Raw genomic sequence first — 47695 nt, 5'->3', positions numbered from 1 at the left:
CGTCTGTCTTTGGTTTTGGGGGGGTTGGTGTGGTTGACGGCCCCTGCGGGCGGGCCCCCCCCCCGGTTGGGGGGTCGGGGCCCAAGCCCTGTGCGCCGTGCGGTGTCAGGCGCCCGTACGGGCCGCTCGGCCGGGCACGTGCGCGGCGATGAGCTCCGCGACATAGGGCAGGTGGTCACCCAGGAAGAAGTGACCACCGGGCAGTACATGCCGCTCGAAGGACCCCTCGGTCTCCCGCTCCCACGCCTGTACGCGCTCGACGGAGACCCGGGGGTCACTGTCACCGGTCAGCGCGACGACCGGGCAGTGGAGCGGCGGCCCGGGAACGTGGATGCGGGCGGACAGCATGGCGTAGTCGGCGCGCAGCGGGGGCAGGGCGAGCCCGAGGATCTCGGGATGGGTCAGCAGCTCCTCGTCCGTGCCGGACAGCAGCCGCATCTCCCCGATCAGGTCGTCGTCGCTGGGCGGGTCGGGCAGCCGCGCGCTGCGCGGCAGCGACGGGCCCTCGCTGCCCGAGACGAACAGCGCCGCGGGCTCCCTGCCTTCGGCCGCGAGCCGCCGTGCCGTCTCGAACGCCAGGAGCGCGCCCATGCTGTGGCCGAACAGAATCAGCGGCCGGCCCCCGCTCGCGGGGAGCGAGGGCAGTACCGCGCGCACGACATCGCCGAGCCGTTCGGCGAACGGCTCGGCGATGCGGTCGTGCCGCCCCGGGTACTGCACGACCAGTGCTTCCGCCGCGCCCGCGACCGCGGTCGACAGCGGGAGGTAGCCACTGGCCGAACCACCTGCGTGCGGGAAGCACAGCAACTGCGCTCCGGCGTCGGGGGCCGGGCGGAAGCACCGTATCCAGTTGTCCACGACATCCCTTCTCTCGTGTTCTCGGTCCGGTCCGTGACCGACTCCGTGAACGTTATCCGCTCACTGTGCGGCGGCGATCCAGTTCTCCAGCTGTTCACGGGTGGTCGCCGGGTCCGCGACGAGAACGGCGAGTTCGTCGTCGCGGGGTTCCAGTGTCGTCAGGGCGGGGCAGCGGTGGCAGGCCTCGACACCGACCTGGTTCCACCACTTGCAGTGCGGGCGGAGGTGGCACCGTGGGACGGCGGCCGGGCCGGGCTCGGCCGGCACGGTCGTGATCCGTTCGATCAGTCCGCAGGCCTCGCCGACCCGGTTCGCGCAGTCCGACACGCAGTGCGAGGCGAACCGGAGCACCCGATTGGGGGCGATCCCCTCCGGGATGCTGCCGAGAACGTCGGCGGCGGGTACGGGCTCGGCCAGGTAGGCGACCTGATCACGCTCCCCGGACCGCACGCCGAGGACAACGGACTCCGGGCGGCTCGCATCACCGCTCGGACACCATCTGAGGGGGCTTTCCTGCCCGTCCCGGGCAGGGTCCGCAGTGCTGTCCACGGTGCTCACCTCCGATTCGTCAGCAGGAACGCGGGGTTGTCGAATTGAGCACCATGCCGCCGATGACTCCGTCGGTGACGGCACCCTGCTGCTGCTCGGCAGCGACCGCCTGCGCGATGCTCCTGACGAGCTGCTCCTGGGTGGTGATCCGCTGCGGACGCTCGGCGGCAGCGGCGTTGGTGGTACCGCCCACCGTGACGAGACCGGCAACGAGGGCTGCGGCAGCGGCCGCCGTACGCATGCTGTTGTTCATCCCTGTCCTCCATGACGTCGGTTACGGCTTGCAGAAATCGACGGTAGGGTCCGCGTCCCGCCGCGATCGGCAGTTACGGCGGCGGCTTCGGGGGCTTGTTCCGCCGGTCATGCCACCGGTTACTCATTGGTCGCACCGTCAATAGCATCGCCGGTATGTCGTCAAGCACTCAGCGGAAGCGGATCCGGAAGTCCCCGTCGGACCGACGTGCGGAAATCGTCGACGCGGCGGCGGCCATCGCCCTCACCGAAGGGCTGGAGTGCATCACCCTGCGCAGGATCGGCGAACAAAACCGCGGGCCGCCCCGAGGCTGTCACGCGTATGGCCGTCAGCACGGCCGAACGCGAACTCGGCCTGGAGAGCGGCACGCTCACCGGGCGCAGCGCCGCGCTCGACGTCAGCCGCACCGACGCACCCGCGGCATCCGGCACCCCCGCCGGTTCCGGGATCTGAGCGCCACGGCCCGGCCCCTCCCCCGCCGGCCGTCATCGCCGGTGCCCGCCATCGTCGCCCCGGCCGTGCCTGTCCGGGCTCGGGAATACGTCGTCGGTGTCAGAGGCGGCTCGGAGAGTCCTGCCATGAGCGACTTGGTCAACAGAGCACTCTTTGTAGCCGTCACCCCCATCCCCGACACCGATCCCGCGCGGCGGGGGCCGCCGCCCATCGACATGGCGGCCGCCCGCCGGGTCGCCGAGGCGATGCGCGTCACGCTGTCCGAAGCCTGCCGGGCCGCCGGGGTACCGGACGACAGCGGCTGGCTGACGGAGTTCACCCGGCCGGACTTCGACGGCTTCCAGGACTTCGTGACCGGACTGCGCGATGACGCCGATCCCGACCACGTGCCGCTGATACCGGAGTTGTGCGCGCGGCTGCTCGGCGACGACGCCCGTACGGACCGCGCGTTGCTGGGCGACCAGGAGATCCGCGAGCCGTTCTTCCACGCGGTGCACACCGACGGGGAGATGTCCGTCGGCGGTGACCTCGGGGCCGAGGCCGTCTACGGCTACTACAACGATCAGACACTCCAGGCGCGCACCATCCGCGCCCGTCCGGTCATCGAGGACGAGCACAGCACGATCGCCGGGGTGGAGGCGGACACCCACTTCGATCTGGACGACTTCCAGCAGGGATACGGCGAGGGCGTGCAGGAGCGACTGCGCGAAGTGCTGGTGGACGAGGTGTTCTCCAACGAGGAGGACGAGGAAGAGGAGGAGCAGCTGGACCGAACGCTCCTCTTCGCCCGCCTGCGCGAGGGGCAGCCGGTCTTCCGCACGGACGAGGGTGCGGCGGCGCACTGATCCCGTCCCGGCGCCCGTGGACCGCCACGGGCGCCGGACAGCCCAGGCGTTGGGTGCTACCGGCTCAGCTCCGCCAGCACTCTGCCGCGCAGCAGCTCGTACTCCTCGCGCAGCCGCACGATCTCCGCCGGCCGTGCGATCACATCGCCGCCGACGACGATCTCCTCCGGGCGGAACTGCTCGCGGGTGAGATCGACTTCGATGCCCATGCCCAGCCGGTTCCACCAGTGGTAGTCCACTCGCTCGCCGTCCACATGGACCTCGCCGCGGATCAGATCGCCGCCCAGGAGGTCGTGGAGCACGAGCGCCGTCACTCCGCACTGATCGCGCGCCGGATTGTCCGGGGTCCAGTCCGCCCGGTGTTCCGGCGTCGTGGTGTCCGCGCCCCAACTCCTGCGAACGGCCTGCTCAAGGTCGCTGAAACTGCTCAGTGTCATACCGCTCAGTGTGGCAGACGCCTCTGACAGTCCACGCGCCTCGCGTCTTTCGTCCGGCCCTGGCTCCGTCGCCGGGAAGGCCGCCTGTCATGGTGTCGCCATGACTCCGACCAGCGATGCCACGGCCGATGACACGACGGACGACACCAGCCGGTTTCCGCGACAGTTCGGGCGGACCCACCGGTTCTCGCTCGGGGTGCCCCGCGGCTTCACCGTCTCACCCGACGGCACACGGGTGCTCTTCGTACGGTCCACGTCCGGTACGGATCGGATCAGCCGGCTCTGGCTGTACGAGGAGGGGCAGGAGCGGCTGCTCGCCGATCCGCTCGGGTGCGGCCACGACGACGGGACGGGCGCCGCGGTGCCGCCGGAGGAGCTGGCCCGCCGCGAACGGGCGAGAGAGACGTCGTCGGGTCTGGTGTCCTACGCGACCGACGCACAAGTGCGGCTGGCCGCCTTCGCGCTCGACGGCGAACTCTGGGTGGTGCGGACGGACGGAAGCGCTCCGCGCCGGATCGGGACCGCCGGTCCGGTGGTCGATCCTCGGCCCTCGCCGGACGGCACGCTGATCGCGTACGTCTCCGGTGGTGCGCTGCGGATCGTCACGACGGAGGGGACGCACGACCGGGTGCTCGCCGCCCCGGACGGCGACCGGGTGACGTACGGGCTGTCCGACCACGTATCGGCCGAGTCGATCGGCCGCTCGCGCGGTCACTGGTGGTCGCCGCGGAGCGATGCGCTGCTGGTGGCGCGGGTGGACACCTCGATGGTGCGGCGCCGGTACATCAGCGATCCGGCCCATCCGGAGCGGCCCGCGCGCGAGATGGCGTACCCGGCGGCGGGCACGGCGAACGCGGACGTGTCGCTCCACCTCGTGCGGGTGTCCGGGGAGCGGCTCGCGGTCCGGTTGCCGCGCGTCGCGGACGCGGACCATCCCGAAGCGGTGTGGACGGACCGGTCGTTCGAGTACGTGGTGTCGGCGGCGTGGGACGGTCACGGGCCGCTGGTCTCCGTACAGACGCGTGACCAGCGTTCGGTGTACGTGCTCGCGGTGGATCCCGGCACGGGAGGGACCCGCGTCCTGAGCCGTGCCCAAGACCGCGCGTGGGTCGCGCTGCGGCCCGGGACACCGTTGCGGCTCCCCTCCGGTGCGCTCGTCGTGCCCGCGCGGCCGGGCGGCGACACCCAGGGGCTGGAGTTCGGCGGACTGACGACGCCCCCGGGGCTCCAGGTCCGCGAGGTGGTCGGAGCCGTCGGCGACCGGGTGTTCTTCACCGCGAGCGAGGAACCGACCGAGGTCCATGTCTGGTCGTACGGGGCGGCCCCCGGTGGCGGCCCGGTGCGCGTCAGTGAGGCACCCGGCGTGCACACGGCCGCGGTCGGCGGTCCCACCGTGGTGCTGGACAGCAGGACCCCGGACGGTCAGACGGTGACCGTGCTGCGCGACGGAACGCCGGTGGGGCGGATCGCGGTCCTCGCCGAGACTCCGCTGGTCGTCCCGCGGCCCGCGGAGCTGAGCCTCGGGAAGCGGGAGCTGCGCAGCCGGCTGTATCTGCCGTCGTGGCACCGGCCGGGCGACGGTCCGCTGCCCGTGCTGCTCAGCCCGTACGCGGGCCACGGCATGCAGGTCGTCCTCAAGGTCCGCGCCTGGTGGGTCGCGGTCGCCCAGTGGTTCGCCGAGCAGGGTTTCGCGGTGCTGGTCACGGACGGCCGGGGCACTCCGGGGCGCGGGGAGGCCTGGGAGAAATCGGTGCACGGAGACCGGCTGACGGCTGTCCTCGACGACCAGATCGACGCGCTGCACGCGGCCGTCGCGCGGTGTCCCGCGCTGGACCCGTCCCGGGTCGCCGTGCGCGGCTGGTCGTTCAGCGGGTATCTCGCCGCTGCCGCTGTGCTGCGGCACCCGGAGATCTTCCACGCAGCGGTCGCCGGTGCCGCAACTGCCGACCGGCGGCTCTACGACACCCATTGGGAGGAGCGGTTCCTGGGCCACCCGGACGTACTTCCGGAGAACTACGAGCGCAATTCACTGCTCCCGGAGGCAGCCGGGCTGACCCGCCCGCTCATGCTGGTGCACGGACTTGCCGATGACAATGTGTCCGTCGCCCACATGCTGCGGTTCTCCGCGGCGCTGCTGGCCGCGGGCCGGTCGCACACGGTGCTGCCGTTGTCCGGGGCCGGTCATCTGGTCACCCAGGAGGCGGCGGGCAATCTGTTGCTGCTGGAGCGGGACTTCCTCAGGAAGTCCCTGGGTGCTGAACACGGGGGTCCCGCCGCGCGTACCCCTGGTCGGACACCGAAGACCCGAACACCGCTGAAGGGAAAGCCGGTATGACCACATCGCAGAACCACGAGGGCCGTCCCGGGCGGCGGGCCGTCGTCGCCGCGGCCGGGGCCGCCTCGGTGGCTGTCGTACTCACCGCGTGCGGCAACAAGAAGGAATCGGGCGGTTCGGAGGTGGTCAAGCCGGCCGACGACGGAACCGGCGGCAGCGGCACCGCACTGACGAGGACGGCCGACATCCCCGAGGGCGGCGGAAAGGTCTTCGCCGACCGGGGCGTCGTGGTGACACAGCCGAAGGCCGGCGAGTTCAAGGCGTTCTCGTCGAAGTGCACCCATCAGGGATGCACGGTGTCGAAGGTCTCGGCCGGCACCATCGACTGCCCCTGCCACGGCAGCAGGTTCGACGCATCGACGGGCGCGGTGACGCACGGCCCCGCCACCCGGCCGCTGCCCGCTCGGAAGATCACGGTCTCGGGCGACTCGATCACGCTCACGCCCTGACCGCACGCCACCGGGCAGGGACGGACCGCCGCCTCCTGTGAAGCGGCCGTCGGGAGTGTTCCAGCCCCTGCCCCGGTGGTGTCAGGCTTCCACGGCCTTCAGAAGGGGGCTCTCTGCGTCAGGATCGGCCCCCGCGGGATGTCCGGCTCAGCCAGCAGCCCAGTACGTCGTCCGTGCTCGTGATGGTGGCGACGAGGGCGAGTGTGTTACGGATCATCGCGGGCGTGTAGTCGGCCGGCACCCCCGCGATGGCGTCGGCGGGCACCACGGCCGTGTAGCCGAGATTCACCGCGTCGAACACGGCGTTGGGGATGGCGACATTGGCCGAGACCCCGGTGACGACGAGTGTGCGGCAGCCGAGGTTGCGCAGCAGCGCGTCCACATCGGTACCGGCGATGGGCGACAGGCCGTGCAGCCGGCGTACGACGAGGTCCTCGTCGGCCACTTCGATCGGCGCGGCGATCCGTACCGCCGTGGTGCCGCAGTGCTGTTGCACGGGGAGCCGGCCGGCGGCCCGGAAGAGCCGGGCGTTGCTGTTGGCGCCCCGACCGTCCGGGCGGCGTTCGGCCACCGCGTGCACCACCTGGACCCCGGCCTCGTGCGCGGCCGCGACCAGCCGGGCGACCCGGTGCAGGGCTCCGGAGGACCGGGCCTCGTCGGCCAGTTCGGGCAGTGCGCTGCCGGGGCCCACGACCCCCTGCTGGCATTCGACCGTCATGAGCGCGGTGATGGCCGGATCGAGCTGCGCGGCGAGTTGTTCCGTCGACGGCACGGCTGCCCCTTTCGGCGGCGGATCGGGCGCGCGAGGCTATCCGCCATTGCGTCACGGGGGAAGAGGCCCCATGATTTCTGACACTCAGTCAGCAATGAGAGGGGCACCCATGGTTGCCGGTCAACGACGCGGTCGTCGGATCATGATGACGGACGCCGAACGCGACGCCTATCTCGCCGAACAGCGCACCTGCCGGGTCGCCACCGTGTCCGCGGACGGCCGCCCGCACGTCGGTGCTCTCTGGTTCACCTGGGACGGAACCTCCCTCTGGCTGTACTCGATCACCCGGAGCCTGCGCTGGTCCCAGCTGCGCGAGGACCCGAGGGTCGCGGTGGTCGTGGACGACGGGGTGGAGTACGCGGAGCTGCGCGGCGTCGAACTCCGCGGCGAGGCCGTCGCCGTGGGCGAGACCCCCCGCACCGGCGAACCGTGCCCCGAACTCGCCGTACCGGAAAGGCTGTTCGCCGCGAAGTACTTCGCGATGGACACCATGCCGCACGACGGCCGCCATGCCTGGCTGCGGCTGACGCCGCAGACCGTCACCTCCTGGGACTTCCGGAAGCTCGCCGTCCCGCCCGCGGCCTGAGGGCCGCTTTCCCGCACCCGTCCCGGCGGTCCGCCGGGGCCGCAACAGGCGCAACAGATTCAGGGGCGTCTCAGCAGCCCTCGCTCCATGGCCACCACCACCGCCCGCGTGCGGTCGCTCACGTCGAGCTTGGCGAACAGGCGCAGGAGGTGGGTCTTGACCGTGGCCTCCGCGATGACGAGGCGTTTACCGATGTCGGCGTTGGTCAGGCCGTCGGCCACCGCGTTGAGCACATCGGTCTCGCGGGCGGTGAGCGGCTCCTGGGCCGGGCGTCGCATCCGCGCGATCAGCTTCTCGGCCACCCGGGGCGCGAGGACGGTCTCACCGCGCGCCGCCGAGCGGATGGCGTCGGCGAGTTGTTCGCGGGTGGTGTCCTTCAGGAGGTAGCCGATGGCGCCCGCCTCCACCCCGCGCTCGATGTCCTGATCGGTGTCGTACGTCGTCAGGATCAGGACCCGGGTGCGCGGGTACCGGGCGACGATCTCGGTCGTAGCCCCCACCCCGTCCAGCACCGGCATCCGCAGGTCGACCAGGGCGACGTCGGGGTCGTACCGTTCGACCAGGTCCAGGGCCGCCCTGCCGTCCCCCGCCTCCCCGACGATCTCGATCCCGTCCTCTCCGGCGAGCAGGGCCACGACGCCCGCCCGCATGACGGTGTGGTCGTCCACCACGACCACCCTGATTCGTCCGCCGGTCATCGCGTTGCCTCGCTTCCCGCGCCGCTCTCCACGTCACCGTCCCCGGGCGCCGGCTCCAGCGGGATCATCCCCAGGACCCTCGTGCCGTCGCCCACCGAGCTGGTGACCGTGAGCCGGCCGCCCAGTTCCGCCAGGCGTTTGCGCATCCCGTCGAGCCCGAAGCCCTTCGACTCCTCCGGGACGAATCCGGTGCCGTCGTCGGTGACCTCCAGCTCCACCCCGTGGGGCCCACGGGTGAGCAGCACGCCGACCGTGGAGGCACGCGCGTGTTTGCGGACGTTGGCCAGGGACTCCTGCGTACAGCGCAGCAGCGCGATCCGGGTCTGCTGGTCGCACTCGACGTCCGCCAGCTCGCCGGCCACCATGAGCCCCGTGTCCTCCGCGAAGCGGTCCAGGATGCGGCGCAGCGTATGCGCCACCGAACCGGCCGCCGACCCGCCCCGCTGCTGGGCCGAGCCCACCAGCTCCCGGGCCTCGGCGAGGTTCTCCCGGGCCGTCGACTCGATCGAGCGCAACTGCTGGGCGCTGCGCGCCGGCTCCGAGGCGAGTCCCGCCCGGGCCGCCTCCGCCAGCACCACGATCGACGCGAGACCCTGCGCGAGGGTGTCGTGGATGTCCCGTGCCATCCGCTCCCGCTCGTCCGCCGCCCCCTGGCGCTGGTGCGCCTCGGACAGCTCCGCCTGGGTCCGTTCCAACTCGACGATCAGCCGGGCGCGTTCGGTGCTCTGCGCGACCACCGAGTGCGCCCACAGGCCGATCAGGACCCCCACGGCGACGACGATCAGGGTGGACACCATGGTCTCGCCGACGAACTGCAGCGACCAGCCCTGCCGCGACCAGCTCCCCACCAGCGTCGCCACCGTGGCCAGCCCCAGGAACCCCATCGAAGCCCTGGGGGTCCGCCCGAACATCCAGTAGTGCGGCAGCGTCACCATGAACAGCGCCGCGTAGCTGCCGCGCAGATATGCGAGCCCGCCGAGCGCGAGCACCAGCACGGAGAGGTAGACGTGCGGCCGTACGACGGGGTTGTCGGGGAAGCGGTCGAGGAGCGCGTAGCAGAGCACCACGCAGCCGAGCAGCGCGAGCGCCGCGTACCGGCTCCCGACGGACCCGTCCATCGTGGCCAGCCCGATGGCCATCGCGGCGAACAGCACCCAGCACACGGCGTTCCAGCGGCGCAGCGATGTGGTCCAGAGGGCGTCGGCGGAGGGTCCGGCGAGAACGGTCATGCCGATCAACGTACGTCGGCCACGAGTTCGGCACGGACCGTCCGGTCCGATTCGGCCGGAGCGGGACGCGACGGCCACCAGGTCGCCTCGCCCAGCAGGAGCAGCGCCGCCGGCAGGATCATGATGCGGACGACGAAGGCGTCGAGCAGCACGGCCGCCGCGAGCACGAAGCCGATCTGCTTCATCTCGATGATGTGCAGGAGGACGAAGCTCACGAAGACGGTCGTCATCACGACCGCGGCACTGGTGACCACGCTCGCCGACGTACGGATCCCGTCGAGGACCGCCTGCCGCGTGGGGACACCGGCGAGCACGGCCTCCCTGATCCGGCTGACCACGAACACCTGGTAGTCCATGGAGAGTCCGAAGAGGATCACGAAGAGGAAGAGCGGGACGCGCGACCCGATCGAGCCCGTGGAGTCGAAGCCCAGCAGTCCCTCGGCCCAGGTGCCCTGGAAGACGAGGACGAGCAGCCCGAGCGCGGCCGCGGCGGAGAGCAGGTTGAGTACGACCCCGATCAGGCCGAGCACCACGGAACGGAAGGCGTACACGGTCATCGCGAAGGTCACCAGCAGCAGCGCCCCGAGGACGAGCGGGATCCTGCTGTTCTGATGGGCCGGGTAGTCGGCGTACCGGGCGACGTCCCCGCTGACGCCGTACTCCGCGCCCTGGACCCGTCCGACGGTGGCGGGCAGGTACTCGCCGCGCAGGTGGTCGAGGGAGTCGTGGGCCCGGGAGGAGTTGCCGAGGTGCGGCACCTTGAGCCGCAGCACGCTGATCCGGTGGTCGGCCGAGGTGTCGATGCGCGGGCCGTCGGCGAACAGCGGGTCCGCGTCGGTGAGCCGGGCGAGTTCGCGCAGCGCGCGGGTGACTTCCGGGCTGCGCGAGGCGTCGGCGCGCACGACGACGTCGTGCGTGACCCGTTGCTCGGGGAACGCCTCGTTGAGGCGGTCGTACACGCGCATCGCGGGAATCTCGCGGGAGTGCGTGTCGCGGCTCATCTCCGTGATGTTCAGTCCGGCCAGTGGCAGGGCGAGCGCGAGCAGGGCGAGGACCGGGACGCAGAGCGTGGCAAGAGGGTGCCGGGCGGCGGGCCGCAGCAGTGCCGTCCAGATCCGGCCCGCGCCCTCGCGGCGGGGGCGCGGGGCGGGCTTCCCGCGCTCCGCCCGGCGCCGGACCCGTCGTTCCGCCCGCTTCCCGAGCACGGTCAGCAGCGCGGGCAGCACCGTCAGGGAACTGGCCACGGCGACCAGCGTGACCACGATGGTGCCGGTGGCGAGCGAGGAGAAGATCACGTCGGAGGCCAGGTACAGGGTCGCGGTGGAGATGACGACCGCCAGCCCGGACACCACGACCGCCCGGCCCGAGGTGGCCGCGGCCAGCTCCACCAGCGCCTCGGTGCTCAGCCGGCCATCGCTGCGGGCCCGTTTCTCGCGCTCCCGTTTGAGGTAGAAGAGTGTGTAGTCGACACCGACGGCGAGACCGATCATCAGGATGACGTTCGTGCCGACCCCGGCGTCGGGAGAGAGATGCGAGATCACCATCGACAGTCCGATGGCCGCCGCGATCGACGACAGCGCGAGCAGCAGCGGCACCGCGGCCATGACGACCGATCCGAAGACGACCAGCAGGGTGACCAGCGTGACCGGCAGGGTGATCTTCTCGGACAGGGCCAGGTCGTCGCCGCGCTGCCGGTCGACGCCCTTGCTGATGGAGGGGCTTCCCGTCTCCTCCAGCAGCAGCCCGGGACGGGACTTCTGAACGGCCGAGGTCTGCGCCGCCAGTGCGTCGACCTTGTCCTTCGCGTCCCGCTCCTCGCCCTTCAGGGCCACCTCGACCATGAGGATCCGGCCGTCGTCGGACCAGAGCGGCGCGGCCACGTCCGCGACGTCCGGCAGCTTCCTCATCCGGGCGGTGAGATCCCGCGCGGCCGCTTCGGCGGCCTGCCTGTCGGGGGCGCCCGACCGGGCGGAGATCAGTACCTGCTCGGTGGAACGGCGCTCCAGGTGCCCCTCGGCCGCCATGGCCTCGGCCCGGCCCGCCTCGCCGACGCGGTAGTCGGCCGTCCGCGCGTTGTTGGTGCCGACGGCTCCGCCGACGACCAGGCACAGCACCACGAACACCAGCCAGCCGACGACCGCCCGCCAGGGGTGCCGCGCACTTCGGCGCGCCATCCGCACAGTGAGTGAATTCATGCCCTGAAGCCTTGTTGAACAGGGCAGTTGGCGGACAGAGGTGTCAGGTTGAACTTGCCGTCCACCGATCGGTGGACCCCGGTGCTGAGGAAAACCCCCGCCCACTGCGTCGGCACTGGGCGTGGCTCACGGCGCGTCCAGCTCCCGGCCCGCCGCGCGCAGGGCGGCCACCGCGGCCCTGATCGACGGACGCCGGTCCGCGTCGGTGCGCCACACGGCGTGGACGTGCCTGCGCATCTTCTGCCGTACGGGCACGAGCCGCACCCCGTCGGGCACCGGTCCGCGGCCGAGCCTCGGCGCCACACAGACGCCCAACCCTGCGGCGATCAGGGCGAGTTGGGTGTGATGTTCGCCCGCCAGATGCGCGATGCGCGGTTCGATGCCCTTGGAGCGGAGGGTGAACATCAGCCAGTCGTAACAGAATTCGCCCTCGGGCCAGGACACCCAGTCGTCGTCGGCGAAGTCCTCCAGGTCCACCTCGTCCCGGCCGGCCAGCCGGTGACCGGCCGGCATGGCGATGTCCGGTGCGTCGTCCAGGAGTTCGGCCTTGGCCAGGCCCGCGGGCACGGGCAGCCGCTTGTTGCTCCAGTCCAGCACCACGGCGAGGTCCGTGTCGCCCCTGATCACCGCGCGGATTCCTTCCTCGGGCTCCAGCTCCCGGGTACGTACGCGCAGCTCCGGGTGGTCACCGCGCAGCGTGTGGAGCGCCGCGGGGAAGAGTCCGCGGGCCGCTGTCGGGAAGGCGGAGAGCCGGATCTCGCCCACCACTTCCCCGCGCTGCGCCTCGATGTCGGACTGGGCCAGCTCTACCTGGGACAGGATCCGGGCCGCGTGGTCGGCGAGCAGCCGGCCGGCGTCGGTGAGCCGGACCCCGCGTCCGTTCTTGGTCAGGAGCCGCTGTCCCACCTCCCGCTCCAGCTTCGCCATCTGCTGGGAGACCGCCGATGTGGTCACGTGCAGGCCCTCGGCTGCGCCGCCCACGGAACCGTGCCGGGCCAGTGCGTCCAGGGTGCGCAGGCGCTCCAGATTCAACATGTAAGCAATGCTACGCAGACGCTCGCACAAAGTCTCGCTTGTCCTACTTGGTTGAGGCGGCCATCGTTGACACCATGAGCGCCACCGCCGCACCGGGAACCACGCCTCCCGCCGAGTCCCCCACCCCCACCCTGCCGACGAGCACGACAGTCACAACAGGCACGACGAGCGGGACGGAAGGGAAGACCGCACCGGCTCCGGCCACAGCCCCGGGCCCGGCCCCCGCCGCCCGCCCGGCGCTGGACTGGCGGATCCGCTTCGGTGCGCTCTCGCTCATCTGGGGCTTCAGCTTCCTGCTGATCAAGGTCGGCACCGAGGGGTACGCCCCGTTCCAGGTCACCCTCGGCCGTCTGCTGTCCGGGACGGCCGTGCTGGCCGTCGCGATGGCGGTCCGGCGAGAGCGACCGCCCCGTGGTGCCCGCACCTGGGGGCACCTGGCCGTCGCCGCGTTCTTCCTGAACGCACTCCCCTTCTCTCTCTTCGCCTATGCCGAGCTGACCATTCCGTCGACGCTGGCGGGCATCTGCAACGCGACATCGCCCCTGTGGGGCATGGCGCTGTCGCTCGTCGCGCTCTCCGAGGACCGGCCGACCCGTCGCCGTGTCGCCGGGCTCGGGCTCGGCTTTCTCGGCGTACTGACCGTGCTGGGCGCCTGGCAGGGCTTCTCCGGGCTGGACTTCACCGGCACGGCCATGGCCCTGCTCGCCTCCCTCAGCTATCCGGTCGGCTGGATCTACGTCCGCAGAACGCTGGCCGGCGACAGTTCGTCGACGCTGGCGCTCACCGGCGGCCAGCTCTTTCTCGGCACGGCGCAGATCGCCCTGGTGACCCCGCTGTTCACCTCGGCCCCCGATGGGATCCCGCTGCTCCCGACCCTGGCCGTGGTCGCCCTCGGAGCCCTCGGCACGGGCCTCGCGGTCCTGATGCAGTACGGCCTGGTGGAGGAGGTCGGACCGACGACCGCGCAGATGGTCACCTACTTCATCCCGGTCATCGCCACCGCCGCCGGAGTGATCGTGCTCGGCGAACAGCTGAGCTGGAACACTCCGGTGGGGGCTCTCGTGGTCCTGGCGGGCGCCGCCCTCACCCAGAGCCGGGCCCGGAGCGGCCGGGCCTCCGGCGGGCGGACCAAGACCGAGGACCACCCGTAGGCCATCACCTTCAGGCCACCCTCCGGCGGACGGACCGGGCCGAGGGTCACCCGTAGGCCAGCGGCTTCACCGGTCCCACCGCTGCCGCCACCGCGTCCGCCAGTGGCCCGATCTCGGCCTCTGCGAGCGGGGAGACGGTGAGCCGGATCCCCTGGGGCGCGGTCATCCGGAACCGCGCCCCGGGCGCCACGGCCCAACCGGAGTGCAGCAGCCTCGCCACTGCACCGGTCTCGTCGCCGACCGGCACCCACACGTTCATCCCGCTGCGTCCGTGGGCCTCCACGCCCCGCTCCGCCAGCGCCCGCACGAGGCCGTCCCGCCGCTTCGCGTACGCCCGCGCCACCTCGCCCGAGTCGACGGCATCCGAGGTCCACAGGTGCACCACGGCCCGTTGCAGCAGTCTGCTGACCCAGCCGGGACCCAGCCGCTGCCGCCCCGCCACCCGGTCGGCCGTGACCGGGTCGCCGGTCAGCACGGCGACCCGCAGGTCCGGCCCGTACGCCTTGGCGACGGACCGCACGAAAGCCCAACGGTCCGTGGCGCCCGCCAGCGGATGGAGCGGCAGATCGACGATGCCGTGCCCGTGGTCGTCCTCGATGAGGAGGACGTCGCGGTGTCCGGCCAGGACTTCCCGCAGTTCGAGGGCGCGTCCGGATCCGATCGCCGCCCCGGTCGGATTCTGCGCACGGTCGGTTACCACGAGCGCACGGGCACCGGAGTTCAGCGCGTGCTCGACAGCGTCGGGCAGCGCCCCTTCGTCGTCGACCGCGACGGGCACCGGGCGCAGCCCCAGCGCCGGTACGAGATCCAGCATGCTGCCCCAGCCGGGGTCCTCGACGGCCACCGCGTCACCGGGTCTGAGGTGCGCGACCAGGATGCGCTCGATCGCGTCCAGCGATCCGGAGGTCACGACCACGGGTCCGGCCGGCACTCCGTCGGCGTCCAGCGCGGCGCGGGCGAGCGCGGCGAACTCCGGGTCCACCGGCGCTTGCCCGTACATTCCGGGCTGCCGCGCATACTCCTCCGCGACCCTTGCGAACGCCTCCCCCAGCGTGGGCAGCAGGGCCGGATCGGGATTGCCCGCACCCAGATCCCGCACGCCCGCCGGCGCTTCGACCCGGAGCGAACCGCGCGCCGTGCTCGCCGGACGCGGCCGCACCCTGCTGCCCCGGCGCCCGGCCGTCTCGATCACCCCGCGCTCGCGGAGCGTGCGGTAGGCGGCGGCCACCGTATTGGGGTTCACCCCCAGCCGGTCAGCCAACTCCCGCATGGGAGGCAGCACTTGACCCGGTTCGAGCTCACCCGACCCGACCCCGTGCTCCACACTGGCGGCAATCTCCGATGCGCGCCGCCCAACAATCCGATACTCTCCTAGCACAATCAACATTATGCACTAGTGCAATGGAGTACGCAATGTCGGACACCGCGTCGCCGCACCCCACGGCCTCCCACACCACGTCCACGGACGCCGCAACCGGATACGAGCCGACCGAGCGCACCGTCCCGACCCGTTCCCGCGAACGGGCGGCATACGACCGGGAGGTGGTCCACTCGATACTCGACGAGGCGTACGTCTGCCACCTCGGCTTCGTCCGTGACGGCGCGCCGGTCGTCCTGCCGACGCTCTTCGGGCGGGTCGGCGACCGGCTCTACGTGCACGGCTCGACGGGCTCCCGGCCGCTGCGCGAGGCAGGCCGCACCGACACCGGGCTGCCGGTGTGCCTGACGGTGACGCATGTCGACGGGCTGGTGCTGGCCCGCTCCGCCTTCCACCACTCGATCAACTACCGCTCCGTGGTGGTGCACGGCACAGCGCATACGGTCACCGACCCGCAGGAGCGCCGGACCGCCCTCGACGCGATCGTCGACCATGTGGTGCCGGGCCGGTCCGCGGACTCGCGGCCCGCCGACGAGAAGGAGCTGGCGGCGACGGCGGTGATCCGGCTGGACCTGCGGGAGGTGTCCGCCAAGATCCGCACCGGCGGCCCCAACGACGAGCCCCGCGACCTCGCACTCCCTCACTGGGCGGGCGTCGTCCCGCTCGCCCGCGGCTATGCGACGCCGCTCCCTTCGGGCGACCTCGACCCCGCGATCGGGGTGCCGGACTACATCACCGCGCTCTGACGCACCCCGGGAAGGCGGAGCCTTGTGGACCGCGCGTCCACCGTCTTTGCCTTTCGGTTCCTGCGACAGGGCTCGGGGCCCGCCCGAGCCCTGCTTTCGTCACCCTCGCCGCCCCCCTCAGGAGTGGCCGCTCACGCCGGACGAAGGGCGGCGGACGGTGGACGGCGGAAGTACGACCGAACGCGCGAACGCCGCATCACATCGCGACACGGCCGGCGGACAGCTCCCCCTCGGCGGCGACGTGGCCGTCGTCCGGCCCTTCGGCGGCCCCCGCGCCCGGCCCCGACACGACGGGGCCGGCGGGCGTCCGCGGTGTCGACGACTGGGCGATGAACGCACCGATCAGCACCATCGCACCGCCGATGAGCTGGGGCGCCGACAGGTGCTCGCCAAGCATCACCCAGGCGAGCACGGTGGCGATGACCGCCTCCAGGCAGGCGACCACACCCGCCACCGCGGGAGAGAGCAGGCGCACCGAGATCACCCCGGTGACGTAGGCGATCACGGTCGCCAGCAGCACGATCCAGACGAGCAGCAGCCAGGCCGGAACATCCCTGCCGTCCATGCCGGCGGTACCGCCCAGAACCGACCAGTCCATGCCCCAGGGTCGTGCGATCACGGTGAGAACGACCGCGCCGATCAGCAGCCCGTAGGCGATGACGCCGACCGGATGCGGCGGTTCGACGCCGTCCGCCCCGTCCGCACTCCCCTGGTCCGACAGGACGAAGTAGCCGACCTGACAGCAGGCGGCACCGAGCGCGAGCAGCAGTCCGACCACGTCGAAGCTCAGCCCCGACCAGACCTCGACCACGCAGGTCAGTCCGCCGACAGCGAGCACCACACCGACCGCGGCCCGCCGGGTGACCGGCCTGTGCTGGACGAACCGGACCCAGCCGAGCACGAGCGCGGGCGCCAGGTATTCGACGAGGAGCGCGACACCGACGGGGATACGGGAGATCGCGGCGAAGTAGCAGGCCTGCACACCCGCGACGGCGAGCAGCCCGAAGCCGAGGAGCAGTACCGGCCGGCTGCGCACCAGGTCCCGGTGGCGCCAGGCCACCGGCAGCATGACCAGGGCCGCGCCCGCCACCCGCAGCCACACCACGTGGAGCGGATCGAGCCCCGCCTCGATCAACGGCTTGGCCGCCACCCCTGAACCACCGAATGCGAACGCCGAGGCCAGGGCTAGTCCCAGGCTGGCGCTTCTCCCCTGAGACGCGTGCATCGGCCCATCATGACAGCTGTGGTCAGGAGCGTCACCCCGGTGACCACTGACATGCGCACCGCCCGGTGCGCGGCTCCGCGGCAGCCTCCCTCGTCAGCTCCCGAAGCCGGGCCGGCCGGCGGCATCCGCGACCCGGGCGGCCAGCCCGTCCGCGTCGACCCCGCCCCGTACCAGCACCTCGACGGCCCGGCATTCGTGATCCGTGGCCAGCGCCGCGAGCAGGTCGAGCCCTCCGGCCCGCACATCGCCGCGCGACGCCGCCCGCCCAAGCGCTCCGGCCATCGCCGCAGCGGCCGAGGGCGACCAGCCCTCCGTGGCGGCGTCCCGCACAGTGCGACCCGGGTCCGGGACGGCCGGGACGGCGCCGGAGTCCTCCACCGAACCCTGCCAGCGGAGCCCGTATCCGATACTGCGCTGAACGAGATAGCCGAGCACTTTGGCCAGTTGGGGCCCGCCCTCGAAGGCCGCCCGCACCGCGGGGTCCGACTCGATGAGGGAGTGCAGCAGATGCGCCGTGTCGATCTGCCGGTCGCCGTCGCGCAGCGCACGCCTGCGGGCGCCCGTCACCACGGCGGCCAGCTCCACGGTGAGTCTGGCGTCGAGCTCGGCTCGGTTCGGTACGGGCTGCTGAGGAATCCGCGGCATCCGGTTTTGCACGTCTCTCACCCCATCAGTCCCGGAGCGCCGACACATCCCCGGAGGGGCCCATCCAGGCATCCCACGCAAGTTGGGCACACCCGAACGGTTTCTCCTCCTTGCGGATGAGATCTCGCCATTTCCGGATCCGATCGGAGAAAAGGGCGCGCGCCGCCTTGCCACGCGCTCCCTCGGCAACCGGAAGCCGCCGCCGTACGTCCCTCAGGCCATACCCCATGCGACAGACAGCCGGAAGGGAGCCCGCGGACGTGTCCTGGTTGGTCGCCCTCCCGGCGCTCGACGGGCGGGAGTATGTGTACCGGGTCCACGCACCGGCCGACGCACTGCGCGCCGACCTCTTCTGGGCCGCGTTCCACTGCCACGACGACGGTCCGCACCCGCGCGCCTTCGACCGATTCGACGCTGCCCTGATCTGGCGCGCGGGAGCGGAAGGAACCGGCCACACAGATCTGACGGTTCATCAGTATTGAATGTTCTGGTCACTGCGGCTACGTTCCGCGACACCGTAACCCGCCGAGAAGGGGTGGTCGCATGGCCGAAGTCAGTGCAGAGGCGCGTATCGAAGCACCGGCCGAGAAGGTGTGGGCCCAGCTGACGGACTTCACCGCGTACGGTCAGTGGAACGCCACCCACACCAGCTTCCCCAAGGGCGGTCCGGCGACACTCGAACTCGCCGCCACCTACGAGGAGAACATGAAGCTCATGGGCTTCCCGGCCGAGGTGACCTGGACGGTGGCGGAACTGGAGACCGCACGCCTGCTGGCCACCAAGGGCAAGGGCCCGATGGGCGTCAGCCTGGCCATGCGCTACTCGCTGACCCCCGACGGGGAGGCGACCACGGTCCGCATCGACGGGGAGTTCACCGGCGCCGCGGTCTCCCTGATGGCGGGAAAGCTCAAGGACTCGGCGACGGCCGCGCTCGTCGAGTCACTGCGCAAACTGGGCGGACTCATCACCGCCTGACGCCACCCCGCCGACGGGACGGGCCTCGCGGCGCGGCCGCGAGGCCCTTGACACCGCACCCACGTACTCAGTGCTCGTCGGCAAGGATCAGATAGAGCTTCTTACGGGAGTCATTGATGACCGTGAGAGCCTTCTGGCGCTGATCGGCCGAGCCGGTCTTCCAGACCTGGCCGAATGCCTCCATCAGACCGAAGCCGGCCTGCCGGATCTCATTGACACTCTCCCAGTCGACACCGCGCCCGGCTTCCTCCCAGGGCGCCTCGGGCCCCGACTCCGCCTCGGTGCGGCCGGTGTCGGTGAGCGTGAACAGCTTCTTGCCGCCCTCGCTCGCACTGACGATCAGGCCCTCGTCCTCCAGCAGTTGAAGCGTCGGGTAGACCGAGCCGGGGCTGGGCCGCCAGGCCCCACCACTGCGCTCGCCGATCTCCTGGATCATCTCGTACCCGTGCATCGGCCGGTCCTTCAGCAGCGCCAGGATCGACGCGCGTACGTCACCACGCCGCGCCCTCCCCCTGCCGCCACCTCGCCCGCGCCCGCCACCGAAGGGGCCACCCCCGAAGGGCCCGCCCCCGAACGGCGGCCCGAACTGCCCGAAGGCCGCCCGTCGTCCCTCGAAGTCGCCACGCCCCTGATGACCGGGCCCGCAGTGCCCATGTCCATGCCCGAACTCTTGCTCATGTCCATGTGAACGCATCGCTACGCTCCTTCCATCGTTGATCTGTCGCGATGCGTCAACGATATATCGGAACCGATCGCCTGGCAATCCCTTGCTCAGCTGCCCCGTTGTCCCGTCCTTACCTTGTTGCACGGGTCCCATCCCGGTCGTTCGCAGGATCGGGAGGCCCAGGGGTTCCGGGTGTGGCTGTGGCCCGTCCGCCTTGTGGTGGCTCACTGAGATCGGCCGCCCGGAGCCCCGCGACGACTCGACCGCTGATCGGGATGAGCGAAGTGGATCGCTGTGTCAGGACGCGTCGGCGAGGTCGTCTGCCGGGACATCCACATGACCATCGACGACGGAGGCGCTGGTGCGCGAACTCTGGGCTGGTACGGACGCGGGCAGGGGCGAGCATCACTGCGCAGTGATCGACGCCGACGGGACCAAGGTGCTCTCGCGTCGGGTCCCGAACAACGAGCCCGAGCTGTTGGAGCTGTGGCCGCGGAGTCCCGGCACACGGCTGTTCCCGGGGAGAAGCTGTCCGCCGCCATGGTGGTCAGATTGGCGAAGGAGGTGATGACCCTCGATGAAGAGATAGCTGAGATCGACGCCCTGATCGAAAGCCGGCTCCGTGAGCACCGCCACGCGGAGGTCGTCCTCAGCCTGCCCGGCATGGGGCCGTTGCTGAGTGCTGAGTTCATTGCTGTCACCGGTGGTGACATGAGTGCTTTCGGCACCTGCGACCGCCTGGCCGGCGTCGCCGGGCTTGCCCCCGTACCCCCGCGACTCGGGACGCATCAGCGGCAATCCGCACCGGCCACGCCGCTACAACCGGCGGCTCCTGCGGGTCTTCTACCTCTCTGCCCAGATCGCAGCGCGCTGCTGCCCCGTCTCCAAGAAGTTCTACGACCGCAAACGCGGCGAGGGCAAGGGGCACAAGCAGGCCATCCTCGCCCTCGCCAGGCGCCGCCTCAACGTTCTGTGGGCCCTCATACGGGACAATCGGACCTTCGAAATCAACCCATCCCGAGTCGGTTCCGCAGCGGCCTGACCGCTACGAGCGACGGCGCGCGAAGAGGATCGCTCCGGGGGCGCTGCCCTCGGGGTCGAGCAGCATCTCGGTCTCGACGGTGAATCCGGTCTCGCGGAGCCAGGCGCTCACCTGGGCGGGCTGGCGCCGGTGGACGTAGACCTTCATCGGGTGGCCGCCGTAGCCCTGCGTCTTCAGCCGCGACCCGTCGCCCACGTGAAAGCCGATCAGCAGTGGTGCGCCGGGGCGCAGTGCCCGCCTGAAGCCGTCGAGGACCGTGGGGACCTCATCGTCGGGGACGTGAATCAGCGACCAGAACGCGAGCGCACCGGCGATCGACTCGTCAGCGAGGTCGAGATCCGTCATCGAGCCCACCTCGAATCGGAGTTCAGGGTGATCGCTTCGAGCCACGCCGACCATCCCCGGGGAGACGTCGATTCCGAAGGCGTCGACGCCCAGGCTGTGCAGGTGGGCGGTGATGTGCCCCGGTCCGCATCCCACGTCCGCCACCGGCCCACCACCAGCCTCAGCGACCGCGTCGGCGAACAGGCCCAGCGCCGCTCGGAGGTATGGCAAGCCGCCTAGAGCCTCGCGCAGTTGGTCCGCGTAGCTGACTGCGACCGTGTCGTACGAGGTGCGGGTGTCCGCCAACCAGGTGTCCGGCTTCATGCTCCGGCACAGTAGCCCAGCGATCTGACAACTGAGCGGTCGAGTGGGCACGCGATGGCCGTTTCACGGAGATCGCTGCGCTGTTCGCCCCGCCGTTGCGTGCTGCACTGAGCGCCCAGACCCTCCAGGCGGCCTGGCTCGCCGGGACCGCGGGAACTGGTCCGGTCACGGACCTCGGCAAACCGTCGAGCGAGAGCCTGCAGCCGGACCTGATCCGTGTCAGCGTTCCCGTGGTCTGCGAGCGGGGACAGTTCACCGCCGTCATGTCGGTCGACTCCGCCGGCCTGCTGAACGGGCTGCGCCTCGCGCCCCCTGCCTGCGAACCCTGGGCGGCGCCCTCCTACGCGGTTCCGGGCGCCTTCGAGGAGCGCGACGTCACGGTCGGAGCCGGCGCTCTCGCAGCGGCCGGCACCGTCACCGTTCCGCACGGTGACGGCCCATGGCCCGGGGTCGTGCTGCTCAGCGGCGGAGGTCCCTTCGACCGGGACGCGACCAGCGGACCCAACAAGCCCCTCAAGGACCTCGCCTGGGGTCTGGCCAGCCGCGGCGTGGCGGTGCTGCGCCACGACAAGGTGACCTTCACACACGCGGCGGAGGTGGCTGCCGCGGACGACTTCACGATGACACGCGAGTACGTCCCCTATGCCGTCGCCGCCGTGCGTCTGCTCCAGGAGGAGCCGTGCGTCGATTCCGCCCGGGTGTTCGTCGCCGGGCACAGCATGGGGGGCAAGGTCGCCCCACGGGTCGCCGAGACCGAGCCGTCCGTCGCGGGCGTCGTGATCCTGGCGGGTGACGCCGAGCCCCTGCACCGGACGGCCGTCCGGGTCGTGGGCCACCTCGCCGCCCTCGACCCCGGCCCGCACTCCGAGGCGGTCCTTGCGGAGATAACCCGGCAGGCCGCGACCGTCGAGACCGCCCTGTGTCCCCGTACGCCCCGGGAGGACCTGCCCTTCGGCCTTCCGGCCTCGTACTGGCTGGACCTGCGCTCCTATGACCCGGTCGCCACCGCGGCCGCCCTGGACAAGCCGCTGCTGATCCTCCAGGGAGGCCGCGATTACCAGGTCACCGTCGAGCATGACTTGTCCCTCTGGCAAGAGGGACTGACCGGGCGTCCGGACGTCACCATCCAGATCCACCCAGCCGACGACCACCTCTTCTTCGCAGGGGCAGGACCGTCGACGCCCGCCGGGTACATGGCACCCCAGCATGTCGACGCGGCGGTCATCACTGATATCGCCGCATGGCTGGACTGCCGGCTTCAGCGCGAACCCTGCAAGCGGGCGGAAACGCCCCAGGCGGACCAGATCACCTGAGAGATACAGGTATCCGCTCTCCCGGACCAGATCACCTGGGCTCTTCAATGCCTCCGCGTCTCACTTGATCTGGTCGATCCAGGTCAGAGCCGGTCTCGGAGACCAGCTCCTTTGCGACGGGACACCCGTGCCCCGGGTCCGATGGGTGTCCACCCGCCCCGGGGCGGTACGCCTGTGTCGCGCGGCGCGGGACGCGGTCCAGCCGAGGCTTTCGGCGATGCCGTGGCCCTGTCGGCGGTGACCGGCAACAACTGGGCCCCACGCACCCAGCACCCCAGGAGAGCTCCGTTACCGTGCGTTGCGCAGCGTGAGAATGTATGTCGCAGTGAGCGCAACGGCACGGTCTTCGTCCTGTGACAGTTCTGCGAGGGCACGCGACGCCCTGATCCCCGGGATATCCGCGAGCGCCTGTGTCAGCCGTCGACGTGCGGACGATTCGACGGTGTCGTGGGCGAGCCAGTCGACGAGCCTGGTAGCGATCCGATCCGCCAACACGGGATCACTCGCCAGCGCGCTCAGCGCATCGGCCGCATCGGCGTCGTTCGTCTCCTCGACGATCATGTCGATGAGCGTCGGGACCGCGTCGGCTACTCCACGTGCCCCGAGCGCCAGAGCTGCACACCTGCGGACCACGGTGTCGGAGTTCGTGAGGGCGTCCTGCAACAGTGCGGTCGCCTCACCGTTCGGAATCTCGGCGATGGACTGGACGGCACGCTTGCGCACCCCGGCCACCGGTGAGCCCAGGCCCTCCGCCAGCAGTACCAATGCGCCGTCGCCCGATTGCGCCAGAGCCCATCGAAGGGCACCGGCGACGTTCGGATCCGTCTCGCTCAACGCTGCCTCGACCAGAGCTTCCACTGGCACCGGAACGTCTACGACTGAGGACATGGCCGCGCGCTGGCGCTTCCCAGCACTCTCCGACCCCAGGGCATGAAGGAGTGCGACGATCTGGAGGACGTCCGCCCAGCCGGCGGGTTCCGCGGCATCGATCCGACGGAGTCTCGTGAGCAGTTCCCTCTCGCTCTCCATGCGTTCTCGCGTCCGGCGGATGAGGTCGTCGACGAGTCCCGAGGGCCTGAAGCCGGGATCATCCAGCGCGCGCCCGACTTCACGCAGCGACAGCCCCAATGACCGCAGGCTCTCGATATGGAAGATTCGCCGGATGTCCTCGCTGGAATACTGCCGATAGCCCGCCTCGGTGCGACCCGTCGGCCGCACCAGGCCGAGCGCGTCGTAATGCCTGAGCATGCGGGCGCTGACCCCGGACCGTCGTGCCACATCACCGATCAACACTGCTTTCACCCCTCCTGACTGGTCGTGCCGAGGGCTACGAGGCGCTTCGCCTCCTCGATCGCGAACTCGAATCCGGCGTCCGGGTTGCGCCACAGCCGTTCCGTGGCGATCGCGTGCTGACGCACGCGAGGTTCGAGATCCGTCATCGCGGCGCGCAGGGTCGGCGTGATCACCTCACCGAGCCCGATCAGCGCCCGGCTGAGGCTCAACTGCGTCTCCCGCTCACCGCGCCCGAGCTGCGTCGCCAACACCCCGGCCAACTCGGGTTCTTCACCTTCGGGCACGAGTACGACCGCCGCTCGCCAGGCGCTCCGCGCCACCTCGTCGTCGGCATCGGTCAGAAGCGCCCGTGTGATCGCCGGCCACGCCTGCCGATCCCCGATCTTGGACAGCGTGTGCAACGCCTGGCTGCGTGCCTGCGCACGCGCCGAGCGGAGTTCATCGATGAGCATGGGGACCGTCATTGATGACGAGTGACGGGTGAGTGCCCACGTAAGCATTTCGCGCACATGGAATTCGGGCTCGGTCGCGCATCGTTCGATGAGCTTGTCGATGAACCACGGATCCGGGGTCGTGCCGACCGCCAGCGCTGCCCGCAGCCGGACCGACGAGCTGCTGTTCTCCAGCCCCTGGAGAGCTCGCATCGTGTTCGTGTCCTTTTTCGGCAAGGTCATCGGGACCACCTCCTTGGCCACAGTGAAGACCTTGTCACTGTGTCAAGGTCAAGCGGAGCCGCGCCGGGAGATGGCCAGGCATCCTCTGCCCACCGAGTCCGGCTGCAGTTCCCGCGTCGTGCGGGCTGTCGATCCACGACTGCCGACATCGCCGCGGGACCGTCGGCAGGCGGGGGTGCGCCCTGTGCCGCACCGCCACCAGCCGTCCCAAGGTCAGGGCGTGACAAGAACCTTGAGGCTCTGGCGGTCGGCCATGTCCTGGTAGCCGACTGGAAACGCCGTCGAGGTCGGCGGTGGCGCCGAAGACCTTGCCCGGTTCGATGGTGCCGTTGAGGACATCGGGCATCAGTTCCTCGATGTAGGCGCGGACCGGGGCCGGGCCGCCGGCCAGCCGCAGGTTGTGGCGGAAGAGGCCACCGAAGCCGATCGGGGCTTGTTCGTACTGCGGTACACCGACCCGGCTGATGACTCCGCCCGGGCGGAGGACGCCGACGGCCCGCTCGTAGGCGGGCATGTTGCCAACTGCCTCAAGCACCACGTGGGTGCCGTGTCCGCCGGTGAGCTCGCGGACCGTTTCGATGCCTTCCTCGCCGCGGACAGAGACGACGTCGGTGGCACCGAACTCGCGGCCCAGGTCGGTGCGCGCCTGGTGGCGGCCCATCAGGACGATCTGCTCCGCGCCGAGCCGGTCGGCGGAGAGGACCGTCATCACGCCGACGGCGCCGTCACCGATCACCGTGACGCGGGTGCGCTCGTTCACCGGGACGCCGGAGGCCGCGCCCCGATCGGGGACGTCGCGCAGCAGCCCAACCAGCCGGGGGATCGCGGCTCCCGGTGCGGCGCGGTCTTCTCGCGCTCGGCGACGGGATCGAATCCCGAGGCGGGGACGGCGGCCATGGCGGCCCTGCCCTGCCCGTCATCCGAGGTGGAGCGGGAATTTCGCGGCCGGCAAGTCCAGTTCGGCCTTCTCCGCGTCGGTCGGGGCACGCCGTTCGGTGCCGACCAGCAGCGCGTCCTCGTCGGAGAACGACGCGGGGAACGCTGCCCCGGCGATCCTCTCCAGCATTTCGCGGGACCGGGCGAGCCCCTCCACGGGCGGTTCGCCCATGTCCGGGAGGTACGCGACCAGGTCGAGGTGGTGCAGCGTCCACTCCAGGACGTACACGCAGAGGTGGTCCCCCGCGGTGAGGACCACGTCGCGGGTGCCGACCCGGAGGCCCGGGTCGGCGAGTCCGGCGGCGCGGCCGGCGGCCGAGCCGACGTCGTCGAGGTGGAACTTGAGCAGACCGGGTTCCTGGTACGCGGCAGCCAGCCGGACTATCAGCGCGTTCAGTGGGTCGTCACCGGTAGGCGGCATTTCCGCGATGTCCCAGTAGGTCACCGCGTCGCGGGTGGGTTCCGTATCGACGGGAGTCACGAGGATGATCAGGATGTCCTGAGCATCGATGACCAGGTGGACAAAGATCGCGCGAACGGCAGACAGGCCCCATGACCGAACCCACGACCACATCCATGACCCAACCCAGGGCCGAATCCAGGATCGAATCGGAACGCAAGGCCGACCTTCGCCTCTACCTGCAATCCGCCCGCGACGCCCTGTTGTGGAAACTCGAAGGGCTCTCCGAGTACGACGCCCGCCGCCCGCTGACGCCGACCGGCCTGGTCAAGCACGTGGCCAGTGTGGAGTTGGGCTACCTCGGTGACACCTTCGGACGGCCGTCCGGCGAGCCCCTGCCCTGGGTCGGGGACTGCGCTGAGGCCAACGCGGGAACTCGTCGACGGTGCCGTCGGGATGAGCAAGGGCAATGACAACATGCCGCCGGGCGACCCGGCGTGGTGGGAGAACCATCGAAGCCGGCTGGAGCGTGCCGCCCGGGTAGCCGACCCGAACAGCGATCGGGACACCGACCGGCACGCATGACTTCCGACCGGGCAGCCGCCGGGGAGCGGCGCCGATACGCCGGATCAGCGGGCCGCAGAGCGGAAGCCACCGTCAGAGCATGCAGAACTCGTTTCCTTCCGGATCGGCCATCACCACATGGTCCGGCCTGCCCTGCCATTCGTCCTCACGGACCACGGTCGCGCCGGCGGCGGTCAGGCGCTCCACCGCCTCGACCACGCGCGGCCATCGCTCCTCCCAGGGCGTGTCACGACCGCCACCGACCTGCACGTCGAGGTGCAGCCGGTTCTTCACGGCCTTCGACTCCGGCACCTGCAGGAAGGGCAGACTCGGACCCGTCCGGATCGGACAGGTACGCCCCTTGGTCCCACTCGTTCTCCGGGATCTCATGGTGCGAGAACCACTCCTCCCAACTCCCGAACCCGACAGGCGCGGGCTTCTCCGCATAGCCCAGTGCCAGCGCCCAGAACTCGGCCGGCCTCGCCGGTTGTGCGCAGTCGATCGTCAGACTCCACTTGGTTCCCATGGGGCACTCCCCCCTCGGTCCGGTACGCGGACCGTATCGGGTGCCACTGACATCGTTCACCCGTCGGGGTTCCAGGTCCAATGACACCGAATTGGCCTTGGCGCCCGGCTTTGCACCGTACGTATGGTCGCGTCATGAGGATTCGAATCGTCGACACGTTCACCGACCGCCCCTTCACCGGCAATCCGGCGGGGGTCCTGGTCCTGCATTCCGACAGCTTCGCCGACGACGATCGCCTCCAGCGGATCGCCATGGAACTGAACCTCTCCGAGACCGCCTTCACCCACCCGCTGCCCCCTGGCGGCGAGGCCGACTGGGCGCTTCGCTGGTTCACCCCGACCACGGAGGTCGACATGTGCGGGCATGCCACCCTCGCCACCGCGCATGTCCTGCACACGACCGGGACGGCGAGCGGCACGGTGCGCTTCGCGGCGCGGTGCGGGATCCTCACCGCGACCGCCCGCCCGGACGGTGCGATCACCCTCGACTTCCCCACGTCCCCGTTGACACCGGAGGCCACCCCGGCCGGACTGGCCGCAGCCCTCGGTGCGGATCCGCTCTCCGTCAACGACACCGGCCCGCACATCGGCGACCTGCTCGTCGAACTGTCCGACGAGGCGACCGTGCGAGGACTGACCCCCGATCTCGCCAGGCTGGCCGATGTCTCCCGGCGGGGCGTCATCGCCACGGCCGCCGCGGAGGACCCGGCCCGCGGCTACGACTTCGTCTCGCGAGGCTTCTTCCCACGGGTCGGGATCGACGAGGACCCCGTGACCGGCAGCGCCCACACCGCGCTGGCACCCTTCTGGTCGGCCCGGTTCGGCCGTGACGAACTGACCGGACTACAGGCCTCCGCCCGTTCCGGCCTGGTCCGGACCTCGCTGCGCGGCGACCGGACCCTACTGACCGGTGACGCCGTGACAGTCATCGACGGCGAACTGCTCACGGCGCTCTGACCCCTGGGCCGTGTCCGCAAAGTCCCGCCCGCCCTCCGGGCGGACGACAAGACTTCGCGGACACGACCCATGACGGGGGAACGGCGGAGCCGCACGAACCACTCCCCCCGACTCCCGCCGTCCCCGGCCCGTCCCTCACGGCGTAGGCAGCCAGCCCACCTTCCCCGCCAGCAGCGCATATCCGACGAACGCCCCGATGTCCAGCAGTGCGTGTGCCGCGACCAGCGGCCCGACCCGTCCCCAGCGCCGGTACAGCAGCACGAAGACGACGCCCATCACCATGTTGCCGATGAAGCCGCCGATCCCCTGATACAGGTGGTACGAACCACGCAGCACCGAACTGGCGACCAGAGCCGCCATCGGCGTCCACCCCAACTGCCCCAGTCTGCGCAGCAGATACCCGACGACGATCACTTCCTCCACGACGGAGTTCTGGATCGCGGACAGGATCAGGACCGGGAACTTCCACCACACATCGGGCAGTGACTCCGGGACCACGGTCAGATTGAATCCGGCGGCCCGGGCCACCAGGTAGAAGGCGAGTCCGGCACTCCCGATGCCCGCCGCGACCATCGTGCCGCGCCCCAGGTCCGGCCACGGCCTGGTGCGGTCGAAACCGATGGCCCGCAGACCGGCGCCTTCCCTGATCAGCAGATGTGCGACCAGAGCGACGGGCACCAGGGCCGACGCGATACCGAAGAGTTGCCAGGCGAGATCCAGCCATGGGCGCCCCGGCGCGTACGAGCTGTTGAGCGTCGCGGCCTGATCCTTCAAACCCCCTGGTTTCGTCAGTGATCCGACAAAACTGATCAGGGCAGACACCCCGCTGGCGCCCAACGAGAGAGCCAGCACAAGGACCGTTTCGGACCGCAGAATCCTTCGCGACAAAGCCTCTCGGGGAAAAGAATCAGCCACAAGCCCCGCCTCCACCTGTACACCTGCCTTCAGTTGTGCATTCACGCCCCATCCTGCTCCCCGTACGACTAGGGTCTCGAATGCAGGTACGAAGATCATGCGCGACAGGCCGGGGGACAGCCACCATTGCCGATGGTGTGGTCCCCCTTTTCCTTGTTCATCCTCAAGGAGGGGCACCACCGACATGGGACGTCACAGCTTGCCCGACGACTACGCCGGCGACGGAAGCGGGGACGGATCACCGCCGCGCCGTCGGCGCACCGTCGCGATCGCGACCTTGCTCGTCCTCGCGGTGGCGGCGGGAACGGCCGTCGCGGTCCAGGGCGGCCTGCTGTCGTTCTCGAAGAGCTGCGAGGACTCGGCCGTACGTCTGTCGGTGATGGCCTCCCCGGACATCGCCCCCTCCGTTCGCGCCGTCGCCGACAAGGCGCGCGAGGACGAGGTGCGGTCCGACGGTCGCTGTCTGTACGTGACGGTGGTCGCCCGCGACTCCTACAAGGTCGCCGACGCCCTCTCCAGCGATACCCATGCCCCGGACTTCCAGATCTGGCTGCCCGACTCCGACCTCTGGCTCGACCGGGCCAAGGGCTCCGGCGACGGCGTCCCGATCACCCCGGGCGATTCGATCGCGTCCTCCCCCGTGACCCTGGCCATGGTGCCGTCCGCGGCCAAGAGCCTCGGCTGGCCGAAGAAGAAGTACTCCTGGGCGGAGTTGACGGCCGCTGCCATGGAGTCGGACAAGGTGCGCCTCGGCTCGGCCGACCCGGCCCGCAGCGCCACCGGCCTGCTGGCGCTCGCCAGCATCGGCGCGTCCTCCGAGAAGCAGGGCGGAGACAGCGACACCAGGGTCGCGGCGACCGCCAAGCTGCTCGCGCAGCGCATGTCGGACGGTGACACCCAGGTGCTGGAGACACTGGCACAGAGCGATTCGGGCGCCGAACAAGGCAATCCGGGACGCAACCAGGCGGTGCTCCTCTCCGAGCAGGCCGCTTACGCCCACAACGCGGACTCGACCGGCGGCGGAAAGCTCGACCTCTTCTACCCCAAGGACGGCACCCCGCTCCTCAACTATCCGTACACCCTGGTCGACGAAACCAGGATGAGCACGCCCGAGAGCCGGGCGGCGCTGCGGTTCATGACGCTGCTGGACGAGCCCGCTGCGCAGGCCACGCTGGAGAAGCACGGCTTCAGGAACGTCGACGGCACGGCAGGCGAATCGGTGGTCGCATCGGCGGGCGGCAGGAAGCCCCAGCCGTACGCCACCGCGGCCGCCGCCGCACCGACCGCCGAGGAACTCCAGCAGACGCTCGGCATGTGGACGATCACGGTGCAGAGCGCCCGGCTGACCACGGTCGTCGACGCGTCGGGGTCCATGGCCACGATCGTCCCGGGGCGCAACCAGTCCCGGATGGACGTCACCAAGGCGTCCCTGATCCAGGCCCTCAACCAGTTCACCCCGAATGACGAGATCGGCCTCTGGGAGTTCGCCACCACGCTCGACGGCGACAAGGACTACCGCAGGCTGGTACCGGCCGCCCGGCTGGGTGATCCGGCGAAGGGCGGCGGCACCCACCGCGAGAAGCTCGCCGCGGCCTTCGCGGCGCTGAAGCCCGTGCCGGACGGCGCGACCGGCCTGTACGACACGATGCTGGCCGCCTACAAGGACGCCCAGGCGACCTATGTGAAGGGCAAGTTCAACGCGGTCGTGATCCTCACCGACGGCTCGAACCAGGACAACCAGTCCATCTCCCGCAGTGCCCTGATCGCGGAACTGAAGCGGATCGCCGATCCGGAGCGCCCGGTGCCGCTGCTCGCCATCGCGGTCGGTCCCGAGGCCGACCGCGAGGAGGTGAACGAGATAGCGAAGGTGACCGGCGGAGGTGGCTACCAGGTCATCGACCCGGCCGAGATCCAGGCAGTGATCCTGCAGGCCGTCATGACGGCCGGTCAGAGCAGTCACGCCGCCCAGGAGTAGCCCCAGGGCAACCACGCCCCCGCCGTCCCGGACTCATGGCTTGGGGACATCTGTCGGCCAGCCGTGCACCGGCTCGCCGCTGTGCATCAGTTCGGCGTACCGCCGGGTGGTCGCGGCCAGCGCCGCGTACCGGTCGAGCCCTGCCTCCCGCGCCCGGTGGTAGGTGTCCGCCTGCCAGGACGCTCCGTTCACCCGTCGCTTGCAGCGCTCCTCGATGACCCCGAGGTAGCGGTCGCGGTCCGCGGGCTCGATGTTCCAGGCATCGAGCCCCGCGGCGGCCAGCGGCAGCAGTTCGTCCCGTACGAGCTTGACGGCCGGCACCCGGGTCAGCCCGCCCGCACGGCCGGGGCGTGGCCAGATCAGCTCCGCGTCGATGCCCAGGCGGCACGCGGTGTCGAAGTTCTCCGCCGCGGCCTCGAACGGCAGCCGGTTCCACACCGGACGGGACTCCTCGGCGAGCGCCCGTACGAGCCCGTAGTACAGCGCCGCGTTGGCGATCACATCGGTGACGGTGGGGCCGGCGGGCAGGACCCGGTTCTCGACCCGCAGATGGGGTACGCCGTCGGCGAGCCCGTACACGGGCCGGTTCCAGCGGTAGACCGTGCCGTTGTGGAGCACCAGCTCCTGCAACCCCGGCACCCCGCCTCCGTCCAGGACCCGCAGTGGCTCCTCCTCGTCGCAGATCGGAAGCAGTGGCGGGAAGTAGCGCAGGTTCTCCTCGAAGAGCTCGTACGCCGAGCTGATCCACCGCTCACCGAACCAGGTCCTGGGCCGCACTCCCTGGTTCTGGAGTTCGGGCGGCCGGGTGTCGGTGGCCTGCTGGAAGAGCGGCGGCCGCGATTCCCGCCACAGCTCCCTGCCGAACAGGAAGGGCGAGTTGGCCCCCAGTGCGATCTGGACCCCGGCGACGGCCTGGGCGGCGTTCCACACGGCCGCAAATCGCGCCGGTGTCACCTGCAGATGGAGCTGGACCGAGGTACAGGCGGCCTCCGGGGTTATCGAGGCGGAGGTGCACACCAATCGCTCCACTCCCTCGATATCGAGGGAGAAAACCTCGCCCCGGGCAGCCACCATTTGATCGTTCAGCAGTGTGTAGCGGTCCGCGTCCGAGAGGTTCGCCGCGACGAGGTCCGCACGGCGCAGGGTGGGCAGAATACCGATCATCATGATCCCGGCATCGACCTCGCCCGCCTTCCGGTGGGCATATCCGAGCCCGGTCCTGAGCTCTTCGGCCAGCTGATCGAAAACGAGGCCTTCCAGACGGTGCGGGACTATGTTCACTTCCAAATTGAACATCCCGAGTTCTGTCTGGAAATCATGGCTCGCGATGCGCGGGAGGACCTCCCCATTCATCATCTTCGGCATGCCGTCGGCGCCCGCGAGATTCAGCTCGATCTCCACGCCCATGAGGTTGCGCGGCCGGTCGAACCTCCGCTCCGCCAGAAGCCGCTCCAGCCCCTCCAGGCACTGGTGGAGCTTGCGCCGGTACCCCTGCCGATCGGACAGGTCAAAGGCGCCCGCCACGACCTTCTCCCCCATCGGAGCGTCCCTCCCTCAAGTGGGCGGCCCACGGCCCAGGCCGCTCGCGTCACGATCGATAATGCCCAGGCCGGGTGATCCATAACGCCCCCGGGAACGCCACGGACCCAGTAATCTGAGTGCGGCCGCCCGAGGCACATTCCACGGGCATGGTGCGGCACAGGTTTCCCGGACCAGGGCATGGTGAATACACCGTCGCGTTTCGGCCGTCCGCACCCAGGGAAAAATCCCAGGCGGCGGCTGCGCCGCTGACGCAAAATCAGCAGGTTCTCCGCATAATAAAGTCTCGATACCGCCTTGTCGGCAATACCTGCGACGGCTAGTGGAATCATCGCGTGAACACGTGTCGTATAAACTCCGCGGACGAGGCAGAGAGTCGACGCACCGGCCCAGTCACCGGCCTCCTCTGGCCCCGCATGCCGACAGCGCCGTCTGCATTCGCCCACGCACCACCGTGTCTCCGAAGTGAGAGGCGACCCACCTATGCCGCTGCATGTTCCCCCGGCTCCCGCGCCCGCTCTGCGCAGCGTTCTCGCGGCACTCGGTTCACCCACCGCGGTCCGCGAAGCCCGCACGCCCGCTCTCCGGTCCGCCCAGGGACCGCTGAGCCCCGAACTCCCGCTCCCCGTCCATGTACTGGACCGGATCGGGCCGGGCGGGCTCGCACCCGCCACCCGGCTTGCCGCGTGGCGGTTCCTGATCCGCAGCTCGGAGCAGGCCGTCGCCGCGGCGGACACCATGCTCACTCCGGACGGCTGGACCTTCTCGCACTTCTTCGAGGGCCCCTACATCGCCTCGACCGAACTCGCCCTGCGCCAGGCCGAGACGGTCACCACGCACTACCAGCCGCGGCTGCTGTCCATCCCGGAGCTCTACATGCTGGCCCTCTGGCTGCACGGCGACGTCGAAACCGACGCCTCCGGGGGAACGCTCGCGCCCGCCGATCTCCTGGTTCCGCTGGCTCCCGCCCCACCGGGTATCGCGGCTCATCGCCCGCACCGGGTCGCCGATCTGCTCCGTGTGATGACGCTGCGCATCCCCCCGGGCCCCGGCCCCCTGCTCGGATCACCGGCCTGAGAACCGGAACCCGCGTCAGAACGCTGTGCCCCGCCACCGTCCCCGGTGGCGGGGCACAGTGCTGGGGGCGCACTGCGATGCCCATCCGGACTAGCCCGGTCCGGCCACCCCGAACCACCCGAAGGGACAGTGCAGTTGCGCTGAACCGTCCGCGCGGGTGATGCGTCCTTCGAGTAAGGAGAAGTGCTGCTGCGAAATCCCTGCGGATTGACGCCCGTGGGGCAACACTGGGACCGGACCGATCGATACGGGGGGCGGCAATGAACACCTCATCCAGCCGCAGGACATTCACTACAACGCAGCGAAAGAACCCAGCCATGTGCCAGCATCAGCCACCATGCCCGACCGCCGATTCAGCCGACCGGGAAGCCGCCCGCCTGACGGCGCACCACCCGGAACAGGGCTGGAGCCTGCTGTGCAACGGAGTCCTGCTCTTCGAGGACACCGGTGAGCTGCTCCCGGACGGCCAGATCATCGCTCCGCACCGGCCCCTGGCAACCGATCGGGTGATGAAGGCCGCCTGACCGCGGCCGGTACGAGCTGGGGCCGGCCCGGAGAATGCTCCGAACCGGCCCCGACGCATGACCGCGTCACGCGGTGGCGCTCATGACTCAGTTGTCGTACTCGTCCAGCGGCGGGCAGGAGCAGACGAGGTTACGGTCACCGAAGGCACCGTCGATCCGGCGCACCGGCGGCCAGTACTTGTCGGCGGCCGAGACCCCGGCCGGGAAGACCGCCACCTCACGGCTGTAGCCGTGCTTCCATTCCCCGCCCAGCATCGCCGCGGTGTGCGGAGCGTTGTGCAGCGGGTTGTCGTCCGCGCTCCACTCGCCGGAGGCCACCTTCTCGACCTCGCCGCGAATGGCGATCATCGTGTCGCAGAACCGGTCGAGCTCCGCGAGGTTCTCGCTCTCGGTCGGCTCGATCATCAGCGTCCCGGCGACCGGGAACGACATGGTCGGCGAGTGGAAGCCGTAGTCGATCAGCCGCTTGGCGATGTCGTCGACGCTGACGCCGGTGGCCTTGGAGATCGGCCGCAGGTCCACGATGCACTCGTGCGCGACGAGACCGGCCGGGCCGTTGTACAGGATCGGGTAGTGCGGTTCCAGACGCTTGGCGATGTAGTTGGCGGCGAGCACGGCCACCTGCGTCGCACGCTTCAGGCCCTCCCCGCCCATCAGGCGTACGTACGCCCACGAGATGGGCAGAATGCCGGCCGAGCCCCACGGAGCGGCCGAGATCGGTCCGACCCCGGTCTCGGGGCCCGCGGCGGGCTGCAGCGGGTGGTTCGGCAGGTACGGCGCGAGGTGCGCGCGCACGCCGACCGGGCCGACGCCGGGGCCGCCGCCGCCGTGCGGGATGCAGAAGGTCTTGTGCAGGTTCAGGTGCGAGACGTCGCCGCCGAACCGGCCCGGCCTGGCGAGGCCCACCAGCGCGTTGAGGTTGGCACCGTCGACGTACACCTGACCGCCGGCGTCGTGCACCTCGGCGCAGATGTCGGCGACGTGCTCCTCGAACACACCGTGCGTCGACGGGTACGTGATCATGAGCACGGCGAGCTCGTCGCGGTGCTTCTCGATCTTGGCGCGGAGGTCCGCTATGTCGACCTCACCGTCGTCGGCGGTCTTGACCACGACGACCTTCATGCCGGCCATGACGGCGCTGGCCGCGTTGGTGCCGTGCGCGGAGGACGGAATGAGGCAGACGGTGCGCTGCTCGTCACCGTTGGCCCGGTGGTACGCCCGTACGGCCAGCAGGCCCGCGAACTCGCCCTGCGAGCCCGCGTTCGGCTGGATGGAGACCGCGTCGTACCCGGTGACCTCGGCGAGGCGCTCCTCCAGCTCGCGGATGAGGGTCAGGAACCCCTGCGCCTGCTCGGCCGGAGCGAAGGGATGCAGCGCACCGAACTCGGGCCAGGTGATCGACTCCATCTCGGTGGTCGCGTTCAGCTTCATGGTGCAGGAGCCGAGCGGGATCATGCCGCGGTCCAGCGCGTAGTCCCGGTCGGCGAGCTTGCGCAGGTAGCGCAGCATCGCGGTCTCGGAGCGGTGCTGGTGGAAGACCGGATGGGTGAGGATCTCGTCGCTGCGCAGCAGCCCCTCGGGCAGCGCGTCGGCAGCGGTGGCGTCCAGCGACTCGATGTCCCCGTCTACACCGAAGGCGGCCCAGACGGCGGCGATCTGGGTACGCGTGGTGGTCTCGTCGCAGGCGAGGGAGACCAGGTCGGCGTCGACGAGCCGCAGGTTGACCCCGCGCTCGCGGGCAGCGGCGACGATCTCGGCCGCCTTGCCCGGGACACGCACGGTGAGGGTGTCGAAGTGGGCGCCGGTCACGACGTCGATGCCGGAGGCGCGCAGGCCCTCGGCCAGGATCGTCGCGTAGCGGTGGGTGCGCCGGGCGATCGTCCGCAGCCCGTCCGGGCCGTGGTAGACGGCGTACATTCCGGCCATGACGGCGAGCAGCACCTGAGCGGTACAGATGTTGCTGGTGGCCTTCTCCCGGCGGATGTGCTGCTCGCGGGTCTGCAGGGCCAGCCGGTAGGCCTTGTTGCCGTCCGCGTCAACGGAGACACCGACGAGGCGGCCGGGAAGGCTGCGGGCGAACTTCTCCCGTACGGCCATGAAGCCGGCGTGCGGTCCGCCGAAGCCCATCGGCACACCGAAGCGCTGTGTGGTGCCGACCGCGATGTCCGCGCCCAGGTCACCGGGCGAGGTGAGCAGGGTCAGGGCCAGCAGGTCGGCGGCGACCGTGACGATCGCGCCCAGCTCGTGGGCCTGCTCGATGACGGGCTCGATGTTCCGCACCGCTCCGGAGGCACCCGGGTACTGCACCAGGACGCCGAAGACACCGCGCTCGGCGATCTCCGCCGGGATGCCGTCGGACAGGTCGGCGACGACGACCTCGACACCGGTCGGCTCGGCGCGGGTCTCGATGACCGCGATCGTCTGCGGCAGGGCGTCGGCGTCGACCAGGAAGACACCGTCCTTCACCTTGCCGACGCGCCGGGAGAGCGCCATGGCCTCGGCGGCCGCGGTGCCCTCGTCGAGCAGCGAGGCGCCGGAGGTGGGCAGCCCGGTCAGCTCGGCGACCATCGTCTGGAAGTTGAGGAGCGCCTCCAGGCGGCCCTGCGAAATCTCCGGCTGGTACGGCGTGTAGGCCGTGTACCAGGCGGGGTTCTCCATGACGTTGCGCAGGATCACCGGCGGGGTGAAGGTGCCGTAGTAGCCGAGTCCGATCATCGGGGCCAGCACCTGGTTGCGGTCCGCGAGCTCGCGCAGCTCGGCGAGAACCTCGGCCTCGGTGCGCGCGCCCGGCAGACCGAGTGCTTCCGCGCTCTTGATGACATCGGGCACCGCGGCCGCGGTGAGCTCGTCCAGCGATCCGTAACCGACCTGGGCGAGCATCTTCGACTGCGCCTCGGCATCGGGTCCGATATGGCGCTGCTCGAACGGAATGCCCTGCTCCAGCTGGGAGAGCGGAGTGCGACGGGGGGTCATGGTGGAGGCCTCCTGGTCTGTCACGACCTGCGAGGGGCACCACGGCGCGGGTGCCCGAACGGCCTCCCCCTCTGTCATCTCAACCTGAGAGCTTCGCCGGCGCGCCCTGCGGCGTACCGGCTTTCACCGTCGGTGAGGAAGGGACTCGCACCGGCACTCGGCCGCACGTGACCCGCCCTGCTTTCCAGAGTGACCTCGTCCGTGCGGTACGGGGGCCTGAGAGATTCCGGGGAGGATTTGCTCCTTCGGCGCCTTCGGATCAGCTCCGGAGGACTCTCCCGCACGGGGTCAGCAGCCATCACCAGACTACCAGCGGGGTTCATGGCTGATTTCTCGAGTGGCCAACCACCCGGATCTGCCCTTTTGTAGTGCTTGTGGAGTAGCCGCGACCAGTGGGAGGGACCGTGCAGACCGACATCGATCCGCGCAGCCTGATCGGCCGCAAGGCGTTCGACCGCAAGGGCACCAAGATCGGAACCGTGGACGAGGTCTACCTCGACGACGCGACCGGTGTGCCCGAGTGGGCAGCCGTACGCACCGGACTCTTCAGCCGGGACGCGTTCGTCCCGCTGGAACCCAGCGAATTCGTGGAGGACACGCTCCGCATCCCCTTCGACCGTGCGCTGATCAAGGACGCGCCCGACTTCGGCGTCGGCCGCCATCTCTCACCGGAACAGGAGCTCCAGCTCTACCGGCACTACGGTCTGGACTCCCCGCCCGAGGCGACCGGCCCGGACAGGGACTTCGGCAGGCTGGCCGGCCAGGACGAGTAGTCCACCGGGTCCCGCACCAACGGCAGCGGATCGGCCGGCCGGAGCTCCGGGTCGTCGATCCGGAACGTACGCACCCGGCCGGGCGCCGACTCGGGCTCCTCGAACCGCACGGTCACCCGGCCGACGCCGCTGCCCTGCACCCAGCCATGGCCGTATACGTCATGGCGTACGTCGTGTCCGGCGGGCCAGCGCCGTGCGGCGCGCTGCTCGGCGGTCTCCGGGGCCTCAGCCGGGGAATCGCCCGGCAGCTCGGCCCCGGTGTCCTCCGCCGGTGCCGTCTCCTGCGCCGATTCCTCGGCTGCGGTCCGCTCACCGGCGGCCTGGGCGAAGAGATCCTCCTGCGTGTAGTCGGCAAGCCCCGTCACGCCCACTCCGAGCAGCCGGACGCCTCCGGTGGTGTCCACGGCCTCCAGGAGCCGTGCGGCGGCCTCACGGACCACCGTGGGGTCGTCCGTGGGCCCACGGAGAGTCTCGGACCTCGTGAGCGTCGAGAAGTCGTACCGGCGCACCTTCAGCACCACCGTCCGCCCGGACCGCCCCGCGCCCCGCAGCCTCTGGACGCATCGGTCGGCCAGCCGCTCGACCTCCGTCCTGATCCGTACCCGGTCGTGCAGGTCGGCGTCGAAGGTGTCCTCGACCGACACCGATTTGGCGTCCCGCTCCGCGACCACCGGCCGGTCGTCGTACCCGAACGCCATGCGATGGAGCGAGCCCCCGTGCGCCTTCCCCAGCAGGCGTACGAGCTCGTCCTCACCCGCCTCGACCAGGTCGTCGACCGTCGTCATCCCGGCACGGCGCAGATGGTCCGCCGTCGCGGGCCCGACACCGGGGAGAATCCGTACCGACATGGGTGCGAGGAGTTCTCGCTCCGTGCCCGGCTCTATGAGCAGCAGGCCGTTCGGTTTCGCCTCCTCCGAAGCGATCTTGGCCAGCATCTTGGAACCGGCGAGCCCGACCGAGCCGGTGAGCCCGGTGACCGCTTTGATGGCCGTACGCAGCTGCTCACCGATCTCCAGCGCCGAAGCTGTGTCATCGGCCGTCCCACCGGCCTCCAGGTCCACGAAGGCCTCGTCCAGGCTGAGGGGCTCCACCAGCGGGGAGAGCCGCGCGAGCAGCTCCATCACCTGGTCGCTCACCGTCCGGTACAGCTGGAAGCGGGGCACCAGATAGGCCGCGTTGGGCGCCAGCCGCCGCGCCTGCGCCATGGGCATCGCCGAGTGCACCCCGAAGCGACGCGCCTCGTACGAAGCGGTGGCGACGACCCCGCGCGGCCCGAGCCCGCCCACCACGACCGGCTTGCCGCGCAGGCTCGGCTTCGCCGCCTGCTCGGCAGAGGCGTAGAAAGCATCCATGTCCAGATGCAGGATGGTGGGCGCGGCTCTCACATCAATCGATGCTGCCCTACGGCACTGACAATTGCCGCGCCCGAACCGTCGGCCGCGTCAGCCGGCGCGGTTGCGCCGCCGCGCGAGCTCATCGGTGGGGTTGTTCCCGATGAGGGTCTCGCCGGTGTCCACCCGCTCGCCGTGCAGCTGGGAGAGGGCGACGTCGACGTCCTGCCACACCACACCCACCGCGATGCCGAAGACCCCCTGGCCGCCCTGGAGCAGGCTGACGACCTCGTCGGGCGAGGAGCACTCGTAGACCGTCGCCCCGTCGCTCATCAGCGTCATCCGCTCAAGGTCCTGGAATCCGCGGGCGCGCAGATGCTGAACCGTGGTGCGGATGTTCTGCAGTGCCACACCGGTGTCCAGGAAACGCTTCACGATCTTCAGCAGGACGACGTCCCGGAAACTGTAGAGCCGCTGTGTGCCGGAGCCGTACGCCGGGCGCACGCTCGGTTCCACCAGCCCCGTGCGCGCCCAGTAGTCGAGCTGCCGGTAGGTGATCCCGGCCGCCGCGCAGGCGGTCGGCCCGCGGTAGCCGATGTCGCCGGCCGATGCCACTCCGTCCCCCGCCATCGCCGCCGGTTGAACCGGCTGCATGATGGTGTGGTCGGCTGTACTCCCCTGCTGCGGATACGGCCCACCCGCTGCCGTACCGTCGCCGCTGCTTCTCACGCCGACCTCCGTCCTTGACCTGCCATGTCGAAGGTAGGCAGTCACTCGGGGTGCGTCAACGATCGCCACACTCGGCACGCCGAGTGATAATCACCCTGAGGGTGGTTTCCCGTGTCTCACGAACGGGAAAGGCTTGCCGGATGCGCTGACTGCGACCCCGAAGAACGGTCACTGACTGTTGGTACCGAAATCCTCCGGAGAGATCTGATCGAGGAACTCGCGGAATTTCTCCACCTCATCCTCCTGCTCGTCCGGGATGGCGATGCCGGCGTCGTCGAGCACCCCGTCACTGCCGTAGATCGGCGTCCCGGTGCGCAATGCGAGCGCTATGGCGTCGGACGGCCGCGCGCTCACCTCGACCCCGCTGGCGAAGACCAGCTCCGCGTAGAAGACCCCTTCCCGAAGGTCCGTGATGCGGACCTCGGTGAGCTCCTGGCCGACAGCCTCGAGCACGTCCTTGAAGAGATCATGGGTCAGCGGCCTGGCCGGAGCCATGCCCTGCTGGGCGAAGGCGATCGCGGTTGCCTCACCAGGACCGATCCAAATGGGGAGGTACCGATCGCCTCCCACTTCACGCAGGAGCACGATCGGTTGGTTGGAGGGCATTTCCACCCGGACACCCACAACGTCGAGCTCGTTCACACAGCAACCCTAGGACGTGCCCGGCAGGTTTGGGTAGTCGGGCACCGGCGCGATCAGTGGAGCCGGATGTGCAGAGCGCTCTGCACAAGGGCCGAATGAAGCCTCACGGACAGCTCCGCGAGTTCTTTCGCAGTGGCCTCCGCATGGGCTCTGGTCTGCGGATTCCGGTGCCGGCGCAAGGGCGCGACCACCTGCTCGATGAGTCCGACCTCGCGATCCGCGGCCGCTCGCACGGCGCGCAGGTGACGCGGTTCCAGACCGAACCTGCCCAGATCCGCCACAAGCTTGGCAACCGTGACCATCTCGGCGTCGTAACCGCCCTCGGCGGTCGGCACGACCAGGCCGTACGACTCCCACTCATCGAGGTCGCTCTCGGTGACCTCGGCGGCCGCCAGCAGCTCGGCACGGCCGATTCGGGCTGCGGTGGCCCGTCCGGACTCCGCATCCCAGCCGCCGTCGGCCAGCTCCCGGGGGCCGCCCCCGGAGGGAAGGGCGGCCTGTTCACCACGGGCGAGTGCGTCCAGATGCTCACGGATGACCTTCAGCGGGAGGTAGTGGTCCCGCTGCATGCGCAGCACCTGAGCCAGCCGCTCCACATCGGCGCCACGGAACTTGCGATAGCCGGAGGGGGTCCGCTGCGGCTCGACGAGTCCTTCGGCCTCCAGGAATCGAATCTTGGAGATCGTGACCTCGGGGAACTCCTCCCGCAGCCGCAGGAGCACCGTGCCGATGCTCATCGGGCGGTCGTCGGCGGTGGCGGTGCCGTGGCCGGCACCGCCCGTCGGTGTTCTCAGCATGGACCTTCCCTGACGGGTCAGATACCGCGCTGGCTCGCGTAGAAGACCAGCCGGTACTTGCCGATCTGCACTTCGTCGCCGTTGGACAGAGCGACGGAGTCGATGCGCTCACGGTTGACGTAGGTACCGTTCAGGCTGCCCACGTCCCCGACCGTGAAGCTGCCGTCGGGGTTCCTGCGGAACTCCACATGCCGCCGCGACACCGTCACGTCGTCGAGGAAGATGTCGCTCTGCGGGTGGCGGCCGGCCGTGGTCAGCTCACCGTCCAGCAGAAAGCGGCTGCCGGAGTTCGGACCGCGGCGCACCACCAGGAGCGCCGAGCCGAGCGGAAGGGCATCGACGGCCGCCTGTGCCTCGGGCGAGAGGGACGGAAGGGCCGTCTGCCCGGTGGCCTCCGCCTCGTATGCCTCAAGGCCGGAGATGGAGATGGTGGAGGTCGTCTCCGAGGCACGCTCGGGAACCCCGCCCCGCAGCGGCGCGCCGCAGTTGGAGCAGAAACGACTGGCCTCGGCATTGCGATGCCCGCACCTCGTACAGACCGGCATGGACGAACCCTCCTGCCTGGGGGCGAACTCTCCACCCGTACTTGAGGTCGACGATTCTCCGAAACCTATGCGGCCGGGACCAGCAGGGTCAACAGACGACGCGCCGGATGCTCCCGAATTGTCACTGCCCGTACCCGACACCTGATCACGGAAGAGCGGGCGCTCCGTGCCCTGCTCGTCCGCCTGGCCATGGCGCGGTGCGCGATGGCGGGCAGCCTCGTCGCGAGCGCTCTTGCCGAACAACTTCCCAAACAACTTCACGGGCGATTCCCCTTGACCGAAATAGACCCGCCCGTGGGGCAGGACGAACCCTGAATGAACACACCTGCCGACCCGGACATCTTCACAACGTCCGTATCCACTCGACAGTTTCCACCACGCGCCACCAATACGATGCGGCGACCCCCCGCAACCTCGTGCCAGTCTCCTTCGCACCCTCCGCGCCGCGGACTCACGGGGATGACGACCGAGCGTAGTCAGGCTGCTTCGCCGGTCGCAAGGCGTCCACGACGATGTCGTCGGCCTGCTCGACCTGAACGGTGGCTTGCTCCTTCTCCAGTGTCTGCACCACGCCGCCCGGAATGTTCAGCGCCGGCTCCAGATCCTGGGGCTTGCCGATCACCTTGAAGACGTACGGCGCGGTGATCTTACGGTCGTCAACCCTGACGTTGCCGCCGTCACCGGAGAAGTACGTATTGGCCACCACGCGCACCCCGTTGACCTCGATCGCCTCGGCGCCCGCCGCCCGCAGCTCCTGGAGTGCGTCGAGCAGCATGTCCGCCTTCACTCCGTCCCCGGGATCGTTGACGGTGAGCGTGATCCCGGGCCCGTGTGCCGCCACGGTGCCCGCGAGAACACCGAGCTGCCGCTCCTTCTCCACGGTCTGCTTACGCGCCTCCTCAGCCTGGTCGGAGCTGTTCTCCAGCTCCGTGCGCTGAGCGTTCAGCCGCTGCTTCTCGTCCTCCAGACGCTGCGTCCGGTCGTCCAGCTCGTCGAGGATCCGGACCAGGTCCTCCTGCCGGGCACCCCGCAGCGAGCTGTTGTCGCTGTTGGACCGCACCTGAATCGCCAGTCCGAGACCGAGAACGAACAGCAGTACCGCGACGATGAGTTGGGCGCGCGTCACCCGCGGCGGCCACAGTCCGGCGACCAGCCGCTGACGTCCGGTGAGTTCCTTGGCGGCGCCAGCCGTCTGCTCGGCGGCGTGCTCCGTCTCGCCGGGAAGTTCTTCGTTGCTCATCGGCCTCAGGCCCGAAAGACGTGCCGGCGGATGGCCGCGGCGTTGGAGAAGATCCGGATCCCGAGCACGACCACCACACCGGTGGACAACTGCGCTCCGACGCCCAGCTTGTCGCCCAGGAACACGATCAGGGCGGCCACCACGACGTTCGAGAGGAACGACACGACGAAAACCTTGTCGACGAAGATCCCGTCGAGCATGGCGCGCAGCCCACCGAAGACTGCGTCGAGGGCAGCCACGACGGCGATCGGGAGGTAGGGCTCGACCATCGCCGGCACCTCGGGCCGGACCAACAGTCCGACCACGACTCCCACGACGAGGCCCAGTACGGCGATCACGATGTGCCCTTCCCTGTGTCTGCCGCACCACTGCCGGTGTCTGCGGCCTTATAAGGCTCTGCTGTACGGACGATCAGGCTCGGCGCGACCGGAAGGCTCACCTTCTGCTGCGGGGACATGCTCGTCCGGATGTCGAAGGTCTCCTTGAGCGCCTGCAGATACTGGCCGTCGGCACTGTCCTGGAACGCGGTGCCGAGTTGCTTCCCGTCCCCCACCGCCAGCACCGTGTACGGCGGAACGAGCGGTCTGTTGTCGACCAGTATGGCGTCGCCCGCCGCGCGGATCGCCGACAGGGCCGTCAGCCGCTGCCCGTTGATCGCGATCGCCTCCGCGCCGGACTGCCACAGGCCGTTGACGACCCGTTGAAGGTCCCGGTCACGGACTCGCCCGGTGTCGGCGAACCCGCTGGTCTCCCTCGGTCCCCCACCGCCCTGGTCGGTGTTCTTGGCATCGTCGACGACGAGTTTCACGCCGGGCCCCTCCACCGGGGTCGCCCCGGCCAGCAGTGCCACCCGCTCCCCCTGGTCCCCGCCGTGCTTCTCCAGTGCCTTGCGCTGGCGCCTGCCCACGTCGTCCCGGAGCTTGTCCACCTGCGACTCGAGGGTGTCGGCCGCGGCCGTCTCGTCATCGATGCGATCGATCAGCTCCTGGCGCTCCTTGGCGAGGACCGGCGCGGAGACGCGTGCCTCCGCGGCCCCGAGCGTGACGACGAGGGCGGCGAGCACCAGACATGCGGCGAAGCCGAGTTTCGACTTCAGCGTACGGGGCAGGCCCGCGTTCCCGTCGGCCTTACGCCGCGCCGATGCCTCGGCGTATCCGTCGTCCAGACTGTGGTCCATCACATTGGTCAGCAGCGTCATGGATGCGTCGGGACGCGCGGGAGGCGATGCGGTACTCCGATCGGGGGGCTGCTGCGACATGCCGCACATCGTCGCACGTCGCCACTGCTACCGCCGAATGGCCCCACCGGTGTGCCCGCAGGCGCCGTCGGACGCCGCCGGGCACACCGGGGTAACCGTCACTGACCTGCGCTGTCCACGACCGTAGCCCATTCGTCCAGGAGCGCTTGCGCGGAGGCGTCGTCCGGGCCCTCGGCCCACAGATGGGTGACCGCCTCGGCCCGGTCCGGCAGCACCATCACCCACCGCCCGTCGGCCTCGACCACCCGCACCCCGTCCGTGGTGTCGACGCTTCGGTCACCGGCGGCCTCCACGACCCGGCGCATGACCAGGCCCTTGACGGCCCAGGGTGTGGCGAGATCACGGCGCAGGACATGGGCACGCGGAATGCGGGCATCGATCTGGCTGAGGGTGAGCTGTGTCCTGGCGACAAGCCCGAGGAGTCTCACGAACGCAGCCGATCCGTCGAAGACACTGCTGAATTCGGGAACGATGAAGCCCCCGCGCCCGTCTCCACCGAAGATCGTGCCTTCCTCGCGTCCCACCCGCGTCAGGTCGTCCGGCGATGTCGTCGTCCATTCGACCTGCGTGCCGTGGTACGCCGCGACCTGCTCGGCGACACGTGTCGTGGTGACCGGCAACGCCACCCGCCCGCTGCGCCGCTCGGCCGCCACCAGGTCGAGCATCACGAGGAGCGCCCGGTCGTCCTCGACGATCCGGCCCCGCTCGTCGACCAGGGAGAGCCGCTCACCGACCGGGTCGAACCGCACGCCGAACGCGGCCCGCGCCGAGGAGACGATCTCGCCAAGTCGCACCAGTCCGGAGCGGCGGGTCTCGGCGGACTCGGTGGGTCGTGATTCATCGAGGCCGGGATTGATGGTCAGCGCGTCGACGCCGAGCCGTCCCAGCAGGCTGGGCAGTACGAGCCCGGCGCTCCCGTTGGAGGCGTCGACGACCACCTTGAGCCCCGCATCGGAAATTCCCGCGGTGTCCACATTCCGCAGCAGAGACCCGGTGTACGAGTCGAAGACGCTGGACGGGAAGTGCAGATCGCCGATCTCGCCCGGGAAGGCGCGGCGGTATTCCTGACGTGCGTAGACCCGGTCCAGCTTCCGCTGCCGCGCCTGAGACAGGTCCGCTCCCCGCTCGTCGATGAACATGATGTCGACGGAGTCGGGCACGCCGGGAGACGTACGGATCATGATCCCGCCGGCGCTGCCCCGTGCGGTCTGCTGGCGCGCGACGGGCAGCGGTACGTTCTCCAGGTCCCGGACATCGATGGCGCTGGCCTGAAGGGCCGAGATCACCGCTCGCTTCAGGGCACGGGCACCACGGGAGTGATCACGTGCGGTGGTGACAGTCGAGCCCTTCTTGAGAGTCGTGGCGTAGGCACCGGCGAGCCGGACCGCCAGTTCCGGGGTGATCTCGACATTCAGGATCCCGGATACGCCGCGGGCGCCGAAGAGATGCGCCTGTCCGCGCGATTCCCAGATCACCGAGGTGTTGACGAAGGCACCGGCCTCGATGGTCTTGAACGGGTAGACGCGGACATTGCCCTGAATGATCGACTCCTCGCCGATCAGGCACTCGTCCCCGATGACCGCGCCGTCCTCGATGCGGGTCGCCCGCATGACGTCGGTGTTCTTCCCGATCACGCATCCGCGCAAATTGCTGTGCTGACCGATGTAGACGTTGTCGTGAACCACGGCCTTGTGCAGGAATGCGCCGCTCTTGACGACAACGTTCGACCCGATGACCGTGTGCTCGCGGATCTCCGCACCGGCTTCGACCTTTGCATAGTCCCCGATGTAGAGAGGTCCGCGCAGTACCGCGTCGGGATGTACTTCCGCGCCTTCCGCGACCCATACGCCCGGCGAGATCTCGAAGCCGTCGATGTCGACATCGACCTTGCGTTCAAGAACATCGGCCTGTGCCTTCACATAGCTCTCGTGAGTGCCGACGTCCTCCCAGTAGCCCTCGGCGATGTAGCCGTAGATGGGCTTGCCTTCCTTCATGAGCTGAGGGAAGACATCACCGGACCAGTCCACCGATACGTCGGCCTCGACATAGTCGAATACCTCGGGTTCCATGACGTAAATCCCGGTGTTGACGGTGTCCGAGAAGACCTGCCCCCAGGTGGGCTTCTCCAGGAAGCGTTCAACCTGGCCGCCCTCGTCCACAATCGTGATGCCGAATTCCAGAGGGTTCGGCACACGGGTCAGGCACACCGTGACCAGACCGCCCTTTTCCTTGTGGAAGGCGATGAGATCGGTGAGGTCGAAGTCGGTGAGCGCATCACCGGAAATGACGAGGAAGGTGTCGTCCTTCAGCGCTTCCTCGGCATTTTTCACGCTCCCCGCAGTGCCGAGGGGCTTCTCCTCGTTGGCGTAGCTGAGCTCCATCCCGAGCTCTTCGCCGTCCCCGAAGTAGTTCTTGACCAGCGAGGCGAGAAACTGGACCGTTACGACGGTCTCATTCAACCCGTGCCGCTTGAGCAGCCGAAGCACGTGCTCCATGATCGGCCGATTGGCTACGGGCAGAAGCGGCTTGGGCATGCTTGAGGTCATGGGGCGAAGACGAGTGCCTTCGCCGCCAGCCATCACGACGGCCTTCATGTCGGAAACGTCCTCCTTGAAGAGACGACGGTTTAGCCGACTTCGCCCGTCGGGGCACTATCCGGGTCATCAGCGGCGGGCCGGCCACACTGCGCGGCACCGCATCAACGAGCTCAATCGGCTGCTACATCCGCCTTGACGAGGCGGCGGACCTGAACCACGTAGAGGATCCCTGCCCACCAGTAGAGCGTTGTACCCCAACCTGCGAACGCCCATCCGAAAATAGCGGCCAGCGATGCAAGCCAACCACTTCCATCACTGAGCAGCAACAAGGGGAACGCGTACATCAGGTTGAACGTGGCCGCCTTGCCCAGGAAGTTCACCTGGGGCGGGGGATAGCCGTGACGCCTCAGGATTCCGACCATCACGAGGAGCATCAGCTCACGGGCAACAAGTGCTGCGGTGAGCCACAGCGGCAGGATCTCCCGCCAGGTCAGGCCGACGAGGGTGGAAAGGATGTAGAGGCGATCCGCAGCGGGATCCAGGAGCCGGCCGAGGCTGCTGATCTGGTTCCACCGGCGGGCGAGCTTACCGTCGAGGTAGTCGCTGATACCGCTGACCATCAACACCAGCAGAGCCCAGCCGTCGCTCTGGGGGCCACCGAACACGGGGCGAAGAATCAGCCACAGGAAAAGCGGAACCCCGACAAGGCGAGCCATGCTGAGGATGTTGGGGATGGTGAGTACCCGGTCCGTCTGAACCCGAGTCTCCTGGACCTCCACCCGGGGGCCTCCTGTGAAGAACGTGCCAATGATGCCCCCTGACCTTACCCTCAGCCACCGCTCTCGGATGCACAGGGGTGATGCAAGGATCTCGTGAACGCAGAAAAGCCCCGTGTCCCTGCGGACACGGGGCTTCCCCGTAAAAGGAGTTCGGCGGCGTCCTACTCTCCCACAGGGTCCCCCCTGCAGTACCATCGGCGCTGAAAGGCTTAGCTTCCGGGTTCGGAATGT

The 47695-nt window shown here is 69.8% G+C and carries 46 protein-coding genes, 1 rRNA gene, 5 pseudogenes and 1 riboswitch; of the genes and pseudogenes, 19 read left to right on the top strand and 33 right to left on the bottom strand.

Annotated elements, in window-relative coordinates; translation table 11 throughout:
- Positions 1 to 105: 105 nt before the first annotated feature.
- The 3 genes from ABZY11_RS17990 to ABZY11_RS17980 form a co-directional block, all read right to left on the bottom strand.
- Entirely contained in the window at positions 106 to 858 is a 753-nt protein-coding gene (locus ABZY11_RS17990) for an alpha/beta fold hydrolase (protein ID WP_356480037.1), read from the bottom strand.
- A 60-nt stretch (positions 859 to 918) separates the two neighbouring features.
- Positions 919 to 1308 carry a hypothetical protein gene (locus ABZY11_RS17985; protein WP_356480036.1) on the bottom strand — a complete coding sequence of 130 codons (390 nt, stop codon included), beginning with the start codon at positions 1306 to 1308 and terminating at the stop codon, positions 919 to 921.
- Positions 1309 to 1426: 118 nt separating this feature from the next.
- Positions 1427 to 1660 carry a hypothetical protein gene (locus ABZY11_RS17980; RefSeq protein WP_356480035.1) on the bottom strand — a complete coding sequence of 78 codons (234 nt, stop codon included), beginning with the start codon at positions 1658 to 1660 and terminating at the stop codon, positions 1427 to 1429.
- A gap of 155 nt (positions 1661 to 1815) precedes the next feature.
- Here ABZY11_RS17980 and ABZY11_RS17975 point away from each other — a divergent pair.
- The 3 genes and pseudogenes from ABZY11_RS17975 to ABZY11_RS17965 all read left to right on the top strand — a co-directional run.
- Positions 1816 to 1950 (top strand): annotated as a pseudogene (locus ABZY11_RS17975) (TetR family transcriptional regulator); the annotation flags it as partial.
- A 31-nt stretch (positions 1951 to 1981) separates the two neighbouring features.
- On the top strand, positions 1982 to 2113 hold the full coding sequence (locus ABZY11_RS17970) for a hypothetical protein (RefSeq protein WP_356480042.1): 132 nt from the start codon (positions 1982 to 1984) through the stop codon (positions 2111 to 2113).
- Between the two features lie 125 nt (positions 2114 to 2238).
- On the top strand, positions 2239 to 2958 hold the full coding sequence (locus ABZY11_RS17965; protein ID WP_356480041.1) for a hypothetical protein: 720 nt from the start codon (positions 2239 to 2241) through the stop codon (positions 2956 to 2958).
- 56 nt (positions 2959 to 3014) lie between these two features.
- Here ABZY11_RS17965 and ABZY11_RS17960 read toward each other — a convergent pair whose 3' ends face one another.
- The gene (locus ABZY11_RS17960) at positions 3015 to 3395 is read right to left on the bottom strand and encodes a hypothetical protein (protein WP_356480034.1); all 381 of its coding nucleotides are present in this window, start codon (positions 3393 to 3395) and stop codon (positions 3015 to 3017) included.
- 100 nt (positions 3396 to 3495) lie between these two features.
- Here ABZY11_RS17960 and ABZY11_RS17955 point away from each other — a divergent pair, with 100 nt between their 5' ends.
- Positions 3496 to 5730, top strand: a complete 2235-nt coding sequence (locus ABZY11_RS17955) for a prolyl oligopeptidase family serine peptidase (RefSeq protein ID WP_356480033.1) — start codon at positions 3496 to 3498, stop codon at positions 5728 to 5730.
- On the top strand, positions 5727 to 6179 hold the full coding sequence (locus ABZY11_RS17950) for a Rieske (2Fe-2S) protein (RefSeq protein WP_356480032.1): 453 nt from the start codon (positions 5727 to 5729) through the stop codon (positions 6177 to 6179). The genes ABZY11_RS17955 and ABZY11_RS17950 overlap by 4 nt, the downstream gene beginning before the upstream one ends.
- 118 nt (positions 6180 to 6297) lie before the next feature.
- Here the strand turns inward: ABZY11_RS17950 and ABZY11_RS17945 are convergent, their stop codons facing one another.
- Positions 6298 to 6951: a cysteine hydrolase gene (locus tag ABZY11_RS17945; protein WP_356480031.1), complete on the bottom strand. Its 654-nt coding sequence runs from the start codon at positions 6949 to 6951 to the stop codon at positions 6298 to 6300.
- Positions 6952 to 7060: 109 nt separating this feature from the next.
- Between ABZY11_RS17945 and ABZY11_RS17940 the strand changes: the two genes are divergently transcribed.
- Complete coding sequence (locus ABZY11_RS17940; RefSeq protein ID WP_356480030.1) at positions 7061 to 7537, top strand: pyridoxamine 5'-phosphate oxidase family protein; 477 nt, start codon at positions 7061 to 7063, stop codon at positions 7535 to 7537.
- A gap of 59 nt (positions 7538 to 7596) precedes the next feature.
- Here ABZY11_RS17940 and ABZY11_RS17935 read toward each other — a convergent pair whose 3' ends face one another.
- The 4 genes from ABZY11_RS17935 to ABZY11_RS17920 form a co-directional block, all read right to left on the bottom strand.
- Positions 7597 to 8235: a response regulator transcription factor gene (locus ABZY11_RS17935; RefSeq protein WP_356480029.1), complete on the bottom strand. Its 639-nt coding sequence runs from the start codon at positions 8233 to 8235 to the stop codon at positions 7597 to 7599.
- The gene (locus ABZY11_RS17930; RefSeq protein WP_356480028.1) at positions 8232 to 9464 is read right to left on the bottom strand and encodes a sensor histidine kinase; all 1233 of its coding nucleotides are present in this window, start codon (positions 9462 to 9464) and stop codon (positions 8232 to 8234) included. The genes ABZY11_RS17935 and ABZY11_RS17930 overlap by 4 nt, the downstream gene beginning before the upstream one ends.
- Positions 9465 to 9469: 5 nt before the next feature.
- Positions 9470 to 11659 carry an MMPL family transporter gene (locus ABZY11_RS17925; protein ID WP_356480027.1) on the bottom strand — a complete coding sequence of 730 codons (2190 nt, stop codon included), beginning with the start codon at positions 11657 to 11659 and terminating at the stop codon, positions 9470 to 9472.
- A 126-nt stretch (positions 11660 to 11785) separates the two neighbouring features.
- Complete coding sequence (locus tag ABZY11_RS17920; protein WP_356480026.1) at positions 11786 to 12694, bottom strand: LysR family transcriptional regulator; 909 nt, start codon at positions 12692 to 12694, stop codon at positions 11786 to 11788.
- Between the two features lie 74 nt (positions 12695 to 12768).
- On the opposite strand from ABZY11_RS17920, the gene ABZY11_RS17915 reads away from it, so the two are divergent.
- On the top strand, positions 12769 to 13845 hold the full coding sequence (locus ABZY11_RS17915) for a DMT family transporter (RefSeq protein WP_356480025.1): 1077 nt from the start codon (positions 12769 to 12771) through the stop codon (positions 13843 to 13845).
- A 46-nt stretch (positions 13846 to 13891) separates the two neighbouring features.
- Here the strand turns inward: ABZY11_RS17915 and ABZY11_RS17910 are convergent, their stop codons facing one another.
- The gene (locus ABZY11_RS17910; RefSeq protein ID WP_356480024.1) at positions 13892 to 15223 is read right to left on the bottom strand and encodes an aminotransferase class I/II-fold pyridoxal phosphate-dependent enzyme; all 1332 of its coding nucleotides are present in this window, start codon (positions 15221 to 15223) and stop codon (positions 13892 to 13894) included.
- A gap of 35 nt (positions 15224 to 15258) precedes the next feature.
- Between ABZY11_RS17910 and ABZY11_RS17905 the strand changes: the two genes are divergently transcribed.
- The gene (locus ABZY11_RS17905) at positions 15259 to 15969 is read left to right on the top strand and encodes a pyridoxamine 5'-phosphate oxidase family protein (protein WP_356480023.1); all 711 of its coding nucleotides are present in this window, start codon (positions 15259 to 15261) and stop codon (positions 15967 to 15969) included.
- Between the two features lie 196 nt (positions 15970 to 16165).
- Here the strand turns inward: ABZY11_RS17905 and ABZY11_RS17900 are convergent, their stop codons facing one another.
- Both ABZY11_RS17900 and ABZY11_RS17895 read right to left on the bottom strand, forming a co-directional pair.
- Positions 16166 to 17194: an EamA family transporter gene (locus tag ABZY11_RS17900; RefSeq protein WP_356480022.1), complete on the bottom strand. Its 1029-nt coding sequence runs from the start codon at positions 17192 to 17194 to the stop codon at positions 16166 to 16168.
- A 93-nt stretch (positions 17195 to 17287) separates the two neighbouring features.
- The gene (locus ABZY11_RS17895) at positions 17288 to 17851 is read right to left on the bottom strand and encodes a Clp protease N-terminal domain-containing protein (RefSeq protein ID WP_356480040.1); all 564 of its coding nucleotides are present in this window, start codon (positions 17849 to 17851) and stop codon (positions 17288 to 17290) included.
- Positions 17852 to 18099: 248 nt separating this feature from the next.
- Here ABZY11_RS17895 and ABZY11_RS17890 point away from each other — a divergent pair, with 248 nt between their 5' ends.
- Both ABZY11_RS17890 and ABZY11_RS17885 read left to right on the top strand, forming a co-directional pair.
- A complete protein-coding gene (locus ABZY11_RS17890) occupies positions 18100 to 18321 on the top strand; it encodes a hypothetical protein (protein WP_356480021.1) in 222 nt (73 codons plus the stop codon).
- Positions 18322 to 18382: 61 nt separating this feature from the next.
- A complete protein-coding gene (locus ABZY11_RS17885) occupies positions 18383 to 18814 on the top strand; it encodes an SRPBCC family protein (protein ID WP_356480020.1) in 432 nt (143 codons plus the stop codon).
- A 67-nt stretch (positions 18815 to 18881) separates the two neighbouring features.
- Here ABZY11_RS17885 and ABZY11_RS17880 read toward each other — a convergent pair whose 3' ends face one another.
- Positions 18882 to 19508: a PadR family transcriptional regulator gene (locus tag ABZY11_RS17880; RefSeq protein WP_356480019.1), complete on the bottom strand. Its 627-nt coding sequence runs from the start codon at positions 19506 to 19508 to the stop codon at positions 18882 to 18884.
- Between the two features lie 331 nt (positions 19509 to 19839).
- Between ABZY11_RS17880 and ABZY11_RS17875 the strand changes: the two genes are divergently transcribed.
- Both ABZY11_RS17875 and ABZY11_RS17870 read left to right on the top strand, forming a co-directional pair.
- Entirely contained in the window at positions 19840 to 20046 is a 207-nt protein-coding gene (locus ABZY11_RS17875) for a transposase (protein ID WP_356480018.1), read from the top strand.
- A pseudogene (locus ABZY11_RS17870) lies at positions 19968 to 20520 on the top strand (transposase); the annotation flags it as partial. The gene ABZY11_RS17875 and the pseudogene ABZY11_RS17870, both read left to right, overlap by 79 nt.
- Positions 20521 to 20523: 3 nt before the next feature.
- On the opposite strand, the gene ABZY11_RS17865 reads toward ABZY11_RS17870, so the two are convergent.
- Entirely contained in the window at positions 20524 to 21168 is a 645-nt protein-coding gene (locus ABZY11_RS17865; protein WP_356480017.1) for a class I SAM-dependent methyltransferase, read from the bottom strand.
- 95 nt (positions 21169 to 21263) lie between these two features.
- Between ABZY11_RS17865 and ABZY11_RS17860 the strand changes: the two genes are divergently transcribed.
- Entirely contained in the window at positions 21264 to 22481 is a 1218-nt protein-coding gene (locus tag ABZY11_RS17860) for an alpha/beta fold hydrolase (protein WP_356480016.1), read from the top strand.
- 288 nt (positions 22482 to 22769) lie between these two features.
- Here the strand turns inward: ABZY11_RS17860 and ABZY11_RS17855 are convergent, their stop codons facing one another.
- The 4 genes and pseudogenes from ABZY11_RS17855 to ABZY11_RS17840 form a co-directional block, all read right to left on the bottom strand.
- Positions 22770 to 23774, bottom strand: coding sequence for a MerR family transcriptional regulator (locus ABZY11_RS17855; protein ID WP_356480015.1), 1005 nt, complete (start codon positions 23772 to 23774; stop codon positions 22770 to 22772).
- Positions 23775 to 23779: 5 nt separating this feature from the next.
- Complete coding sequence (locus ABZY11_RS17850; RefSeq protein ID WP_356480039.1) at positions 23780 to 24448, bottom strand: HEAT repeat domain-containing protein; 669 nt, start codon at positions 24446 to 24448, stop codon at positions 23780 to 23782.
- Between the two features lie 213 nt (positions 24449 to 24661).
- A pseudogene (locus ABZY11_RS17845) lies at positions 24662 to 25190 on the bottom strand (zinc-binding dehydrogenase); the annotation flags it as partial.
- Between the two features lie 174 nt (positions 25191 to 25364).
- Positions 25365 to 25958, bottom strand: coding sequence for a maleylpyruvate isomerase N-terminal domain-containing protein (locus ABZY11_RS17840; RefSeq protein WP_356480014.1), 594 nt, complete (start codon positions 25956 to 25958; stop codon positions 25365 to 25367).
- A gap of 2 nt (positions 25959 to 25960) precedes the next feature.
- On the opposite strand from ABZY11_RS17840, the pseudogene ABZY11_RS17835 reads away from it, so the two are divergent.
- Positions 25961 to 26369 (top strand): annotated as a pseudogene (locus ABZY11_RS17835) (DUF664 domain-containing protein).
- Positions 26370 to 26441: 72 nt separating this feature from the next.
- On the opposite strand, the pseudogene ABZY11_RS17830 reads toward ABZY11_RS17835, so the two are convergent.
- Positions 26442 to 26874, bottom strand: a pseudogene (locus ABZY11_RS17830) (VOC family protein).
- Positions 26875 to 27008: 134 nt separating this feature from the next.
- On the opposite strand from ABZY11_RS17830, the gene ABZY11_RS17825 reads away from it, so the two are divergent.
- The gene (locus tag ABZY11_RS17825; RefSeq protein WP_356480013.1) at positions 27009 to 27830 is read left to right on the top strand and encodes a PhzF family phenazine biosynthesis protein; all 822 of its coding nucleotides are present in this window, start codon (positions 27009 to 27011) and stop codon (positions 27828 to 27830) included.
- Between the two features lie 135 nt (positions 27831 to 27965).
- On the opposite strand, the gene ABZY11_RS17820 is transcribed toward ABZY11_RS17825, so the two are convergent.
- Positions 27966 to 28745 carry a type II CAAX endopeptidase family protein gene (locus tag ABZY11_RS17820; RefSeq protein ID WP_356480038.1) on the bottom strand — a complete coding sequence of 260 codons (780 nt, stop codon included), beginning with the start codon at positions 28743 to 28745 and terminating at the stop codon, positions 27966 to 27968.
- Positions 28746 to 28929: 184 nt separating this feature from the next.
- Between ABZY11_RS17820 and ABZY11_RS17815 the strand changes: the two genes are divergently transcribed.
- Positions 28930 to 30720 (top strand): substrate-binding and VWA domain-containing protein, encoded by a 1791-nt coding sequence (locus ABZY11_RS17815; RefSeq protein WP_356480012.1) that lies wholly within the window; start codon positions 28930 to 28932, stop codon positions 30718 to 30720.
- Positions 30721 to 30753: 33 nt separating this feature from the next.
- Here ABZY11_RS17815 and ABZY11_RS17810 read toward each other — a convergent pair whose 3' ends face one another.
- A complete protein-coding gene (locus ABZY11_RS17810) occupies positions 30754 to 32259 on the bottom strand; it encodes a glutamate-cysteine ligase family protein (RefSeq protein ID WP_356480011.1) in 1506 nt (501 codons plus the stop codon).
- Between the two features lie 483 nt (positions 32260 to 32742).
- On the opposite strand from ABZY11_RS17810, the gene ABZY11_RS17805 reads away from it, so the two are divergent.
- Together ABZY11_RS17805 and ABZY11_RS17800 are read left to right on the top strand one after the other, a co-directional pair.
- Positions 32743 to 33336, top strand: coding sequence for a hypothetical protein (locus ABZY11_RS17805; RefSeq protein WP_356480010.1), 594 nt, complete (start codon positions 32743 to 32745; stop codon positions 33334 to 33336).
- Positions 33337 to 33653: 317 nt separating this feature from the next.
- A complete protein-coding gene (locus tag ABZY11_RS17800) occupies positions 33654 to 33860 on the top strand; it encodes a DUF5999 family protein (RefSeq protein ID WP_356480009.1) in 207 nt (68 codons plus the stop codon).
- 87 nt (positions 33861 to 33947) lie between these two features.
- On the opposite strand, the gene gcvP is transcribed toward ABZY11_RS17800, so the two are convergent.
- Complete coding sequence (gene gcvP, locus ABZY11_RS17795) at positions 33948 to 36833, bottom strand: aminomethyl-transferring glycine dehydrogenase (RefSeq protein WP_356480008.1); 2886 nt, start codon at positions 36831 to 36833, stop codon at positions 33948 to 33950.
- Positions 36834 to 37027: 194 nt separating this feature from the next.
- Positions 37028 to 37124: riboswitch (glycine riboswitch) on the bottom strand.
- A 113-nt stretch (positions 37125 to 37237) separates the two neighbouring features.
- Here gcvP and ABZY11_RS17790 point away from each other — a divergent pair.
- Positions 37238 to 37606 carry a PRC-barrel domain-containing protein gene (locus ABZY11_RS17790; RefSeq protein ID WP_356480007.1) on the top strand — a complete coding sequence of 123 codons (369 nt, stop codon included), beginning with the start codon at positions 37238 to 37240 and terminating at the stop codon, positions 37604 to 37606.
- Here the strand turns inward: ABZY11_RS17790 and ABZY11_RS17785 are convergent.
- From ABZY11_RS17785 to rrf, 11 genes are all read right to left on the bottom strand, one after another.
- Positions 37531 to 38991, bottom strand: a complete 1461-nt coding sequence (locus ABZY11_RS17785) for a DNA polymerase IV (RefSeq protein WP_356480006.1) — start codon at positions 38989 to 38991, stop codon at positions 37531 to 37533. The two genes, ABZY11_RS17790 and ABZY11_RS17785, sit on opposite strands and share 76 nt — an antisense overlap.
- A gap of 57 nt (positions 38992 to 39048) precedes the next feature.
- The gene (locus tag ABZY11_RS17780) at positions 39049 to 39666 is read right to left on the bottom strand and encodes a MerR family transcriptional regulator (protein WP_356480005.1); all 618 of its coding nucleotides are present in this window, start codon (positions 39664 to 39666) and stop codon (positions 39049 to 39051) included.
- A 168-nt stretch (positions 39667 to 39834) separates the two neighbouring features.
- Entirely contained in the window at positions 39835 to 40308 is a 474-nt protein-coding gene (locus ABZY11_RS17775) for a bifunctional nuclease family protein (RefSeq protein ID WP_006123076.1), read from the bottom strand.
- Between the two features lie 53 nt (positions 40309 to 40361).
- Entirely contained in the window at positions 40362 to 41105 is a 744-nt protein-coding gene (locus tag ABZY11_RS17770) for a MerR family transcriptional regulator (protein ID WP_356480004.1), read from the bottom strand.
- 17 nt (positions 41106 to 41122) lie between these two features.
- Positions 41123 to 41911, bottom strand: coding sequence for an FHA domain-containing protein (locus ABZY11_RS17765; protein ID WP_356480003.1), 789 nt, complete (start codon positions 41909 to 41911; stop codon positions 41123 to 41125).
- Between the two features lie 190 nt (positions 41912 to 42101).
- Entirely contained in the window at positions 42102 to 42890 is a 789-nt protein-coding gene (locus ABZY11_RS17760; protein ID WP_356480002.1) for a DUF881 domain-containing protein, read from the bottom strand.
- Positions 42891 to 42895: 5 nt separating this feature from the next.
- Positions 42896 to 43228 (bottom strand): small basic family protein, encoded by a 333-nt coding sequence (locus tag ABZY11_RS17755; protein ID WP_018522495.1) that lies wholly within the window; start codon positions 43226 to 43228, stop codon positions 42896 to 42898.
- Positions 43225 to 44148 carry a DUF881 domain-containing protein gene (locus ABZY11_RS17750; RefSeq protein WP_356480001.1) on the bottom strand — a complete coding sequence of 308 codons (924 nt, stop codon included), beginning with the start codon at positions 44146 to 44148 and terminating at the stop codon, positions 43225 to 43227. Before ABZY11_RS17750 ends, ABZY11_RS17755 begins: the two co-directional genes overlap by 4 nt.
- A gap of 98 nt (positions 44149 to 44246) precedes the next feature.
- Positions 44247 to 46742: a mannose-1-phosphate guanyltransferase gene (locus ABZY11_RS17745; protein WP_356480000.1), complete on the bottom strand. Its 2496-nt coding sequence runs from the start codon at positions 46740 to 46742 to the stop codon at positions 44247 to 44249.
- A gap of 113 nt (positions 46743 to 46855) precedes the next feature.
- On the bottom strand, positions 46856 to 47464 hold the full coding sequence (locus ABZY11_RS17740) for a CDP-alcohol phosphatidyltransferase family protein (protein WP_356479999.1): 609 nt from the start codon (positions 47462 to 47464) through the stop codon (positions 46856 to 46858).
- A 148-nt stretch (positions 47465 to 47612) separates the two neighbouring features.
- Positions 47613 to 47695: ribosomal RNA gene (gene rrf / locus ABZY11_RS17735) — 5S ribosomal RNA — on the bottom strand; the annotation flags it as partial.

Source organism: Streptomyces sp. NPDC006510 (assembly GCF_040611955.1).
Lineage (GTDB): Bacteria > Actinomycetota > Actinomycetes > Streptomycetales > Streptomycetaceae > Streptomyces.
This window is presented reverse-complemented; position numbering and strand designations above follow the sequence as displayed.

Coding starts and splice junctions, on each gene's coding strand:
- ABZY11_RS17770 (WP_356480004.1), bottom strand. CDS start 41,105: ATGCTGAGAACACCGACGGGCGGTGCCGGCCACGGCACCGCCACCGCC.
- ABZY11_RS17920 (WP_356480026.1), bottom strand. CDS start 12,694: ATGTTGAATCTGGAGCGCCTGCGCACCCTGGACGCACTGGCCCGGCAC.
- ABZY11_RS17880 (WP_356480019.1), bottom strand. CDS start 19,508: ATGCGTTCACATGGACATGAGCAAGAGTTCGGGCATGGACATGGGCAC.
- ABZY11_RS17800 (WP_356480009.1), top strand. CDS start 33,654: ATGTGCCAGCATCAGCCACCATGCCCGACCGCCGATTCAGCCGACCGG.
- ABZY11_RS17825 (WP_356480013.1), top strand. CDS start 27,009: ATGAGGATTCGAATCGTCGACACGTTCACCGACCGCCCCTTCACCGGC.
- ABZY11_RS17955 (WP_356480033.1), top strand. CDS start 3,496: ATGACTCCGACCAGCGATGCCACGGCCGATGACACGACGGACGACACC.
- ABZY11_RS17745 (WP_356480000.1), bottom strand. CDS start 46,742: ATGAAGGCCGTCGTGATGGCTGGCGGCGAAGGCACTCGTCTTCGCCCC.
- ABZY11_RS17960 (WP_356480034.1), bottom strand. CDS start 3,395: ATGACACTGAGCAGTTTCAGCGACCTTGAGCAGGCCGTTCGCAGGAGT.
- ABZY11_RS17965 (WP_356480041.1), top strand. CDS start 2,239: ATGAGCGACTTGGTCAACAGAGCACTCTTTGTAGCCGTCACCCCCATC.
- ABZY11_RS17865 (WP_356480017.1), bottom strand. CDS start 21,168: ATGAAGCCGGACACCTGGTTGGCGGACACCCGCACCTCGTACGACACG.
- ABZY11_RS17950 (WP_356480032.1), top strand. CDS start 5,727: ATGACCACATCGCAGAACCACGAGGGCCGTCCCGGGCGGCGGGCCGTC.
- ABZY11_RS17750 (WP_356480001.1), bottom strand. CDS start 44,148: ATGTCGCAGCAGCCCCCCGATCGGAGTACCGCATCGCCTCCCGCGCGT.
- ABZY11_RS17905 (WP_356480023.1), top strand. CDS start 15,259: ATGTCGGACACCGCGTCGCCGCACCCCACGGCCTCCCACACCACGTCC.
- ABZY11_RS17940 (WP_356480030.1), top strand. CDS start 7,061: ATGGTTGCCGGTCAACGACGCGGTCGTCGGATCATGATGACGGACGCC.
- ABZY11_RS17900 (WP_356480022.1), bottom strand. CDS start 17,194: ATGCACGCGTCTCAGGGGAGAAGCGCCAGCCTGGGACTAGCCCTGGCC.
- ABZY11_RS17930 (WP_356480028.1), bottom strand. CDS start 9,464: ATGACCGTTCTCGCCGGACCCTCCGCCGACGCCCTCTGGACCACATCG.
- ABZY11_RS17970 (WP_356480042.1), top strand. CDS start 1,982: ATGGCCGTCAGCACGGCCGAACGCGAACTCGGCCTGGAGAGCGGCACG.
- ABZY11_RS17885 (WP_356480020.1), top strand. CDS start 18,383: ATGGCCGAAGTCAGTGCAGAGGCGCGTATCGAAGCACCGGCCGAGAAG.
- ABZY11_RS17810 (WP_356480011.1), bottom strand. CDS start 32,259: ATGGGGGAGAAGGTCGTGGCGGGCGCCTTTGACCTGTCCGATCGGCAG.
- ABZY11_RS17935 (WP_356480029.1), bottom strand. CDS start 8,235: ATGACCGGCGGACGAATCAGGGTGGTCGTGGTGGACGACCACACCGTC.
- ABZY11_RS17760 (WP_356480002.1), bottom strand. CDS start 42,890: ATGAGCAACGAAGAACTTCCCGGCGAGACGGAGCACGCCGCCGAGCAG.
- ABZY11_RS17840 (WP_356480014.1), bottom strand. CDS start 25,958: ATGTGGTCGTGGGTTCGGTCATGGGGCCTGTCTGCCGTTCGCGCGATC.
- ABZY11_RS17815 (WP_356480012.1), top strand. CDS start 28,930: ATGGGACGTCACAGCTTGCCCGACGACTACGCCGGCGACGGAAGCGGG.
- ABZY11_RS17805 (WP_356480010.1), top strand. CDS start 32,743: ATGCCGCTGCATGTTCCCCCGGCTCCCGCGCCCGCTCTGCGCAGCGTT.
- gcvP (WP_356480008.1), bottom strand. CDS start 36,833: ATGACCCCCCGTCGCACTCCGCTCTCCCAGCTGGAGCAGGGCATTCCG.
- ABZY11_RS17850 (WP_356480039.1), bottom strand. CDS start 24,448: ATGACCTTGCCGAAAAAGGACACGAACACGATGCGAGCTCTCCAGGGG.
- ABZY11_RS17925 (WP_356480027.1), bottom strand. CDS start 11,659: ATGAATTCACTCACTGTGCGGATGGCGCGCCGAAGTGCGCGGCACCCC.
- ABZY11_RS17915 (WP_356480025.1), top strand. CDS start 12,769: ATGAGCGCCACCGCCGCACCGGGAACCACGCCTCCCGCCGAGTCCCCC.
- ABZY11_RS17980 (WP_356480035.1), bottom strand. CDS start 1,660: ATGAACAACAGCATGCGTACGGCGGCCGCTGCCGCAGCCCTCGTTGCC.